The organism is Paraburkholderia acidipaludis NBRC 101816, from assembly GCF_000684975.1.
Classification (GTDB): domain Bacteria; phylum Pseudomonadota; class Gammaproteobacteria; order Burkholderiales; family Burkholderiaceae; genus Paraburkholderia; species Paraburkholderia acidipaludis.
The window spans coordinates 111,107-168,030 of the sequence record NZ_BAXZ01000001.1; the positions used below are offsets into that span (position 1 = coordinate 111,107).

Below are 56,924 nucleotides of genomic sequence, written 5' to 3' on the forward strand. Positions count from 1 at the left end.
TTTTCCAGCACCGGCAGATTCGATTCGAGCACCGACTGGATCCACTCCATGCCGGCCTCTTCCGTTTCGACGGCGGGCAGGCGGTCGATCATCATCTTCACGAGCTGGGCGGAGAAGCCGGCCGCGAAGAGCTGCTTCGTGAGCAAGCCCTGAAGCGGGCTGCGGCGCTGGCGCTCGCCCCACAGGAGGCCCGCGAACTGCTCTTCCATCATGCCGCGCATCGAAGCGAGCTCGTGCATCACGGTCTCGTTGACCACCTGCTCGATGCGCGAGCGGATCGCTTCGTTCACGCCTTGCGCGGCGCCGGCGGCCGCTCCGGCGGGCGCCGGGCCCACGGCCTCGGGACCGTGGCCAAGACGCGCGGCGGCGCGGCGTGCCGCGACTTCGGCGGCTTCGCGCGCCCACTCGGGCGTGCTGGTGTCCACGCCGGGCGGCCGCACCGGGTCGGCGGGCATGCCGAGGCCTTTCGCCATCGCGTCGGCCGGCGAGATGCCGGCGGCGCGCACGCCTTCCTGCTGGTTCGCAATGCGGCGGGCGTGGTCGATCAGCCAGGGATTCGATTCGGCCATCGTGCGCGGCCCGCGCGCCGCGACGGGCGAATCGGGAAGAATCGCATGCGCGGCGGCCTGCTCCAGCATCGAAGCGGCGTCGCGCGCGGCGAGCGGCCGTTGCGCGGCGCGGGCGGCGCCCGCAGCGATCGACGCAGGCGCCTGGCCGGCGGCGTTCGCCGCAACGTTTGCGCGGCTGCCCGGCAACGTTTCGCCCAGTGCGCCCGGCATCCCCGTGGAGCCGGTCTGCGCGGGCGTGCCGTACACGTCGGGCTTCTGCACGCCCTTCAGCGCGACCGAGACGTCGGCGTCGTCGGCGTCATCGTCGCTGTCGTCGCCACTGTTGTAGCCGGCATAGCCCGACAGGCCGGCCGAGGCGGCTGCGGCGCCCGGCGTCGCTCCCACCTCGGGGCTCGCGCCGAAGACCGACGAGAACACGTCCGGCACGCCGCCGGCGTAAGGATTCGCGGCGCCCTGGCTGGCCGCCGGGCGCCCGAACTTCGAGGCGGCGGCCGGTTGCGCGGCGACGGCGGCTGCCGCGGCATCGGCGGGTGCGATCGCCGCGAGATCGCTGTCCGCGAGCGCGACGATTTCGACGGTGCCGTCGTCGAGCGTGCGGTTCGACAGCACCACGGCGTCGGCACCCAGCGCTTCGCGCACGAGGCGCAACGCGTCGCGGCTGGTACCGCCGATGAATTTGCGAATGTTCAAGCTGGGCCCCCGGTAGAGGTGAGCGGCACGCTTGCCGCCTTCGTTTGCTGCTGGTCTCGTGCGTTGACGATCCTTGCGGGCCGCGCACGCCAACTTCGACGCCGCGCGCAGGACCTTTTCCGATGATGGAATTATTTCCGGGGCGGCCTTGTGACGATCGATGGATCAAGCCGGAGAAATGCGGGTAATTCGTGGGATGGGTAACAGACGGGGGGAAGGGCTGGACGGGGCGCGTCAACCGGCGGGCAAGCTTGAAAGATTGACCGGCATCCTGTCGCCGCGATTTTACAAGACCAATTAAATGACCTATTATTAGACCTTTATTCAGTTATGAATTGAGCAGGGTTGATGGCGCGCAAGCCGGCTCCCCGCGAGGATCAGCACAATGGAAAACATTCTTGCCCGAGCATCCATCGGCATCAGCGAACTGAAGACCAACCCTACGGCGGCGATCGAAAAGGCGCGTGGTCCTGTCGCGGTGCTCAATCGAAACAAGCCCGTCGCGTACCTGATTCCGGCCGCCGCCTGGGAAGCGATCTGCGAGCGCCTGGAAGACCTCGAACTGGCGAAGATCGTCAAGGAACGCGCCGGCGAAAAAGCCGTGAGCGTCAAGCTTGAGGACCTATGAACTGAAATTCCTGGAGTCTGCGTTGAAGGAGTGGCAGCGTCTCGACGCCACCGTTCGCATGCAGTTCAAAAAGAAGCTCGCCGAGCGGCTCGAACATCCGCATGTCGCATCGGCCCGGCTACATGGCATGCCCGACTGCTACAAGATCAAGCTCGCGGCGTTAGGCTATCGCCTCGTGTATCGCGTGATCGACGGCGAATTCGTCGTGGCCGTGATCGCGGTCGGCAAGCGCGAGGCGAGCCGGGTCTATCACGCCGCTTCGCAGCGGCTGCAATAAACACCAAGGCCCGCCGAAGCGGGCCCCTCGTCTCCCCGATCGCGCGCTACGGCGCCCTTCCTCAGCCGCCGCCCACCACGTTCACCACCTTCACGTTGCGCGTATCCGGCACTTCGGCATACGAGAGCACCTTCAACTGCGGCAGGCTGCGCCGCAAAAAGCGCGAGAGCATGGGACGCAGCGCGTGCTGCACGAGCAGCACCGGCGCGAGCCCCAAGGTCTGCTGGCGCGCCATGGCGTTCTCGGTCTGCGTGAGCAGCGTGTGCGCAAGCCCCGGCTCCAGCCCCGGGTTCGGCCCCGAGGTGAGCGTTTGCGAAAGCACGCGCTCGAGATTCGCGTCGAGCCCCATCACCTGCATGTCGCCGCTGCCCGGGAACCACTGCTGCGTGATCGCGCGGCCCAGCGCGATGCGCACCGCCGCCGTGAGTTCGTGCGCATCCGTGACGCGCGGCGTGTGCTCGGCAAGCGACTCCATGATCGTGCGCATGTCGCGAATCGGCACGCCCTCTTCCAGCAGGTTCTGCAGCACTTTTTGCAGTGTCGTGACCGGCAGCACCTTCGGCACCAGGTCGTCGACGAGCGAGGGCGTGTCCTTCTGCACGCGCTCCATGAGCGCCTGCACTTCGCGGCGGCCGAGCAGCTCCGAGGCGTGCGTCACCACGAGGTGGTTCAGGTGCGTGGCGACCACCGTGCTCGAATCGACGACCGTGTAGCCGAACACCTGCGCCTGCTCGCGCAGGTTCGTGTCGATCCAGATGGCGGGCAGGCCGAACGCGGGATCCGAAGTCGGCGTGCCGGGCAGCGCCGCGCTCACCTGGCCCGGATTGATCGCGAGCCACTGGCCCGGGTAGGCCTCGCCCGAGCCCACTTCCACGCCCTTGAGCGTGATGCGATAGGCGTTCGGCCGCAGTTCGAGGTTGTCGCGAATATGGATGACGGGCGGCAGGAAGCCGATTTCCTGCGCGAACTTCTTGCGGATGCTCTTGATGCGCTTGAGCAGCTCGCCGTCGGTGTTCCTGTCGACGAGCGGAATCAGGCGGTAGCCCACTTCGAGGCCCAGCGTGTCGATGAGCGCGACGTCGTCCCAGCTCGCCTCGGTGTTCTCGGCGGGCGCGAGCGCGGTGGGCACGGCGTCGACCAGCACGGCGCTCGCCTTCTTCGCCTCGGCGTTCTTCTTCAGCATGCGGCCAAGCTGGATCGAGCCGCCGCCCAGCAGCAGAAACGCGAAGTGCGGCATGCCGGGAATCAGGCCCATCATCCCGATGATCGAGCCGGTGATCATCAGCACGCGCGGGTTCGTGAAGAGCTGGTTGGTCAGCTGGCTGCCGATGTCCTCGTTGGTCGCCACGCGCGAGACGATCACGCCGGCCGCCGTCGAGATCACGAGCGACGGAATCTGCGCGACGAGGCCGTCGCCGATGGTGAGCAGCGTGTAGGTCTTGCCGGCCGAGGCGAAGTCCATGCCGTGCTGCACGACGCCGACGATCAGCCCGCCCACGATGTTGACCACCATGATGATCAGGCCCGCGATGGCGTCGCCGCGCACGAACTTGCTCGCGCCGTCCATCGAACCGTAGAACTCGGCCTCCTGCGCGATCTCGCTGCGGCGCTTGCGCGCCGACTCTTCGTTGATGAGGCCGGCGTTCAGGTCGGCGTCGATGGCCATCTGCTTGCCCGGCATCGCGTCGAGGGTGAAGCGCGCCGCCACTTCGGCGATCCGGCCCGCGCCCTTCGTGATCACCATGAAGTTGATGACCATCAGGATCACGAACACGACGATACCCACGGCGAAGTTGCCGCCCACGAGGAAGTGGCCGAACGACTCGATCACCTGGCCCGCGGCGCCGGGGCCGGTGTGGCCTTCGAGCAGCACGATCCGCGTGGACGCCACGTTCAGCGAAAGCCGCAGCAGCGTGGAGAAGAGCAGCACGCTCGGGAACGCCGCGAAGTCGAGCGGTTTCATCGTGTACATGCTGACGAGCAGCACGACCACGGAAAGCGCGATGTTGAACGTGAACAGCAGATCCAGCAGGAACGGCGGCAACGGCAGGATCATCATGCCGAGGATCATGCAGATCAGGATCGGCCCCGCGAGCGCGCGCAGATTCGTGCCTTGCAGCACGTCCGGGCGCCGCGCGAGAAAACCGGTGCGGGCGTTCATTCAGAAGCTCCTTCGTTGCCGCGGCGCGCCGCATTGGGCGAGCTGCGTGCGGTGTCACTGCCCGCGGCGTCGGCGGCCGTGCCGGCCGGACCCGCGGTTCGTTCGTCTGCCGCATTGGCCGCCGCATTGGCCGCTGCATTGGCCGCCGCGTTGGCCGGATTGACCTTGTTGGCCGCCTCGGCCGCCGCGGCTTCGGCGCCGAGGGCGTCTTCCGCCTCCTCGGCGGCGTCCTCGTCGCTCATCACGCCCTTGTCGAGGTCGGGCGGCACGTCGAGATCGGTCGGCGCCATCGGCACGTCGCCGCCCTGCTCGCGAAAACGCTTGAGCTGGTACACCCAGGCGAGCACCTGTGCGACCGCGCCATAGAGCGGCCCCGGGATCTCGCGGTTCAGGTCGACGTTGTGGTACAGCGCACGGGCGAGCGGCGGCGCTTCGAGCAAGGGCACGCCGTGCTCGGCGGCGATCTCGCGAATGCGCGCCGCCACGAGGTTCACGCCCTTCGCGATGACCTTGGGCGCGCCCATCTGGCCGTCGGCGTACTGGAGCGCGACCGCGAAGTGCGTCGGGTTGGTCACGACCACGTCGGCCTTCGGCACCTGGCTCATCATCCGGCGGCGCGCCATTGCGCGCTGCTGCTGACGGATGCGCCCCTTCACCTTGGGATCGCCCTCGTTCTCGCGATGCTCGCGCTTGACCTCTTCCTTGGTCATGCGCAGCTTGTGGTGGTACTGCCAGAGCTGATACGGCACGTCGAGCGCCGCGACCAGGAACATGCCCGCCACCGTCGTGCCGCAGCAGACGGCGACGAGATGAAACGCATCCGCGAAAGCCCGCGAAAGCGGCTGCATGGCAAGGCCCAACACCTCCTCGCGATGGGTCCAGACGGCCAGTCCGCCGACGCCGCCCACCACGACCGCCTTCGCGAACGACATGCCGAGCTGGATCGGCCCGTTCACCGAAAAGATCCGGCCAAGACCCGTCACGGGGTTCAGGCGGTTGAAGTTCGGTTCGAGCGACTTCGTGGAGAAAAGCCAGCCGCCCAGCGCCATGGGGGCAAGCAGCGCGGCCATGCCGGTGAATGCCAGCACGGGCGCGACCGCGTAAAGCCCCTCGCGCGCGGCGACGCCGGCGCCGCTCAGCATGCGGTTGGTGTCGAAGACGGCCGCATGGTTGAAGGTGAAAGCCTGCCGCAGCATGGTCAGCAGATGGCCGCCGATCATGTCCGAGAGCATCCACGCGCCGTAGAAGCCGGCGGAGAGCAGCGCGAAGGTGGAAAGCTCCCGCGAACGCGCAACCTGCCCCTCCTCCCGCGCCTTCTGCAGGCGCTTGGGAGTGGCGGATTCGGTTTTTTCGAGGTCGCTGTCCTCAGCCACGGATGCTCCGGTCGGTGGTGTGCGGCGCAGACGCTGCGCCGCACACCCATTTTCAGTGACAGCGATTATTGCCGCGCCACGCCAGTGCCGATCGGCGGAGTAAGGCGGAGAAACGGGGGTATTTCAGGGGAATGGGCGGGCGGGTCCGGCGCGGGGAGGAACCGCGCCACCCGCCGGGCGGCGGGTGGTGAAGGGTATAGCCGGAAAGGGGGAAAGACCGGAAGGCTAGAAGGCGACGTAAGGCTGGGCGCCGCCCGTCGCCGTCATATCCTGGCCCACGTAGATATAACGGCCGTAGAAGAACGGCAGGCCGAGATCGAGATCCGGCAGGCCGCCGAACTGCCCGGCGAGATCGTTGAGGGCGAAATTGCCGTTGGTGCCGTTGGTGCCGAGCAGCGTCGCCGCGCTGACCACGCCGAAGCTCGTGCTGCCGCTGGAACCGTCGGTGCCCGCCAGAGCCGCGCTCAAGGTCTGCGAGCTCGACGCGCAGTAGAACGTCCCCAGCACGCCGCCGCACTCGGGCAGCGAGCTGTCGTTGAAGAACAGCGCATTTGACCCCGAATCGATGAAGGTGGTCAGCGTGCGGCCGTTGAAGCTGCCGGCTATGTCGCCCGACGTATTGGTCTGGAAGCGTTGGGACGCATTCAGGGCATTGTTCGACTGCGTGCCGATGCCGAACACGAGCGTCCCGCTGCCCGCGGCCGCGCCGCTATAGGAGACGGGCGCCATCTCCACGATCACGCCATTGTTGTCGGCGGCGAAATGCGGAACCGGGTTGGCCACCTGAGCGGTCGTCGCGACCCCCGTGGCGCTGCAGCTCGAACCGCTTGGGCAAGAATAGTAGAAGCTCCCGCTGGCGCTCTCGCAAGCCGAGCCGCAATCCCAGGGCGACACGCCGATGCCGAGAATGCCGTTCGCGCCGAGGTCGCTCGCCGTGCTCTGCTGAATGCCGCCGCCGGCGCAGCTCGACGGCACGTTGGTGGTGCCGAGGTCGCCGATCACCTGGATCGGGATGTTGCTCGCGGTCTCGCCGCCGATCTTCACGTCGGCGCTGCGCACGGTGCCCCAGGTGTAGCCGTCCGCAAATGACGTGCATTCGGCGAGCGTGCCGCCGCTGGCCGTGTTGAGGGGCAGCGTGTTCAGCAACGCCCCCAGCGCCGACGACACGATGCGCAGCCCATACGACGCCGTATCCACCTGGACGTTGTTGACGGTCGTGCAGTTGCTGCTGCCGCTTACGCAGATCGTGACGCTCACCGTGGGAATGTTCGGCACGCCCGCCACCCCGCTGTTCACGGTGATGGGCACGGTGTTCGAGGCCGTTGCCGCGATGGGTTGCTCGCTCGGCAGGGGCGGCAGCGCGGACGTGTCGACGCTGCTGCTGCTGCCGCTGCTACTGCCACCGCTGCTGCCGCTACTGCTACTGCTACTGCTGCTGCTTCCTCCTCCGCCACCGCCGCCGCAGGCCGCGAGGCAAACGGTCAGCGCAAGGAGCGGAAGCAGGGTGCCGCGCCGCAGCCCCGGAAGAAAGGAGAAGCGGAATCGTTGTGCAAGCATGATCACGTGCTGTCTCCCTGGGTCACTGGATGTCGCTGGCGCCGACGCCGGACGGCAGGCTGCCCGGCAGCCACGCTTGCCCCGAGAAGGAGCCCATGTGCCCGCCGGAGTGCACGACGAGGCCCGACTGCTCGACCACGCCCGGGCCATGCATGAAGCCCGCCGCGCGGTTCGCCTTCACGCCCGCCACGTACTGCGGAAAGTAGCTGCCGAGCAGTTCGGACAGGTTGGGCATTTGCGGGCCGTTCCAGGCGACGCCGAATACGCTGCCCGCCTGCGAGACATACTCGCGCACGACCGTGCCGTTGGCGAGCGTGGTCTGTCGGACCGTATAAGAAGCGGCAGCGGCGGAAGATCCCGTCGCGCTGGCCTCGACGGCCTGCCGCGCCGCGGCGCTGGTGCCGGCGCTGCCGGCCTGCGCGGCGGCGTTGCCGAGCGTGCTGACGGTGGCGCCCGCGGGCGTCGTCATGGGCGCGCTGCCGAGGCCGGCCATGGCCGGCTGGGCGCAAACAAGCGCGATGGCGCCGGTCAGCGTCAGCGCGGCGAGCCGCGCGCCGGCAGCCCGCGCAACGTCATACGAAGCATTCGAACCAAAGGCAGCCATACCCCTCCCGATCGGTAGCTGGCTTCGCGGCGGTCGCACCGCGGAAAGCGGCGGATGTCGCGGCGCAGCACAAACGATCGCCGCCGCATCTCGGTCCGCCGGCGCCAGTATGCCAGCCCTGGATTACAGCAAGCTCGATGCCCGTGCGCCGGGTTGCCGTCTCGTGCAGCCGTTTGAGTTCGGCTAAAAACCGAGGCTGGCGAGCAGATCGTCCACCTGCCCCTGGTCCTGCATGACGTCGGCCTTGCCTTCGGGATTGATCTGCGGGCCGTTCAGGAGCGATTCGGGGCTGCCGGTCGAAGAAACGGCCAGCGACGCGACCGCCGCCGCAACCTGTTCGCGCCGCTCCGGCACGATGTTCTCGACCAGCACGCCCAGCAGTTGCTGCTCGATCAGGTACACGACGTCCATGATCTTCTTGATCACCTGGCCGGTGAGATCCTGGAAGTCCTGGGCCAGCATGATCTCCAGCAGGTGCTGGTTCGTGGCCGTGGTGGCCTCGGGCACGCCGCCCAGAAACGCGCGCGTGTCGTCCATCAGCGCGCGCACTTCCTCGCGGCCGATCGGCGCGTCGTACCACGTCGACCAGCGCTCCGAAAGCGTCTTCGCGTCGCGCTCGAGCTGCTCCTGCATCGGCTTGGCGAGCTCGATCGCCGAAAGCACGCGCTCGGCGGCCTGCTCGGTCATGTTCGCGACGTAGCGCAGGCGGTCGCGCGCGTCGGGCACGGCTTCCGCCGCGCGTTCCACGTGCTTGTCCAGGCCGAGCTCGCGCATCGAATCGCGCAGCGTGCGCGTTACGTGGCCGATGCGCGCGAGGATGCGGTCGCTGCTGGCGTACTCGTCGGCGTGCGCGCCGCCGGCCTCTGCGCTGATGGGCTCGTTCACGTCAGCTCCCGGCTTTGGCCATCTTCTCGAGGATCTTGTTCAGCTTTTCGTCGAGCGTCGCGGCCGTGAACGGCTTCACCACGTAGCCGCTCGCGCCGGCCTGCGCCGCCGCGATGATGTTCTCCTTCTTCGACTCGGCCGTCACCATCAGCACCGGCAGATGCGTGAGGCTCGCGTCGGCGCGGATCTCCTTGAGCATCGCGAGACCGTCGAGATTCGGCATGTTCCAGTCGGAGATCACGAACTCGTAGCTGCCGCTGCGCAGGCGGGCGAGGCCTGCTGCGCCGTCTTCGGCTTCGTCGACGTTCGAGTAACCCAGTTCCTTGAGCAGGTTGCGAACGATCCGGCGCATCGTCGGAAAGTCGTCCACCACCAGAATCTTCATTCCCTTGTCCATCTCGTTTCATTCCTCCAGGCTAAACCCGGGCAATTATCCAGACAAGCACGGCGCCTATCCAGATAAATTAATCGCGATCGATCGCGCCAACGTTTTACGTCGCCACGATCTCTCGAATCGGGATTCCGGCGGCGCGCTCCCGCTGCGCCCCGCCCTTCTTTCTTACACGCGCTGGACGCGCTCGCCCATCATGGCGAGTCGCGCCATCACGCGGCGGCTCATGTCGGCGAGCGGCGAGATGTCGTCGGCGGCGCCCAGCGCAATCGCTTCGCGCGGCATGCCGAAGACGATGCAGCTCGCCTCGTCCTGCGCGAACGTGTGAGCGCCCGCGCGGCGCATCTCCAGCAGGCCCGCGGCGCCGTCGCGCCCCATGCCCGTGAGGATCACGCCGATTGCGTTCTTGCCCGCGTGCGTTGCCGCCGAGCGGAACAGCACGTCCACCGACGGGCGATGCCGGTTCACCGGCGGCTCGTCGGAGAGATGCGCGATGTAGTTCGCGCCGCTGCGCGCGAGCAGCAGGTGCGCGTGGCCCGGCGCGATGTACGCATGGCCCGGCAGCACGCGCTCGCCGTGCTCCGCTTCCTTCACGGTGATGCGGCACAGGCCGTTCAGGCGCTGCGCGAACGACTTCGTGAAACCCGGCGGCATGTGCTGCGCGATCAGCACCGCCGGCGCGTCGGGCGGCAGCGGCGTGAGCACTTCGCGAATCGCTTCCGTGCCGCCCGTCGAGGCGCCGACGATGATCAGCTTCTCGGTCGAGAGGAGCGGGTTGTTGAGCATCGGCGCCTGGCTCGCGCCGGCGGGCGCGGCATGAGCGCCGCCCGTTGCCGTGCCGGCAGCCGCCGCGGCGCCGGGAGCCGGCGCCGAGGGCGCGTGATGCGCGCGCACGCGGGCGCGCGCAGCGGCGCGCACCTTGTCGGCGAGCTTTTCCGCGTATTCGAGCATGCCGTCGCGAATGCCGACCTTCGGCTTCGTCACGAAGTCGACGGCGCCGAGCTCCAGCGCGCGCAGCGTGATTTCGTTGCCGCGCTCGGTCAGCGACGACACCATCACGACCGGCATGGGCCGCAGGCGCATGAGCTTCTCAAGGAAATCGAGCCCGTCCATGCGCGGCATTTCCACGTCGAGCGTGAGCACGTCGGGGTTGTGCTGCTTGATGAGTTCGCGCGCCACGAGCGGGTCGGGCGCGGTCGCAACGACTGTCATGTCCGGCTGGCTGTTGATGATTTCCGTCATCAGACTGCGAATCAGCGCCGAATCGTCGACACAGATAACCTTGATTTTTTGCACAGCGTTCACGCCTCCTCCACTGTCCTGGCGTTGTCTTGATTTGTATTGGGCCGCGACTGGCCGCTCGCGCCGAACAGCTCGATGCGGCTGCGCGCCGGCGCGGACGCGAGCTGCGAGGCCTGCGAAGCGCCTGCCTGCCCCGGCCCGGCGGCACGTCCAGCCCCCGGCGTGAGGCCGAACAGCTCGACGCGCTCGCGCGCCTTCGCGAGCCGTTCGGCGCGCGCCTCGGGCGTCTGCCGCGCGAGCGCCTGCTCGCGTTCGGTCACGCTCGAATCCTGCGAGAGACGCAGCTTTTTCACCATCACCTGGCCCGTGCGCGGCAGGAACGCCACCTTGCGCGGGTGCGAGCCCTGCAGGTCCTCGGCGACGATGCGGATGTTCTCCAGCGCGAGATAGCGCCGCACGAAGGCCGAATTGCGGTCGCCGATATTCATGGTCGTCATGCCGGCCAGCACGGCCGCGCCGCCGAACACTTTCGCCTCGAAGCGCTCGCGCCGGCCGCCCGCCTTGATGAGCTCGTTGATGAGCACTTCCATGGCGTAGGCGCCGTAACGCATGGCGTCGGATGCCGCCTGGGCGACGTCGGCGCCGTCGTCGGGCAGCATGAAGTGGTTCATCCCGCCAATGCCGGCGGTACGATCCTGGATGCACGCGGCCACGCACGAGCCCAGCACGGTCACGAGCACCATGTCCTCGTTCGTCGTGAAGAACTCGTTGGGCAGCAGCTTCACGCCGGGGCGGTTAAAGTGCGTGTCGAAGTAGCGGTTCGTCGCGATCGGAAGGCTGGCGCTCATGCGGTCGCTCCGATCCTGTCGTCGACGCGGCCTGCGGCGGCGCCACCGCTGTTGCCACCGCCGTTGCCGTCCACGCGGCGGCTGCCGCGCGTCAGCTCGTACACGGTCTGTCCGCGCAGCCTGAAGGCCTGCGTGACATACGTGAAGTTCTCCGAATGTCCCGCGAACAGCAGGCCGTCCGGCTTCATCAGCGGCTCGAAGCGCGAAAGCACCTGCCCCTGGGTCGGCTTGTCGAAGTAGATCATCACGTTGCGGCAGAAGATCGCGTCGAACGTCTGGCGCAAACCGTAGTCGGCGTCGGTGAGATTGAGCTGCTCGAAGCGGATCATCGCGCGCAGTTCCGGGCGCACTTTCACGAGACCCGCGTGGCCGCCCGTGCCCTTCAGGAAGAAGCGCTTCAGGCGCTCCGGCGTCAGGTGCTTCACCTGGTCATACGAGTAAATGCCCGCTTCGGCCTTGGCCAATACCTGGGTGTCCAGATCGGTGGCGAGCACGCGCGCCTCGCGCGCGCCGCGCTCGCCGAGCGCTTCGATCAGCGTCATCGCGATCGAGTACGGCTCCTCGCCCGTCGAGGCCGCCGAGCACCAGACCGAAACCGGCTGCGAGCCCGGCGCAGCCCGGCGCTTCACGAAGTCCGCCAGAATCGGAAAGTGATGCGCCTCGCGGAAGAACGCCGTGAGGTTCGTGGTGAGCGCGTTCGTGAACGCTTCCCACTCTTCGGCATCGTTGCGCGATTCGAGCTGGTCGAGGTAGTCGCGAAAGCTTTCGAGGCCCAGCGCGCGCAAGCGCCGCGCGAGACGGCTGTACGCCATGTCGCGCTTGTGGTCCGAGAGCGAGATGCCCGCGCGCCGATGAATCAGCGCGCGAATGCGCTCGAAGTCCGCCGTCGTGAATTCGAAGTCGCGGTTGCTCTCGCCGGGCAGGCCGGGCAAGCCGCCAGCCTCGGCGGCGTCCGGCTTCAGCCCGGCGCGATCGCCGCGCCCGTGACGGGAAAAACGCAGGCCTTTCATGATGCTGCGCCCCCCTCGTGCCCGGCCGCACGCGTGCCGGTGCGCAATGCGTGCAGCGCGGCGGGCGCGGCGGCCAATTTCCAGGCGGCCGCGCGGAACGACTCAATCCGTTCTTGTGCGCTAGTGTGCATTGCGATGACTCGTCAGCTCGTCGGTCCTAGAACGTTTCCCAGTCGGCATCGTCCGAAGACGTCGACGACACCACCGGTTCCACGCGGGCTGCAGCCGCCTTCGGCGCCGCTGCTGCCGGCCTGGCCGCATTGGCCGCATTGGCCGCATTGGCCGCATTGGCCGCATTGGCCGGTTTGGTCGCGCCAGCAGGCTTGGCCAGCCTGGCCGCAGCCGCCGCGCCGACCGGTTCCGCCGCCTTGGCCGGCGCCGCGAGGGCAGCCGGCGCGCGCCTGACAGGCGCCGCCGCGGCAGCGATGGCCGCCGTGCCCGCAACCGCGTGGGCGGACGGCAATGCCGCCGGCCGTGCCGCCGCGCTGCTCGCGCCACCCGTGCGCCAGATGCCGAGCACCGACTGCAGCTGGCGCGTCTGCTCCTCCAGCGAGGCCGCCGCCGCCGCGGCCTCTTCCACGAGCGCCGCGTTCTGCTGCGTGACGGTGTCCATCTGCGTGACGGCGCGGTTGACCTGCTCGATGCCGCCCGACTGCTCTTCGGAGGCCGCGCTGATCTCGCCCATGATGTCGGTCACGCGACGCACGGCCTGGAGAATCTCGTCCATCGTGGTGCCCGCGCGGCCCACCAGTTCCGAGCCGCTCTGCACCTTCTGCGCCGAGTCGTTGATGAGCTCCTTGATCTCCTTCGCGGCGCTCGCGCTGCGCTGCGCGAGGCTGCGCACCTCGCCCGCCACCACCGCGAAGCCGCGGCCCTGCTCGCCCGCGCGCGCGGCTTCCACCGCCGCGTTGAGCGCGAGGATGTTGGTCTGGAACGCAATGCCCTCGATCACGCTGATGATGTCGACCACCTTCGCCGAGCTGGCCGCGATGTCCTGCATCGTGTGCACGACTTCGCCCACCACCTCGCCGCCGCGCGTGGCGATGTCCGAGGCGTTCACGGCGAGCTGGCTCGCCTGGCGCGCATTGTCGGCGTTCTGCTTCACGGTGCCGGTGAGCTGCTCCATGCTCGAGGCGGTTTCCTGCAGCGACGCGGCCTGCTGCTCGGTGCGCTGCGAGAGGTCGGTGTTGCCCATGGCGATCTCGCGCGCGCCGACGTCGATCGAGCTTGCGCCCATGTTCACGGCGCTCACGAGCTTCACGAGACTCTCCTGCATGCGCTTGATGCCGGCGAAGAGATGCCCGATTTCGTTCTTGCTGTAGACCTCGATCGGCTGCGCGAGGTCGCCTTGCGCGATGCGCTCGAAGCAGGCCGTGGCGTCTTTGAGCGGCTGCACGATGAGGCCGCGCAGCGCGAAGCGGATCGCGAAGACCATCAGCAGCGCGATCACGACGAGGCCGCCGATCAGCATGCGCATGAACGCGATCTGCGAGCGCGCGCTTTCTTCGCGCGACGCGGCGCCGTCCTGCAGGCCCTGCGCGAGCGGCTCGGCAACGTTGTCGTAGTCGACGAACATCGGGCTGATCTTCGTGTCGGCGATGGCGTGATAGGCCGTGAGGTCGTTGCCGCGCAGCGCCGCGAACTCGGGCTGCACGCCGTCCTGCAGGAGCCCCGTGCGCTTTTGCGCGAGCGCGTCGAGCGAGGCGGCGTCGAGGCCGTTCTTCGGCGCGGCCTGGAAGGCCTTCCAGGCGTCGTTGCTCTTCGCGAGCAGCTCGTCGGCGCGGTCGAGCGCTTTCTTCGCGTCGTCGGCCTGGTTCGCCGCGGCGAGCGCGCTGACCCGTTCGAGCGAAACGCGCGAGCGCAGCAGATACGACGAGGCGTCGTTGAGCGAGCGCATCGCGACCAGATCGCCGCGCGCGATCGCGCCAAGCGAGTCGCTTGCGTTGCCGAGCGCGACGAGCCCGAGCGAGCCGACCACGATGGTCAGCGCAACCAGAATGACCCCGACGCCCGTGAGCGTGGCGCGGATCGACCACTTGTGCAGCATCTCGATTGCTCCTGTCCTGTACCTGATCACCGGCGGGGCCCGCAAGGCGGCTTTGCCGCTCTTGACGGCGGCTTTCCGCTCTCCCGCGCTGGGCCCTTCACCCGAAGGGCCACCCCCGATAACCGTTCGCGATCGTTATCCAAGCATCTCGATGAGCGCCATTTCGCGGCTCGTCATCAGCTTTTCGATATCCATCAGAATCAGCATGCGGCCTTCCACGGTGCCGAGGCCCGTGAGGTACTCGGTCGTGAGCGTCGCGCCGAATTCGGGTGCCGGCATGATCTGGTCCATCTGCAGCGTGAGCACGTCCGAAACGCCGTCCACCACCATGCCCACGACGCGGTGCGCCACGTTCAGGATGATCACGACGGTCTGGTGGTCGTACTCCACGCGGCCGAGGTGGAACTTGATGCGCATGTCCACGATCGGGACGATGATGCCGCGCAGATTGATGACGCCCTTGATGAACTCGGGCGCGTTGGCGATGCGCGTCACGCTTTCGTAGCCGCGAATCTCCTGCACCTTGAGGATGTCGATGCCGTACTCTTCCGCGCCGAGCGTAAAGACGAGGAATTCCGCACCGCCCGCGTCGGCCTGCTGCGCGTCGCGGCGGTGCGCGCCGGCGCCATGAATGGATTGGACTTCTGCCACGTTAGCCCCTGAACAGTTGGGAGAGGGTTGGGATAAAGCGCTGCTTGAGCTTCATACGGTCATGCGGTCATGCGAATTCGGCGAACGCGCCCGCCGCATGGCTCACGCTCGAGGAAACCCCGTGCGTTGCGCGCGTTTCGCGGTTCAGCGCGGCCACGTCGACGATCAGGGCGACGCTGCCGTCGCCGAGAATGGTCGCCGCCGAAATGCCGTGCACCTTGCGGTAGTTCGTTTCGAGGTTCTTCACCACCACCTGCTGCTGGCCGACCAGTTCGTCGATCAGCATGGCGAAGCGTCGTCCCTCGGTTTCCATGATGGTGACGATGCCCTGCGTCGGTTCCGTGCGCGCGCCTTCGACGTTGAACACGTTGTGGAGCGCCACGAGCGGCAGGTATTCGCCGCGCACGCGCACCACGCGGTCGCCGTTGGTGACCGTGTAGATGTCTTCGTGGCGCGGCTGCAGCGACTCCATCACGAAGTTCAGCGGCAGGATGAACACCTCGTTGCCGACCTTCACCGACATGCCGTCGAGAATCGCCAGCGTGAGCGGCAGCACGATACGCGTGGTGCTGCCCTTGCCCGCGTGCGAAGTGATCTCCACGTGGCCGCCCATCGCCTGGATGTTGCGCTTCACGACGTCCATGCCCACGCCGCGGCCCGAGACGTCAGTCACCTGCTCGGCGGTCGAGAAGCCCGGCAGGAAGATGAGGTTCCACACTTCGTCGTCGGTCATGCTGTCGCTGACCTGCATGCCCTGCTTGGCCGCCTTCGCGAGAATCTTGTCGCGGCGCAGGCCCGCGCCGTCGTCGCTCACTTCAATGACGATGTTGCCGCCGTGGTGCGCGGCGGACAGCACGAGCTGGCCCGTGGCGTCCTTGCCCGCGGCGCGGCGCGCTTCCACGGTTTCGATGCCGTGGTCGAGCGAGTTGCGCACGAGGTGCGTGAGCGGGTCGATGATGCGTTCGATGAGGCTCTTGTCGAGCTCGGTGGCCTGACCGAACGTCACGAGCTCCACTTCCTTGCCGAGCTTCGCGGCGAGGTCGCGCACGAGACGCGGGAAGCGGCTGAACACGTAGTCCATCGGCATCATGCGGATGGACATCACCGATTCCTGCAGATCGCGCGCGTTGCGCTCGAGCTGCGCCATGCCGTTGAAGAGGCGGTCGTGCAGCGCGGGATCGAACGCGCTCGTGGTTTCCGCGAGCATGGCCTGGGTGATGACGAGCTCGCCCACCAGATTGATCAACTGGTCCACCTTCTCCACGCCCACGCGAATCGAGCTGCCTTCGCCCGCGGCGGCCGCGGCCGCCGGGCGCTTGCGCTCGGTCTCGGCGGCGGGGGCGCCGGCTTGCGGCGGCGCTGCGGGAGCGGCCGGAGGCGCTTCGGGCATGGCGGGAGCGACAGCCGCCGGCGCCACCGCGACCGGTGCCGGCGCTGCTGCGGCAACCGGGGCCGGTGCGGGTGGCGCAGGCGGAGCGGCCTCGACCACCGGCGCGGGCTGCACCGCGGCCGGTGCGGCTTCGGCCCCGCCTTGCGGCGCCGCGCCGCGGCCGATCGAGATCTGGCTCTCGTCGATCACGAAGCAGCACACGGCGATGATGTCGTCCGACGTCACGTCGGTTTCGAGCCAGAGCGTGATGTCGTCGCCGGTCTTCACCTGGCCCAGCACGCGGCCCAGGTTGCCGAGCTCCTCGAGCAGCAGATCCTGATCCTTCGCGTCGACGCGGCGCAGCGTGATGCGCAGATGCGGGCCTTCCGCCGCGCCGCCCGCTGCGCTCGCACCGCTCGCGTCCGGTCCCGGCGCGGCCGCGATCGCCTCGTCGACGACATGCTCGGGCGCGCCCGAAGCCGCAGCCCGGGCCGAAGGCAGGTTCGCCTCGAAAGCGGCTTCGAGATCGGCCTCGGAGTCGGGCTCGGCCGCGCTTGCCGCGACAGGCGCGGGCGCAGCCACGGGAGCAGGCGCCGGCGCGGGAGCCGCCAGGCCCCGGCTTTCGGCATAGAGCTGCTCCAGCTTGGCGCGCATGGCCGCGGCGACGGCCGCGTCGGGCTCGGCGCTCGCGCGGTAGTCGGCCAGCTGTCCCGAAAGCACGTCCTTCGTTTCGAGGAACGTGTCGATCATGTCCTTGCGCAGCACGAGTTCGTTGTTGCGCGCGCGGTCGAGCAGCGATTCGAGGATGTGGGTGGTTTCGGTCAGCGCGGTAAAGCCGAACGTCGCCGCGCCGCCCTTGATCGAATGCGCCGCGCGAAAGATCGCGGCGAGATCCTCGGGATCGGGACGGCCGACGTTCAGATTCAGCAGGAGCTGCTCCATCTGCGCGAGCAGCTCGTCCGCCTCGTCGAAGAACGTCTGGTAGAACTGAGTGATGTCGAGTGTCATGCCTCTGTCACCGCGATAATTGCCTGTTTGGGGTGCCGATGCTGTGGTGTCATGTGCACGTCAAGCGCGCGCTTCGCCTAGCGCGCTCGTCAGATCGACGAGCAGCTCCGGGTCCACCGGTTTTTCCAGCCAGCCCGTCGCGCCAGCGTCGCGCAGGGCCACCTTGAAGGTTTCGTCCGATTCCGTGGTCAACACGAGGATGGGCGTTTCGAGGTACGAAGGATTCGCGCGCAGCTTGCGGATCAGGTCCAGCCCGCTCATGCGCGGCATGTGCAGGTCGGTGAGCACGAGGTCGAAGCACTGCGCGAGCGCGTGCTCCAGCCCGTCTTCGCCGTCGTTCGCCACCGTCACGTCGTAACCCGCCGCGCCCAGCGCCGCCTGCAGGATCTCCCGCATGGACGCCGAATCGTCGATCGCCAGAATGTTCCTGATCATCCGCTCCTCACTCGCGCTGTTTGTGTTGCCGCGCCTTTAGTGCGCCATCTGCGCCGTCTGCGCCGTCTGCGTTGTCTGCGCCGGCCCCGTTCCCCCCACCGGCGCTGCCACGGGCGTGAGCCGCACCGGCGCGCTCACGCCTGCCGGCGGCAGCTTCGCCGGTGTCGCCGTGCCCGGCGCCAGCATCGGCAGGAGCGGCTTGCCCGAACCGGCTGCGTCGTCGGAAAGCGTCGTGGTGGTCGAGTCGTCGTGCATCAACGCGTCTTCCGACTTCTTGTTCAGCACGATGATGCTGATGCGCCGGTTCTCCGGGTCGAGCGGATCTTCCTTGTTCAGGTTCTGCGTCGACGCGAGACCGATCACGCGCATCACCTTCGCTTCGTCCATGCCGCCCGCAATCAGCTCGCGGCGCGACGCGTTCGCGCGGTCGGCCGAAAGCTCCCAGTTGCTGTAACCCTTCTCGCCGCCTGCGTAAGGCACGGCGTCGGTGTGGCCCTGCACGATGATGCGGTTCGGCACGCCGTTGAGCGTATTGCCGATGGCCTGCAGAATGTCGCGCATGTACGGCTCGACCACGTCGCGCGCGGTCGCGAACATCGGGCGCTTCTGCGAATCCACGATCTCGATGCGCAGGCCCGTGAGCGTCGAGTCGATGCGGATCTGCTGCTTGTACTGGCGCAGCACCGGGTTCGCCTCGATCGCGGCCATCAGCTTGATCTGCAGGTCGTGCAGGCGCGCCTGCTCCTGACGTTCGAGCGAGCCCTTCAGCTGCTTCATCGAGTCGTCTTCGTTCTTCGAGGCGGTGTGCTCCGCACGCGCGGTGGAGCCGTCGGTCTGACGCGTGACGCCGTCCTGGTCGGTGGAGATGTCGCGCCCGCCGCCCTTCACGATGCTCGAATCCGTCGAGCTGCGGTCGCCGCCCCACAGCGTAACCTTGAGCGGCTGGTTGAAGTACTCGGCAATGCCGTGCAGCTGCGTGGTGGACGCCGAGGAAAGGAGCCACATCAGCAGGAAGAACGCCATCATCGCGGTCATGAAGTCCGCGTAGGCGAGCTTCCATGCGCCGCCGTGATGGCCGCCCTTCGCGGGCGCGGCCTTCTTGACGACGATCGTGCGGTCCTTGTCCTTGCTCATCGCGCGTTCCCTGGCCGGTGCCTTACTTCGCCTTCACGCGGCGCACGTGCTCTTCGAGCTCGGAGAACGACGGGCGCTCGGTGGAAAACAGCACCTTGCGGCCGAACTCCACGGCGATGGCGGGCGCGTAGCCGTTCAGGCTCGCGAGGATCGTCACCTTGATGCACTGGAACATCTTGGTCGATTCGGCCACGCGCTGTTCCGCGACGCTCGCGAGCGGGCTGATGAGACCATACGAAAGCAGAATGCCGAGGAACGTGCCGACGAGCGCCTGGGCGATCATCTCGCCGAGAATCGCGGGCGGCTTGTCGGCCGAGGCCATGGTGTGGACGACGCCCATCACGGCGGCCACGATGCCGAACGCGGGCATGGCGTCGCCCACCTTGGAGAGCGCATGCGCGGGGGCCTCGCCCTCGTGGTGGTGCGTTTCGATTTCCTCGTCCATGAGGCTTTCGATCTCGAAAGCGTTCATGTTGCCGCCCACCATGAGGCGCAGGTAATCGGTAAGGAATTCGACGATGTGCTTGTCGGCGAGAATCTTCGGGTACTGCGTGAAGAGCGGGCTCTTCATCGGATCGTCGATATCCGCCTCGAGCGTGAGCGTGCCTTCCTTGCGCGCCTTCGCGAGCAGGACGTAGAGGAGCGCGAGCAGCTCCATGTAGACGTCCTTGTTGTATTTCGAGCCCTTGAAGAGCGTCGGGACAACGCGCAGCGTCGACTTGATCGTCTTGATGCCGTTGCCGAGAATGAACGCACCGAGGCCCGCGCCGCCGATCATCAGCAGTTCCATCGGCTGCATCATGGCCCCGAGATGACCGCCCTCGAGCGCGTAACCGCCGAAGACGGACAGAATCGTCACGAGTACTCCCACGAAAATCAGCACAGCTGGGTCCTCACTAAAAGTGCCGTGAGCCGCCATCGGCCCGCGTCCTTAGCTGGTTTACGGCATCGGTCCGAAAAACTTTGGGATTGAGGGCCGCCAAGGTCCCGCCCCAGGGGAGTGCCTGGGTTCGGGCAAAGCGCCATGACGGAGCCCCGCATTCGGGGCTCGATCGCAAGGGCGGCGGGGGCGGGCGGCCAAACGGGCGAAATCGCCCTTCAGCCCGCCACCGCAAGGGCTTCGCTGCTGCGGCGGGTGCGGCCCGCGCGCGAAGGCGGCTGGCACAGCCCGCAGACGAAGCCGCGCTGCGGGTCGTGAGCGTGCGCGACGAAGTGGCCCCCGCAACGGCTGCACGGCGTGAGCTGCAGGAGGCCCGAGGCAAAATAGCGCACGAGCGTCCATGCCCGCGTGAGACTGAGCGCCGGCTCTTCGCCCTGCAGCTGCAGATGCTCGAGATAGAGCCGGTAGCTCTTCACGATCGCGGAACCGGCTCGCAGCGCGCCTGCCGGCTCATGAACAGAAACGTGTTGTAAAACAGCGAGGAATGGACGTTGGGCTGCCAGGTCATGAACCAGTCCGTCGAGAACGGCAGCATGCCCTTCGGCGGCGACTCCCCCTTCACTTCCTTGTAGAGCCGGATCAACCGGTCGCGCGAGAGCGAGGTTTCCGCTTCGAGCAGTTGCAGCCGTGCGCCTAGCTCGATCAGCTCGATCGCCAGCGCGATCTCCTTGACCTCGTGCACCACGCTCTTTGTTGCCATAGCCCCCCGATCGTTGCCGGAAATGATTCCGCCCGGCGCGCACGGGCCGGGCGTGGGTGAAGCCGCCGCGAAGCGCGCGCCGGGCGCGGCAGGGCAGCGGCCGTGTCAGTCGATTTGTGCGACGGGCTGACCCGCCATCAGGATGGCGGTATGCGTTTGCGCGGACTTGCCCTTGTCGGCCAGCGCGCTGAGGATGGCGTGATCGTCGAACCGGAAGCGGCACAGCACCTGGTTCGATGCGGCGAGCCGGACGGTTTGTGCCAGCGTCAGGCTGGCGAGGACCTCGGCGAGCTGCTCCGAGATCCCCATGCGGAACATGCCCGTCGACTTGTCGTCGCGCAGCAGGCGTTGCGCGAGCAACAGGTACGACAGGTTCACTTCCTTGATCTCGCTGAGCATGTCGCTATGCGTCGTCGCGCTCATGGATTCCCCCGAATTCGAATCGGCTGGTCAGGCCGGTTGCGGAAACGTTTGCTCGGTCGCATCCAGAAGGCTGTGGCAAATCTGGGCGAACGACCCGTTTTGTGGTCATCACCGCATTGTGGCCAGGCCGGGCACAACTGGAAATTGGACGGACACCGCGACGATTTGCAAGAAATCGCCTCGCAACCGTGTAGGAATTTTTCTGACAACAGAGGGATGGGAGGAGGGGCGAGCAGATTCGCTATTTATTTCGCATAAGCGGCCTTGCCATGCGCGAATTATAAGATGTTTTCATTTCCCTGTAATACGTGCGTGTTCGATGCGGCGCGCCGGGCACGCCACTTGCGCATGGGCGCCATCCCGACCCGGTGCGCGGGCGAAGAAGTCCCTGTACACGCATGTTTCCCGCTGTAACAACGCTTAAGCGATTGAAAAAGGACTCGTCACGGCGAGTCAGATCTTCATAATCGAAGTCAGGGATAACCCGGTGCCGCGCGCCCATCCGTATTGCACGCGCACTTGCCATTATTTTGTATGGGATCCGCGTAAGGTTTTGCACCAACGCGGGTCGACAGGAGATCGAACCAATGCGAATCGCACAAATTGCGCCTCTGTACGAAGCAGTCCCGCCGAAGCTTTACGGCGGCACGGAACGCGTCGTGTCCTATCTGACCGAAGCGCTCGTCGACCTCGGTCACGATGTGACGTTGTTCGCGAGCGGCGATTCGGTCACCGCGGCGACGCTCGAAGCGGCCTGGCCGCGCGCGCTCAGGCTCGACCCGACCGTGCGCGACGCGCTTGCGCCTCACGTCGTGCTGATGGAGCGCGTGCGCCGCATGGCGCACGAGTTCGACGTGCTGCACTTCCACCTCGACTATCTGCCGTTCCCGCTCTTCTCGACGCTGGACACGCCGTTCGTCACGACGCTGCACGGCCGGCTCGACCTGCCCGAACTGCAGCCCGTGTTCGACTCGTTCCCGCAAGCGCCGGTGATCTCGATTTCGGATTCGCAGCGCCAGCCGCTCAAGCAGGCCAACTGGCAGAACACGATCTACCACGGCCTGCCCGAGAACCTGCTCACGCCGCAACGTCACCGCAAGCCCGAGTACCTGGCGTTCCTCGGCCGCATCTGCCCGGAAAAGCGCGTGGACTCCGCCATCCGCATCGCCGCGCTCGCCGGCCTGCCGCTGAAGATTGCCGCCAAGGTGGACAAGGTGGACCGCGAGTATTTCAAGACCGAGATCGAGCCGCTGCTTTCGGAGGCTCACGTCGAGTTCGTCGGCGAGATCGACGAAGCGCAGAAGCCCGAATTCCTTTCGGGGGCGAAAGCCCTGCTCTTCCCGATCGACTGGTCGGAGCCGTTCGGCCTCGTCATGATCGAGGCCATGGCCTGCGGCACGCCGGTCATCGCTTTCAACCGCGGATCGGTGCCCGAAGTGATCGAGCCGGGCGTAACGGGCTTTATCGTGGAAGACGTGCAAAGCGCGGTCGGCGCACTACAAAATATCAATTCGCTTTCACGCGAAACGATTCGCGCGCGGTTCGAGAGCCGCTTCACTTCGCATACGATGGCCCGCAATTACGTCGATACCTATACCGCTCTGATCGAAGCGGAACGCCGTCCGGTGCTGCGTCGCGTTGCCGCAGCCGGATAGTCCCGGATAGTCCGCTTGCCGGCGGTCGGCGCGCAAATTTGCGATAAACGCCGACGAATGCACCGTGTGTATCGTTTGCGCGCACGCCATTTGCGCAATTACGGGATGCACTTAAAAAAAGAGCCGCGTGGCGTCACGCGGCTCTTTCTGCTTCTATCGCAAATAGCGCGTCAGGCGATCTGATAGCGCTCACGATTCTTCCCTGCGATCCACTTGGGCGGCTTGCCGCGCCCGCTCCAGGTTGCCCCGGTCTTGGGATCCTGATAGCGCGGCGGCAGCGGCGCCTTCTTGGGCGGGCGCCCGCGCCGGGCGACCGCCGCGAACCCGAGATCCTGGGCGGTAAGCCCGTACTCGGCAATCTTCGCGCGGATCGTGTTGATCACATCCGCCAGCTCGGTGCGCCGCGCGTCTTCGGCCTGAGCCTGAAGCTTCGCGATCTGGGCTTTAAGTTCTGAATATTGCGACATTCCTCCCCCCTTTGTCGAACGAGTCAGTTCGAGAAGAGATTAGACGTAAATATTGGAATTAGCAATCACGATTAATACTTCTTTATCGGGACAATTCCGGTATTTAGCGATTGTCATCTATGGTGAAATGGCTCGTCCATAGCGCGAAATAATTCGGTCAATAGCGTCGGAATTGACAATTCTTCACACCCGCCCATCAGTTGACTGCCTAGAATCTGGCGCGTGGCAGAATCGGACTTTTTCCTGCCACTTCAATTCGACTTTTTGAGGTGTCAGAAGATGCACTTATCCAAACGACTTATGGCCGAAATGTTCGGCACTTTCTGGCTCGTGCTGGGCGGCTGCGGCAGCGCCGTGCTGGCAGCGAGCTTTGCGGGCCCGGTTCACGGGCTCGGTATCGGCTTCGTCGGAGTGGCGCTTGCATTCGGCCTGACCGTGCTGACCATGGCATACGCCATCGGTCATATTTCGGGCTGCCATCTGAATCCCGCCGTGAGCGTGGGCCTCACGGTAGCCGGCCGGTTTCCGGCGCGCGACCTGCTGCCGTACATCGTCGCGCAGGTGATCGGCGCCATCATCGCCGCCTTCGTGCTGGCCCAGATCGCCACGGGCAAACCCGGCTTCGATCTCGTGGCAAGCGGCTTCGCGACGAACGGCTATGGCGAACACTCGCCGGGCCACTACTCGATGGCGGCGGCCTTCCTGTGCGAAGTCGTGATGACGGGCTTCTTCCTCTTCGTGATTCTCGGCGCCACCGACGAGCGCGCGCCCGCCGGTTTCGCGCCGATCGCGATCGGCCTGTGCCTCACGCTGATCCACCTGATCTCGATCCCGGTCACCAACACCTCGGTCAATCCCGCCCGCTCGACCGGGCCCGCGCTTTTCGTCGGCGGCGAAGCGGTCTCGCAACTCTGGCTCTTCTGGCTCGCGCCGATCGTGGGCGCCGTCATCGCCGGCATCGTCTATCCGGCTATCGCAGGCGCGGCTACGCGCACGGCGGGTAAAGCATCGCTGCAAGCGTAAGACGGAGCAGCCCGGCCGCGCTGCTAGAATCGGGCGACCTATCGACCTCCACCGTTCAAGGTCCGCCTCATGAAGCGTTCACGAATCTGGCTTGCTCGCACGGCGTCGAGCCTCGCACTGGTGAGCGCCTGCGCGCACGCGGCCGACAACGCTGCTTCAACGGCGGCGACGGCGGCCACAGCGGCGGTGGCCGCAGACAATCTCGAAACGTTGGTGTTCGTGCGTCACGGTGAAAAGCCCGCGGCCGGCCTCGGCCAGCTTAGCTGCAAAGGCCTGAACCGGGCGCTCGCATTGCCGGCCGTGATCGCGGCGAAGTACGGCAAGCCCGACGCCATCTATGCGCCCGATCCGGGCGAGCAAAAGAACGACAGCGGCAAGCCGTACTACTACGTGCGCCCGCTCGCGACCATCGAGCCTACGGCGATCCAGTTCGGCCTGCCGGTAGCCACGCCGTATGGTTACTCGCAGATCGACAAACTCGGCGGCGCGCTCGTCGATCCGAAATGGCGCAACCGCATCGTGCTGGTTGCCTGGGAACACCGCGAGATCGAGGAACTCGTGCGCCAGATCGTGGTAGCGCATGGCGGCGACGCAGCCGACGTGCCGAAGTGGAAAAGCGCCGACTTCGACAGCATCTACGTGCTGCGCATCGACTGGAGCAGCGCGACGCCGCGCGTGCGCTTCGCGCGCGAACGCGAGGGGCTGGACGGCCGCTCCGACGATTGCCCGTGCGCGACCTTGCCCGGCACCCAGTAACGGCGGCGCGAGCTTACGGCTCGAGTTCGTCGCCGAGCGCGAAGAGCTTGCGCAGATGATGCGCGACGCCCGCCTCGAAGTTGTTGCCGATGCGCGGCACCGAAGGCAGGCGGGCGATGAGATCGGGATTCGCATTGTTCATCATGAACGGATGGCCTGCTGTTTCGAGCAGGTCGATGTCGTTCATGTTGTCGCCGAACGCGACGCAACCCGCCGCGGCCGCACCGAGCCGATCCAGCACGACGTTCAGCGCCCGGCCCTTCGAAACGCCGGCCGTCATCACTTCCAGGCAGTCGGGCAGCGAGTAGGTGACGTAGAGCGCGTCGCCGAACTCCGCTTCGAGACGTCGCGAGATGTGCGCGAGGTCTGCCGGATCGCCGATATAGAGCGCCTTGGCGACACCCACGCCGTCGTGCGCGCGCAGGTCGGTGACGTGGTACGTGAATCCCGAATCCTGATGGAAGGCGAGCAGTTCCGGCGCATCGCGGTCGATGAGCCAGGAATCGTCGGAAAACAGGCTGACGATGACGCGGCCATGCCCGCCTGTCACCTCCGGCGAAACGAGGCGTTGAACGACCGGCTCGGGCAGATTGCGCGCGTGAATCAACGTGTCGTCGGGCGCATGCACGCGCGCGCCGTTCGAGGTGATCAGATACGGGCGGATCCCCAGTACGTCGCGAATCCCTGCGACATCGCAATAGTGGCGCCCCGTCGCAATGACGAATTGCAAGCCCTGAGCGTCGAGCCGGCGGAGCGTGGCAACCGTGAAAGGATCGAGCTGGTGATCCGAATTGAGCAGCGTGCCGTCTAGATCGGTTGCGATGACCTGGTACATGGGACAAATGCCAACAGCGGAACAAGAAACGATAGATCGTAGCATTTGCGCGCGGACACTGCGCCACGAGCCGCCGTGAACAATGAGCCGACTCGCGCGCAAAATCACGGCCCGTTTGCGTAATCTTGCCTGGCCGCTATTGGCCGCAACGGGCGGCGGCGAGCCGTGCAGCCTCGCGCCGGGCCAGCGTGAGTGCGCCGCTGGTGGAGTCGGCCAGCGGCGCGCGGAGGCGTTCACGCACGGCCTGCGGCACCCATTCGCGCAACGGCTGGCCAAGCCCGCCGCACAATGCGGCCGGCAGCGTGGCAGTGGGATCGAGAGCGAGGACGAATTGCGCGACGGCTTCGCCCGCCTCGGCCAGCAGTTTGGCAACGAAGGGATGCTCGCGATGGGCGAGCACCACCGGTGCGAGACTCGCGTAGGCGGTTTGATTGGCTGCGCATAGCCAAACGATGAGGCTGTCGCGATCCGTTGCGTTGGCATGCGCGAGCAACGCCTGGGCAAAGGCGTCCAGCGGCGCGCGGCCGTCGAGCGCCATCTGCGCCCAGGTGATGGCGCGCAGGCCGAACCAGGCGCCGCTCGCCTCGTCACCGGAGGGGAAGCCGAAACCGCCCGCAATGCGGCACGCGCCCGCCGCATCGAGCACCGCCGCTACGCTGCCGGTGCCGAGTGCGACGATCACGCCCGCTTCGCCGCCATGCGCGCCAAGCAGCGTGGTATAGGCATCGCTCTCCACCGCGAGGCCTGCCACCGGCGGCGCCTGCTCGCGAAACGGGGCGAGCCAGTCGGGATTGTTCACGCCCGCGAGCCCGCAGCCGAGCACGCAGCGCGACCAGTCGAACGCGAGGCCCGCCTCTTCGAATGCGGCGCGGCATCCCGCCTCGATGGACGCCCAGGCGCTTGCGATGCCAAGGCCGAGCCCGGACGGACCCGCGGCGGCGCGCGCCAGTTCCATACCGTTCGCGTCGCCGAGCGCGACGCGCGTGCCGGTGCCGCCGCCGTCCACGCCAATGAGCCAGGTCGATGTCTGCATGATGATGAGCGCCGCGCCGTGCGCGCGACGGGTGATGATGGATCGTGCCGCAGAGACTAACGGGTCTGCGGCATTCGCACAATTGGCCGGATGGCCAGGTGGCGGCGAACTCGCTATCCGCTATGCTGGCAGGGCCCGACCGAACTGTATGGACCGAACCCAAGGCAAGGAGAGAGCCGTGACGCACCGCTGCAACTGGGCGACGACCGAATCGCTCGCGCATTACCACGACACCGAATGGGGCGTGCCTTCGCGCGACGACCAGCACCTCTACGAAATGCTCGTGCTGGAGGGTGCGCAGGCCGGCCTGTCATGGTCCACGATCCTCAACAAGCGCGAGGGGTACCGGCGTGCGTTTGCGGGCTTCGACATCGAAAAGGTCGCGCGCTTCACGCCCGGGCACGTCGAAACGCTGATGCAGGACGCGGCGATCGTGCGCAACCGGGCCAAGATCGAGGCGGCGATTCTGAACGCGCGCGCCGTGCAGCAGATCCAGGCCGAGCACGGTTCGCTCGCGAAGTTCATCTGGTCGTTCGTGGACGACACGCCCATTCAGAACGACTGGCCGTCGTATCGCGACGCGCCGGCTTCCACCGAAATTTCGGACACGCTCAGCAAAGCGCTGAAGAAGTACGGCTGCAAATTCGTGGGAACAACAATCTGTTATGCATTCATGCAGGCCGTGGGCATGGTCAACGACCACGAGCGCGACTGCATGTGCCGCGCAGGATGCGCCGCCCACGGCAAGAAACGGCGAGCGACAAGCAAGGCTTGAATGCGCCGCGCGCCAGGCAATTCAGCCGGTGCCGCCGAAAAGCGGCAGTCGGGAAGCGGCAATCGAAAAACACCGGCACAAACAACATCTGCACAAACGCAAACGGCGGCGCAGCTTCCGGGGAAGCATGCGCCGCCGTCTGGCGGAAAAGCGCGAAAGAAGCTTAGTGGAGCTTCTTCGGCAGCATCTGGCTGCGCAGGCGCTTGTGCAGGCGCTTCACTGCAGCGGCCTTCTTGCGCTTGCGAACGGCCGTCGGCTTTTCGTAAGACTGACGCTCACGCAGCTCGGCGATCAGGCCATTCTTTTCGATTGCACGGCGGAAGCGGCGGATGGCCACTTCAAACGGCTCGTTTTCCTTCAGAAGAATCGTCGTCATGTATTTCCTAACTCAATCGTTTGATACGGTTCAAAGGCGCAAGCGTCAATCGCTCGCGCACCGGCCCTCCGGTCGTTCGCCACATTGGGGGCGCAACGAAAGGCAAGGCGGCCACGGAGGCCGGAAAAGAGAAGTAGGGGGTTCACTGCGGAACGCGACCAGGCTTACCTTGCAGCTTCACGCCTGACCGCCGGTTTGCGGCCGCCAACAGTAACGAACACGGCAACAAAACAGGCAAACATCTCAATTCACTCTCAATGATATCAGGAAACGATCTTGCCGGCCACACTTTCTTGATTCTGCTCAGGCACTTGCGTGCCTGAGCCCATGCTCGGTGTTCGAGTGCCATTTATCAGAGGATAGGGGCGGGTGGTTGCTTGCCACCGAGCACCATCGCACATCAGGCGCTGGCGTCGTTGAGCGCCTGGATATCCGCCGGATCGAGCTTCAGGTGCACGGCGGCCGCGAGGCTCTGCACCTGTTCGAGCGAGGTCGCGCTGGCGATCGGCGCGGTGATGCTGGGCCGCGCGATGAGCCACGCCAGCGCCACCGCCGCCAGCGTGGCGCCGTGGCGCTGCGAAACGTGATCGAGCGCCGCGAGAATGCGCACGCCGCGGTGATCCAGATACTTCTCCACCCGCGAACCGCGCGCGCTCTTCGCCAGATCCTCGCGCGAGCGGTACTTGCCGGAAAGGAAGCCGCTCGCGAGGCTGTAGTACGGCACGACCGCAATCTGCTGGGCGAGCGCCACCGGCTCGATGTCGGCTTCGTAATGCGCGCGGTCATACAGGTTGTATTCGGGCTGAATGATCTGATACGCCGGCAGCTCCGATTTGCGCGACACCGCAAGGGCTTCTTCCAGGCGTGCGCCGCTGTAGTTCGAAGCACCGATCACGCGCACCTTGCCGGCTTCGATGAGCCGCTGGTACGCGGCGAACGTCTCGTCGAACGGCACCTTCTGATCGTCTTCATGCGAGAAATACACGTCGATGTAATCGGTCTGCAGACGGCGCAGCGAATCCTCCACGGCCACCGCGATATTGGCGGCCTTCAGGCCCGGCCGGCGCGGGTCCTTCGCCACTTTCGTTGCGATCACCACTTTCTCGCGCTTACCGCTTTTCGCGAGCCACTTGCCGATGATCGTTTCCGATTCGCCGCCCTGGTTGCCCGGCACCCACGCCGAATAGACGTCGGCGGTATCGATGAAATTGAGGCCGGCGTCGGTGAAGGCGTCGAGGATCGAGAACGAGGTGGCTTCATCGGCGGTCCAGCCGAACACGTTGCCGCCGAACATGAGGGGCGCGACCTGCAAGGCCGACGTGCCGATCCTGCGTAGTTCCATGATTTCTCCAATGACAGGGGCGAGATTGAAGATATCGAGCATACGCTGGACCTGCCCCGCGTGCAGGGCGCCCGGATGCGCTACATCGCACCCGCGCCGAACGTTTCGGCACACGCCTTGCGCACTGCGCCGACGAGCGCGGGCCAGCCGCCGGCCTGCGTTTGCCGGAACACGCGCACCGTGCCGGGATACCACGGAGAATCGTCGCGCCCGTGCAGCCAGCGCCAGTCCACGTCGTGTCCGGGCAGCATCACCCAGCAGGGCTTGCCGAGCGCGCCGGCAACATGCGCCGTGGAGGTGTCGACGCAGATGACGAGATCGAGTTGCGAAACCACCGCCACGGTATCGGCGAAGTCCTGCAGTTCAGCGCCGAGGTTCAGCAGCGGCTGGCTCGCGGGAGGCGACTGCGCCTCGTCTTCGCCCTGCCCCTTCTGCAGGCTCACGAAGTTGAGACCCGGCACGGTCCAGAGCCGCGCGAACGTGGCGAGCGACGGCGCCGATCGATGGGCGTCGTTGTGATGGCGCGGATTGCCCTTCCACACGAAGCCGATGCGGGGCCCCGGCGGCAGCGTGTCGAGCCGCTCGCGCCAGTGCGCCTGCAATGCCGGCTCGGGCTTGAGCCAGACCGCGTCGGGAATGGTGTCGAGCGTCGTGCCCATGTGCAACGGGACGCTCATGAGGCTCGTCCAGCAATCGAATCCGGCGGACTTCTCCAGGGCTTCGCTGTGATCCATTACGCCTTCGACGGATTCGTGCGCCGCGAAGATCCGGTTCAGTTCGCGGCGGCAGCCGACCTCGATGCGCGCCGCGCCGCTTGCCTTGAGCAGGGGCAGGTAGCGGCCGAACTGCAGCATGTCGCCAAGACCATCCTCCTGCCAGATCAGCAGGCTGCGCCCCGCCAGCGGCTCGCCGCGCCACTGCGGGCACTTCAGCATCTTGCCGCTGGCGTGGTGGATGAAACCGGGCCGCTCGTAGCGCGCCTCGTAGAGCGGCCAGCCCTCCTCGAAGCGGCCCGTGGCCAGCAACAGCACAGCCAGACCGAAGCGGGCGTCGCCGTAGTTGGGATTGAGCGTCAGCGCCGCGCGCGACGCGATCTCGGCTTCGGAAATCCGGCCCAGCTCCTTCATCACGCTGCCGAAGTTGTGCCAGGCCTCGGCCAGGTCCGGGCGCAGCGCGATCGCCCGGCGAAACGCTTCGGCCGCCTCTTCGTAGCGATTGAGGGCATGCAGCACGCAGCCGAGATTGTTGTGCGCCTCGACGAAGTCGGACTGGTGCCGCAAAGCCTGCCCGTAGGCGCTCGCGGCCTCGGCCAGGCGATTCTGCGCCTGCAGCGCGGTGCCCAGGCGGTAGTGCGTCTGAGCGTGGTCGGGGCGCAGCTCGAGCACCTGGCGATACGCGTGCTCGGCCTCGGGAAAGCGCTTGAGCGCGGCGAGCACGAGGCCAAAACCGCCGAGGACTCCGGCGTGGTCCGGGCGCAGCGTCACGGCCAGCCGGTAGGTCCGCTCGGCTTCTGCGAGGCGGCCCGTCGCCCGCAAGATATCGCCGAGCTGACTCAGCGCCTCGAAATGGCGAGGGGAAATCGCGAGCGCCTGCCGCCAGGCGGCCTCCGCCTCCGCGATGCGCCCGCGCGACTTGAGCAAGATGCCGAGATGATGGTGCGCGTCGACGAAATCGGGCTTGATCTCCACGCACCGCCACCAGAAGGCCAGGGCATCGTCCTGGCGGTCGAGACCCAAGGCGGCGATGGCCGCGATGTTCAACGTCCGGGCGAGCGCGCCCGCGTCCGGCTCGGCGTCCCGAGGGGCGTCCCTGGTGGCGTCTTTCGGGGCATCGAGCAAAAGCTGGAGCAGCGCGAACGCCTCGGCGAACTGGCCGGCGAAGCAGAGCGTCAGCGCCTGCTGCTGGCGCTCGGGAAGGGAAAGGTCGGGCGTTGGGAGCACGGAAACTGGGCGGAGGGTTGATCCATGGCCTGGGCGCGCCGCCTTGCCGGCACCCCGCGCGGCGAGGCGAGCCCACGATGAAGCTTACGACGCAGCCGCGCCGGGCCATGGGCGGAAAAGCGCAGACTCCGCGCGCCTATTCGCACGATTCCGGGAGCCGCGAACCATTGGCAACGGCAAAAGGCGCAGCCCCCTCGCGAGCGAATTTCCATGCAGGAGGCATTTGCGCACGCGGAAACAGCCGCCACAGCGCGCCCGGATAAACGTCCGATCAATATTTTCCTCAAGTTTTCCGGCGGGTACGCCGACAACCAGGAAAGCGGCAGACAACACGCCCGCGTTTCTGCCCTGTTCAACATGATGATTCTGTACCCATCCGGGAGAGAGTAATGCTCACCATTAGCAGCAACGTCAATTCGCTGATCGCTCAGGAAAACCTGAACAGCTCGGGTAGCGCGCTGACCCAGGCAATCACGCGCCTGTCGTCGGGCAAGCGCATCAACAGCGCAGCAGACGATCCCGCCGGTCTCGCCATCTCCACCACGCTGCAATCGTCGATCAACGGTCTGACGCAAGGCGTGTCGAACGCGAACGACGCAGTGTCGATGGTCGAAACGGCCAGCACGGGCCTGAGCCAGATCACGACCAGCCTGCAGACCATCGGCCAGCTCGCCGACGAGTCGGCTGCCGGCACGCTCTCGTCGACCAACCAGGCCGCGCTGCAACAGGAAGTTGCGCAGCAAGTCGACGAAATCAACCGCCTCTCCTCGCAGACGACGTACAACGGCATCAACCTGCTGAACGGCACGGCCGGCAACGTTTCGGTGCAGATCGGCGCGGACGTCGGTCAAACGATCTCGATCAACCTGAGCCAGGGCGTTTCGGCCGCTTCGATCGGTAGCGGCGCTGTGTCGTCGGGCACGGTGGTGGGCTCGGTCAGCGGCCTCGACCTGACCTCGACGGGCGCGGCAAACTCGTCCGGCGGCGCAGGCGCGATCACGACGATCAACGTCGTTGCGAACGGCACGGGCGGTTTCACGTACACCGACCAGAACAACCAGGCCATCAGCAGCTCGGTCGCGGCTTCGCTGTTCACGGTCACGGGCTCGCCGAACGGCATCTCGACCATCAGCCTGACGTCGGGCGCTGGCAACGGCCTGAGCCTCAACAACGAACTGGGCGCCATCAACGCCGCAACCGGCAGCGCCGCGGGACTCCCGACGACGGCAGGCACGGTGTACGGCACGCTGTCGGGCCTCGATATCAATCCGACGACGGGCAGCACGGCCTCGGCCGGCACGGCCAATGCCATCACCTCGATCACGGTCGAATCCAACGGTGCGGGCGGCTACTCGTTCTTCGACCAGAACGGCAACCAGCTCAGCAGCACGGCTGCAAGCGCCATCTTCGGCAGCACGGCGACCGCCAGCACGTCGACTGCGCTTGCATTTAGTGCCACCCCGTACAGCACGATCTACGGTAGCGCTTCCACGGGCGGCGGCACGTCGACGGCCAGCGCAAACGATCCGACGGCGCTGCAGTCGATCAACTACCTGAACCAGCCGTCGTCGATCGCCAACGTCGACGTCAGCACGACGATGGGTGCGAACCTCGCGATCGAATCGGTCAACAACGCGCTTGCCTCGATCAACAACATCCAGGCAACGCTCGGCGCAGTGCAGAACCGTCTGACCGACATCTCGACGTCGCAGCAAGCAGAGTCGACCGACCTGTCGAGCGCGAACTCGCAGATCATCGACGCGAACTACGCTCAGGAAACGGCGAACTACACGGCCGCATCGGTCGCGCAGCAAGCGGGTATCTCGGTGCTCGCGCAGGCAAACTCGCAGCCGCAACAAGTGCTCTCGCTGCTGCAGAACCTGTAACAGGAAGTCGTAGCATGTAGTACCAGGCGCGCCGCGGAGCATTTACGCGGCGCGCCCTTGTCGTTTTATTCGGCCAACATGCTGGTCGTATCGTCGAGCGCCAGTACGGAGTTTCTCCATGACCACCATCAGCGGAACCACCTCGTCCACCTCCAGCACCAGTTCCGGGACCACCACGACCGCCGCGCAGGCCGCCGCATCGGCCCAGGCCGCCGCCGCCGCCGCGCTCAAGACAGCGGCCGAGTCGATCATCGGCCAGGGAACCGGCGACAGTTCGCTGGACGTCTCGACGCTCGTCTCGGCGCTCGTCACCTCGAAGGTCGCCGGGCAGACGGCCGAACTGAGCGCGCAGGAAGCCACCGACAACGCGCAGATTTCCGCGTTCGGTCAGTTGCAGTCCTCGCTCTCCAACCTGCAGACCGCGATCCTGCCGCTCTACAGCGGCGCGATGCTGACGGCCTACTCGGCCACGACGAGCGGCACCGGCATCACGGCCTCGGCCGGCATCACCGCCGTCGCGGGCACGTATTCGGTCGACGTCACGCAACTCGCCACCGCGCAAAGCCTCACCTCGAGCGCCTTCACCACGTCGTCCGCCGCCGATGTCGGCACGGGCAGCCTGACGGTCGCGGTGGGCAGCAACTCGATGACGCTCAACATCACGTCGTCGGACGAAAGCCTGAGCGGCATTGCGTCGGCGATCAACACGGCCGACAACAATCCGGGCGTCACGGCCTCGGTCGTCACCGGCGCCAGCGGCCAGTATCTCGTCCTCACGGCCGACTCCACGGGCGCGGCCAATACGATCACGATCACGCCCGGCGCGGGTGCGAGCTCCGGGCTCCAGAGCCTCCAGTACCCGCCGGCAAGCTCGACGGGTTCGTCGAGCTCGACGATGTGGACCCAGACGTCCGCCGCGCAGAACGCCGACCTGACGGTGAACGGCGTCAGCGCAACCAGCGCAAGCAACACGGTCACGGGCGTCATCACGGGCGTGACGCTGAATCTGACCGCGGCGGGTGTGGACACGAGCAAGAGCGGCACCGGGGCGCAGACGCTCACGGTCACGGCCGACACCTCGACCGAAATCTCGGACATCAGCAATTTCGTGACGGCGTACAACTCGCTCGTCAGCACGATGGGCACGCTGACCGCGTACAGCCCCTCGAGCTCGACGTCGAGTTCGAGTTCGACCACCGGCCCGCTGATCGGCAACTCGCTCGTCAACTCGCTGCGCAATGCGCTCGGCAACATCGTGGGCAGCAGCGTGTCGAGCAGCGGCACGAAGGGCACGCTCGCGTCGCTCGGCATCACGCTGAACAACGACGGCACGCTGTCGCTCGACACGACCACGCTCGATTCGACGGTCGCCAGCAATCCCGCCATGGTGCAGTCGCTGTTCAACCTGTCGACCGGCTTCGGGGCGCAGCTCAACAAGACGATCACGCCGTACACGCAAACCGACGGCCTGATCGACTCCAGCGTCAGCGGCCTGACGAGCAACCTTGACAGCCTGACTACGCAGACCAACAATCTGACCGCCTATTCGAACGAACTCACCTCGCAGTACGAGTCGCAGTTCACCGCGCTGGATGTGCTGATGACCAGTTCGAACCAGAGCGAGCAATACCTGACCTCGCTGTTCGGCAACTCGAACAGCGCGGGCGCGTACTCCAGCAGCTCGAAGTAACCAGAGAAAGAAGGACGCCATGGCCGAATCGCACGCTCATGCCGATCAGACCCAGTTGGTGAACCAGGTCTACGAGCTGACGCTCGAGATCGAGACAGCGGTACAACTGTCCGACTGGCAGCGTGCGGCGCGGCTCGCGCTCGAACGCTCGCCCATGGTGCATGCGATCACGGCCGTCCAGTCCCCCGCGGCGCTCGCGCTGATCCGCGCCATTCAGGCCTTCGACGCGGCAAGGGTCGAAACGGCGCGCGCAGCGCGGGAGGCGCTGGCCCGCTCGTACCAACAGGCCTGGACCTCCGTGGGCGCCGCGCAGCAATATCAGCGCGTAGCCCGGTTTTTCTAGTCCGCCGCTCCGTCCCCCTCTCCCGCCTCGCCGGACCTCTTCGCCCGCGCCCCGCCGCGGGCGGCGAACAAGAGGCCGATCCCCCTTCTGCTTGACCAATCGCCGCCCCGGCGTCCCGCATAGACTGCATGCTGGAAGAATGCGGGCGCTCGCGCCACGCCGCCGATACGCAAGCCGAGGGAAACCCATGACCATCGAAGCCGAGCTGCAACAGGCCATCGCGCACCACAACGCCAACCGGATCGAGCAGGCCGGGCAGCTCTATCACGCCATCCTCTCGTCCGAACCCGACCATCCGGACGCGAACCACAATTTCGGCGTTCTCCTGCTGCAGAAGGGCGATGTCACGGGAGGCCTGAGTCATTTGCAGGCCGCCGTTTCGGCCGCGCCGGAGCGGCGCAATTTCTGGGTCAACTACGTCAACGTGCTGACCATGAGCGGCCGGCAGGAAGAGGCACAGCGCGCCAGCGCAGCCGCGAGGGAACACGGCTTCGTCATCGGCACGGCGGGCGCCGCCGCGCCTGCCGCAACACCGGAAACGCCGGAGCCCCTCGAAGCGCTCGCGCAGCAAGGCCGCCACGACGAAGCCGAGGCGCTGGCCCGGCAACGGGTCGAGGGCAACCCGGACGACGCGCTCGCATGGAAAACGCTGGCCTACGCGCAGTTGCGGCGCGGCGATCTCTCCCGTGCGCTCGGCCCGCTGGAAGAAGCCGCGAGGCTCCTGCCGAACGACGCGGAACTCGACCGGCACCGCTACGCGGCGCGGGCGATGCACGACGGACTGGCACTCGAAGCCTGCCATGAGTACGCCGAGGCCGCCCAGCGCTTTCAGGCCGTGGTCGACACGTATCCCGACCACCCCGACGCGAACCACCGCCTCGGCGCCATGGCGATCCACCTGTGTCACCCCGAGGACGCCATCCCGCTGATCGAGAAGGCCATCGGCATCAACCCCAATAATCTGCAGTACTGGGCGCACTACATCGACGCCCTGCTCCAGGCCGACCGCGTGAGCGCCGCCTGGCTGGCGCTGAACATGGCGCAGAAGCGTGGCCTGGCCGGCCCGCAGATCGACAAGCTGATCAGCCTCATGACCTTCGTGTCCACCGGGCAGCTACTCAAGGTTCCGCGCCCGATCCCCGCCGCAGGCGCAAGCGCAGCGGCCGACGCGCCGGCGGGTTCGGACGAGGCCGCGGCGCACACTACGCCCGCCGAGGCCGATCTGCGTTTGTCGCCCGAGGACGAACAGCACCTGCACGAGCTTGTGAAGCTGTACAACGCCGGCGACATGGAAACCGTGCTGAAGCAGGCACAAGCCGTTGCGCGCCGTCTTCCGCGGCATCCCTTCCCGGGCAAGGTCCTGACGCTGACCTACCACCGCCTCGGCCAGTACGATGTCGCGCTCGAGAACGGGCTGAAGACGCTCGAACTCTCGCCCGACGATCCCCAGGTACTGCTGATCGTCGCCGGCCTGTATCAGGTGCGCCACAACATGCGCGAAGCGGCGCGCCACTGCGAGCGGCTGGTGAAGCTGGCGCCGGGAAACAGCGAGGCGCTGCGCCTGATGGGCGTGATCAAGGTCGATCTCGGCGAGCTCGACGAAGCCGAGCGCCTGGGCCGCCTCGCGATCGACATCCAGCCAGGCGCACTGGCTTACAACTCGCTCGGCGTGGCGCTGATGAAGCAAGGCAGGCTCGACGAGGCCGGGGAACTGTTCCGCCGCAGCAGCGAACTCGATCCCGACGCACCGCTCCCCTACCATAATTTCGCCTTCTGCTCGACGCACAGCGAGAAGCTCACGCCGCAGGAAATATTCGGCGTCCATCGGCGCTTCTCCGCGCACTTCGAGGCGCCGCTCAAGCCGCGCTGGCAGCCGCACGACAACAGCCGCGACCCCGAACGTCCGCTGCGGATCGGCTTCATCTCCGGCGATTTTTGCCATCACGCCGTGGCCAGTTTCATCGAGCCCGTGCTCGGTCCGCTCGGCCGCGATCCCGGCCTGTCGCTGCATGCCTACTCGAACACCAGCATCATCGACGAAGTCACGCCCCGGCTGCGCGCCCAGTTCTCGACCTGGACCGATATCGTCGGCATGGACAACCGCAGGGTGGCCGAGCAGATCCGCCGCGACGGCATCGACATCCTGATCGATCTCGCCGGCCACACGGCCAGCAACAGCCTGCTCGCGCTTGCCTACAAGCCGGCGCCCATCCAGGCTTGCTGGATCGGTTATCCGGGTACGACCGGCCTCGACGCCGTCGATTATTTTCTCGCCGACCGCTTCTGGGTGCCGCCCGCCCAGTTCCGCGATCAGTTCACCGAACAGATTGTCTATCTGCCCGCGCTCGCGCCCTTCGAACCCGAGCGGCTGTCGCCGCCCGTCAATCTGTTGCCGGCCTTGCACAACGGCTACGTGACCTTCGGCAGCTTCAACCGCCTCGACAAGCTGCGCCGCGACGTGATCGGCCTGTGGGCGAAGCTGCTGCGTGCCTTGCCCGATTCCCGGCTCATGATCGGCGCCATGCCGACCGACGGCAGCACCGGCAAGGTGGCGGACTGGTTCGCGGAGGAAGGCATCGCGAGCGAGCGCATCGACTACAAGCCGCGCTCGAGCGTGCCCGTGTTCCTGCAGCAGCACCATTTCGTCGACATCTGTCTCGACAGCTTCCCGTTCTCGGGTCTCACCACGGCGCTGCACTCGCTCTGGATGGGCCTGCCCACCGTGACGCTGCCGTCGCACACCGTACCGGGCCGCAGCGGCCTGACCGCGATGTCGCACGCGGGCCTGACCCAGTGCGTCGCCACCGACGAGGATGACTACGTGCGCAAGGCCGTTGCGCTCGCATCGGATCTGCCGGCGCTCGCCGCGCTGCGCACCGGCATGCGCGAGCGCTGCGCCGGCACGCCGATGTTCCAGCCCGAGCGGATCGCGGAGAGCGTGAGCCGCGCGCTGCGCACCATGTGGCGCCGCTGGTGCGCGAACCTGCCCGCCGAGTCGTTCGAGGTCGAGCCGAGCGACAAGCCGTAAAGGAAATCGAACGTGTCAGCCATGCCCGACAATCCGGCCCCCTTCGAGGCGCAAGCGATCCCGCAGGCAAGCCCCGCGACGGCAAACCCGCCGCACGACGCCGAAGCCTGGCACAAGCTCGGCTGGGAACACGAAGCGCGCGGAGAGCTCGAAGAAGCCGTGACCTGCTACCGCCGGGCCGTGCAGTTCAAGCCGCACGCGGACGGCTCGTACAACAACCTCGGCAACTGCCTGAATGCATTGGGTCGCTTCGACGAGGCGTATGCCGCATGGCGCACGGCCATCCAGCTGGCCCCGGGCTGCGCGATGTACTACCGCAACCTCGTGCAATCCAGGGCGCTCGCGCCCGACGACCCCTGCTTCGCGTCGCTCGAAGCCCAGGTCCGCACGGCCGCGCGCCTGCCTCCCAGCGCACAGGCCGATCTGTTTTTCGCCTACGGGCAAACGCTCGCGGAGCAAGGCGAGCACGAGTTCGGCTTTACGCAGATCCTGCGCGCCAATGCCGTCTATCGGCCCACCGTCAACTACGACGAAAACACCGTGCTCGGCGTTTCGGCTCAATTGCCGAAGCTGTTTACGCAGGACGTGATGCGCGAGAAGCGAGGCCTTGGCGACCCATCGGAACTCCCGGTGTTCGTGATCGGCATGCCGCGCTCGGGATCGACGCTCGTGGAGCAGATCCTCGCAAGCCATCCGCAGATAAGGGGAGTCGGCGAGCGCACGGATTTCGACAATGCGCTCTCGTGGCTGCTCGCGACGAGCCGCGCGCAGCCGACGGGCCCATTCAGCCTCGACAGGCTCTCCGAAGCCACGCCGGCCCAGCTGCACGGACTCGGCTCGAACTATCTGCAGCGTCTGCCTCAGACAGTGCGCGTGAGCGATGCGGCGCTCCCCGCGCGCGTGGTGAACAAATACCAGTACAACTTCATCCACGCGGGCCTGATCCATCTGGCCTTGCCGAATGCGCGCATCGTCCACGTGCGCCGCTCGCCGCTCGACACCTGCCTCTCCATTTACTCGCGCTGGTTCCACGACGTTCCGTTCGGCTATGACCTCGGTGAGCTGGGCCGCTACTACCGCGCCTACGACACCCTGATGGCCCACTGGCGCGCCGTCCTGCCCGAAGAGGTCATGCTGGAACTGTCCTATGAAGAGCTGGTGGCCGACACGGAAGGCCAGGCGCGCCGTCTGCTCGCGCACTGCGGCATGGAATGGGATGCACGCTGCCTGGAGTTCTACCGGACGAAACGCTCGGTGACGACGGCCAGTGCGGCGCAGGTGCGCAAACCGATTTATCGCACTTCGATCCGGCGCTGGCGGCCGGACCTGCGGGTGCTGCGGCCGCTGCTCGACGGCCTGGGATCCGAGCTGGCGGCGACGGCGCAATAAGCAGGGAAACTAAGCGATCGCGCGCGAAGCCTGCATACGCTCGAACGCATCCAGAATGCGCTGCACGTAGACGTTCTTGTGCGCGAGCGGACCGCCGCTCGCCTCGCGATGCACCAGCATGGTCGCGTTCGCTTCGAAAACGAGCACCCGCCCGTCCGGCAGCAGCGTGAAATCGATGCCGCCGTAGTCGAGAGCGAGACGGCGGCCAATCGCCTCGATGGCGCGCAGCGCGCGCTCGCCGAGTGCCGCGCCCATGTCTTCGAGAAACCGCTGTTCCTCAGCCAGCTTCCACGCCTCCCCCGTCATCTCCGCCGAGAAGTAATGGACCATCCAGTGCCGCGAAATGGCGAGGTGATAGGGGTACGGCCGCCCATCGACGAACACGACGCGATATTTGCGGTAGTAGCCGTCCGCGCTGCGAAAATCCTCGAACATCGTCAGATAGCAGGGCGCGGCGTGGGCTTGCAACGCGGGCCAGAGCGTCTCCATCGAGGCATGCAGCACGAGCCCGTCGCCGCCATGCGTCGATAGCGGCCGCATCAGCAGCGGAAAGCGGAACGACGCCGCGGCGAGCCGCAGCGCAAGATCCCTCGCCGACGCCGGCACCTCGTCGAACCGCAGACAAGGCGCCGTCGTCGCGTCGTCGATACCGCCCAGCAGCGCCGGGAGACGATGCCGCTGAGTCGCGGCGACAGCCGCCGGGCGATTGAGAAACGGACGGCCGCAGCGCTGCGCGAACGCCTCCAGGCGCGCCGTGACCGGCACGGCGATGTCCGGCTCGCCGATCGCATTGAACACGAGATCGTAGGGCGGCAGCGTGGCGTCTTCGCTCTCCTCGGCGAAATCGATCGCGTATTTGATGCGGTAACTCGACTGCGGCGGCAGCAGCGTGTCGAACGGCACGTTGCCCGATATCTGCCCCGAGCAGAGAATCAGCACGCGCCGCGGCGCCCCCTCGCACGGCTCGACGTAGATACGCTGCAGCGCGTAGGCATGGCGCCGGCGCGCATCGGCCTCGGCCGCGTGGCCCAGCCGGTCGAGCACGGCGGCCAGGTTCTGGTGAGCCATCGCGAAATTGGGCGCGAGGGCAAGCGTATGCCGGAACCAGTGCAACGCGGCGACGTTGTTGCCCTTCATGTAATACACCGTGGCGACGTTGTAGAGCGCGATTCCGGGTGCCTCGCGACCCATGTTCGCCAGCATGCTGAAGGTTTCGACGGCGATGCGATGCGCCTGCGCGCCTGTTTCGTTGCCGATGGCCTGCAGCGCATTCGAGAACGCCTCGTGCAGCGCGGCGTTGGCGGGATCGGCGTCGAGCCGGTGGCTCAGCTGGACGAGCACGGCATGGGATGTGCCGTCGGCCATCTCGGCGGCATCGGTCTCGATACGGGGGGTTGAAGGCAAAACCATGGTGATTCCCAGAGCCTGCGGCGCCCGGCGTGAATGGACAGGCCCCGGGCTCACCGCAGAGATAGCAGGGTACATCGGGGCTCGCGCAAACTATTCCCGAATTGAGCCCGAAAGGCGCGTCTTCTCAGCCGATCAGTAGTGTTCCCTGCGCTCCTATACTGCGATGGTCCGGACGAGTCACCCGCCGGCCTACCCACCGACTCGTCCATCGCCGCCGGCTCGATGCGCCATGAAAAATCATATTTTCCAGATCTATTACTCCGACGCGACGCGCGCCCAGATCGACCCGGGGTTCCTGCCGCTCGACAACACCGGGCAGCGTCCGGACTGGTACGAGTATTGGCCGATGCGGCGTTTTTTGCGTGAAAACACGCTGGATCCGGCGAGCCGCTATGGCTTCCTGTCACCGAAGTTCTTCGAGAAGACGGGCTTGACGGCCGCGAAGGTCAATGCGTTCCTCGAGACCGTGCCTGACGACGTGGACGTCGTGACGTTTTCGCCGTTTTTCGATCAAGCGGCGTTCTTCCTCAATGTTTTTGAACACGCGGCGGCCTGTCACCCCGGCATCGGCCCTGTGATCCAGAGCGTGATTCAACTCGTCGCGCCCGGGCTGAACGTCGGCGAAACCGTGATGAGCTCGGTGCAGTCCGTGTTCTGCAATTATCTGGTTGCCAGGCCGGCATTCTGGCAACGGTGGCTGGCGACATGCGAGCGTATTTTCGCGGTGGCGGAAGCGGGCGACACCGAGCTGGGACAGCAGCTCAATGCCGATGTCCGGTACGAGAATCAGCGCGGACCTGCCAAGACCTTCATTATTGAGCGCATGGCTTCACTGCTTATCAGCACGCAGTCCCATTGGAAAGTGCGCGCCTACAACCCGGTGACCTTGCCCATCGCAAGCAAGGCGCTGGGCAAGTTCGGCGAGGATCTGCTGGTGCTCGATGCGCTGAAATTCATGGCGAGAGAAACCGGGTCTCCGCAGTATTTCGTTGCCTATCTGAGCAGGCGGCATGTGCTCAATGAGCGGCTTAAGACGATGAGTGTCTGAGGCCTGGTTGCCAGAATGGCGCCGCCGTTGCGGCGGCGCTTCTTCCCGTATCAGACGACCGGTATCGCCCCCTCAACCTCGTCCCGACTCCCCTGCACGAACTGCGGCGCCGGTCCGTTCGCGAACAGGAAAAACGGCTCGTTCGCGTTGACGCCATAGCGGTCCGCATCGACGCCGGGCAGAACGGTCTCGTGCGCGTAAAGATCCCCATTCAAGCCGGCGGCACGGAACCGGTCCGCGATATCAGCACCGAACAGCCGAACGTGATCGTCCTGACCGAAATAGCGCGTGGCGAATGCTTCGGTCGCGCGCCGGTTCAATTCGAAGGTGTGCTTCAGCAGCGGTGAATAAGGCGTCTGGGCCACAAGATGCCCATTGGGCGCGAGGCATCGCTTGAATTCGGCGAGCGCGGCTTCGGGCGCATCCACGTGTTCCAGCACATGGTTGCACACGATCAGGTCGAAATGGTGGTCCGGGAAATCGAGCGCTTCGACGTTGATCTTCGCATGGTGAGGGAGCCGCGGGTGCAGATCGCCCGTCACATATTCGAGCGGCGCCAGCGCGCGAATGCGCGGTTCGAGCCGCCCTTCAGGCGCAACGTGAAGAACACGCTTGCCGCTCAGGCCGTCGATCAGCCCCGCGCGCTTGAGATACAACCACAAGTGCCGATCGCGATCGTTGCAGTGGCACGCCGGGCAAAGATGCTTGTCCAGCCGCGAACCCACGCTTTCGACCTGGGTGAGGAATTCCAGGTCGAAGCTGTTCGCCTGCGGATGGGCCTGCCATTCGCCGACCTCGTGATCGCAGACCACGCACACATTCGGCGTGTTCCGGGTCTTCCTGCGCGCGGCGACCGCGGCGCGCGCGTGCGCGAGATGGGCGCGAAATTTGGGCGAATCGAACAACTGCTGCGGAGGGATCTCGGTCAGTTCGTTCAGGTTGAGAAGCAGCGGCTGGATTTCCGCGAGCTTAAGGTGACTCAGCGCGTGAAGGTAGAACTGCAGGAGTCCCTGCTTCGCGCCTTCCAGCTGTTCCGGCGCGAGCTGACCCGCCGCCGCCTCGCCGCGGACGAAGACTTCCCATTCGTAGAATCCGGCGCTTGCGAAGGGGCTTTGGCCGCTGGAGTTCTGCCCGTCGTGACGACGGAAGCAGCTGTGGTAGCCGCGCACTGCCACGACCGGACCCACGTCGGCACTGTTCAGGAACGTCGCAACGTCGGTGAGGAAATCGAGCTCCTCCGAGCGGTACGACATCGCGGTCGTGATATCCAGCCGGTCCCTGACCAGCATCACGTTGCTCGGCTCGCCAATGAAGTTATTGAGCGGACCGATCATGTGCTGGACGAGAAAGCGGCGATCGAGCAACGCCATGTCACCGTCGTTGATGAGCGGCGGTGGCGTGTGCACGATCTGGTCGTGCTGGTCGATCAGCACACGGTCGTGGAATGCCAGTGCCGCCTGCGGGTGGGTGCGCAGGGCATGGACCAGGACCTCGACGGAAGTGGGCATCAGCAGGTCGTCGTCGTAGAGCCACTTGACGTAGCGGCCCGTCGCGCGTTGCCACAGAGTCTGGCAGTTGCGCAGGCCATTCCCGAACCCGTGGTGGAAGTACTGAATACGCGGATCGTCGATTCGCGCGACGACGTCGCGCAACCGGCCGTCAGCCGTGTCGTCGCCCACCAGAATCTCGATGTCCTTGAAAGTCTGCGCATGGGCGCTAGCCAGCGCTTTCAGCAGGAAGTCGGGGCGGAATGCCGGGATAAGAATGCTGACTTCAGCCATAGGGGGATATTCCCTTATCGAAATGAACCCGCGCGGCCCGACCGAATGCGCGGCTCGCGGCGGTAGTGCAAGGCTGGCGGTCCCCTGGCGCGCAAATCGCGCGCGCCAGCGGCCATCTCGACAGAGATTAACCGTGTCCGTGCGCACTCAAATACCCGAACAAGGCGTAATAACCCTGCCAAATTGACCGCGCGCCCACACGTCCCCTGAACGCTATTCGCACGAATTGGCCGTACTTCTGGCGCCTGATTGATCGATCAGCAGCGGGATGCCGATGCCACACTCTGATGCAGATTGCAGTCGTCCGGGCCGGCGGCCCGACCAGCCAGACCGTCACGCAGACCTGCGCCCCCTATGGACAAGCTCATCCCCGTCACACAGCCTTACCTGCCTCCGCTGGAGGAATTTCTCCCACTTCTGGAGCAGATCTGGGCCAGCAAGGTAGTGACCAATGGCGGCCCCTTTCATGCCCAGCTCGAGCGCGCGCTGTGCGAACACCTGGGCATCGAGCACATCTGCCTCTTTTCCAACGGCACGCTCGCACTGATCACGGCATTGCAGGCAATGAAGATCACCGGCGAAGTCATCACCACGCCGTTCAGCTTCGTAGCGACGACGCACGCGCTGCACTGGAACGGCATTCGCCCCGTCTTCGTCGATATCGACCCGGTGAGCATGAATCTCGACCCCGGCAAGATCGAGGCGGCCATCACGCCGCAAACCACCGCGATATTGCCCGTCCACGTCTACGGCAACCCGTGCGAAGTGGAAGCGATCGAGCGGATTGCCGACACCTACGGCTTGCGCGTGCTGTATGACGCCGCCCACGCGTTCGATGTGCGCAAACACGGCCGATCGATCCTCGAATTCGGCGACATGTCGGTCTTGAGCTTTCACGGCACGAAGATCTTCAATACGTTTGAAGGCGGCGCGATCGTGTGCCGGGACGCCAAGACCAAGCGCCGGATCGACAACCTCAAGAATTTCGGCTTCGTCGACGAAGTCACGGTCGTCGCGCCCGGCATCAACGGCAAGATGAACGAGTTGCAGGCCGCGTTCGGCTTGTTGCAGCTTGGCCATATCGAGAAAATCAAGGCGGCGCGCGCGCAGATCGCCGAGCGCTACCGCAGCGCGTTTCGCAACGTCAAAGGGTTGATGCTGCACGACATTCCCAGCCACAGCACGCCCAACAATTCGTATTTTCCCGTGCGCGTGACGCGCGAGTTCCCGCTTACGCGGGACGAACTCTACGACGAACTGCGTCGCGGCAACGTGTGGGCAAGGCGTTACTTCTACCCGCTGATCAGCGAGTTCCCCACGTACCGTGCGCTGCCGTCGGCGGCGCGGGCAAACCTGCCCGTGGCAACGGAAATCTCGCAGCAGGTCCTCTGCCTGCCCATTTATCCCGCGCTCGACGCGCGCACGCAGGATCGGATCATCGATATCGTGTTGAAAGCGGCCGGGCTGGGGCAGCATGCAAGCTGAACGCAAACTCGCCGTCATGCAGCCGTATTTTCTGCCCTACCTCGGCTACTTCCAGCTGATGGCGAAAGCGGATGCATTCGTCGCCTACGACGACGTCAACTTCATCAATCGCGGCTGGATCAATCGCAACCGGATCAACGTCAACGGCGACGCACACCTGTTCACCGTCCCGCTGCGGCAGGCCAGCCAGAACCGGCTCATCTGCGACATCGAGATCAGCGAAGACAACGCCTGGCGCACCCGGCTGCTCAAGTCGATCCGCCAGGCCTACTCGCGGGCGAGCGAGTTTCCCCGCGTCATGCCGCTGCTGGAGCAGATCATCGAGCATCCCGCGCGCAATCTCGCGGAGTACGTGCTGCACAGCCTGACGACGCTGCGCGATCACTTTGCGCTGAAGACCCACATCGTCGCGACATCGCGTTGCTACGACAATGCCCATCTGCGGGCGCAGGCGCGCATTATCGACATCTGCCGCCGGGAACAAGCCGATGTCTATGTCAATTCGATCGGAGGCACGGAGCTCTACGAGCGCGCGGCGTTCGCCGAGCAGGGCATCACGCTGCGATTCCTGAATCCGGTCCTGAAACCCCATGCGGGCAATGGCGGCGCCTTTCTGCCCGGACTCTCCATCGTCGATGTCCTGATGCACAACGACCCGGAGGCCGTCGCCGATCTGCTCCACGCGGGAACACTGTCATGACTGGACGCTATCACGCCATCATTGAGCACTACGAAGAGTGTCTCGAAAGATTCGGCGACACCCACAAAGGCGTGGACTGGCCTGACCCGACAGACGCCGTGAAGCGATATCAGGTCATGCTCGACCTCATGCGCCCGGGTGCCCAGCCATGCACGCTGCTCGACTTCGGCTGCGGCGCGTCGCATCTCTTTCAGTACATGCTCGAACGGAACGTCCAGGGCGTGCGGTACGCCGGCCTCGACGCGTCGGAGAAGTTCTGCGCGCTTTCGAAGCAAAAGTATCCGGACAACGAATACCTCTGCGCGGACGTCCTGCAAGCACCTGAATCGCTGGGCGAGTATGACTACGTCGTCATGAACGGCGTCTTCACGGAAAAGCGCGAACTCTCGTTCGATGAAATGTTCGACTACATGCGCCGCGTGCTGCAGAGAGTGTTCGCCAAAGTGCGCCGCGGCATGGCGTTCAACGTGATGTCCAAGCAAGTCGATTGGGAACGCGACGACCTGTTTCACATGCCCATCGGCACGCTGACCGATTTCCTCGCGCGCTCCCTCTCGCGCCATTACATCGTGCGCAACGACTACGGGCTCTACGAATACACCGTGTACGTGTACAAGGAGCATAACTGATGGCCAAGGTGCTCATTTTCGGCCTGCATGACTACGCCGAACTCGCTCACTACTATCTCGAACACGATTCGCCTCATGAGGTCGCCGGGTTTTGCGTGAACCGCGCGTACCTGCCCGAAGAGCGAAGCTTCAAAGGGCTCGAAGTCGTCGCGTTCGAAGATGTCGCCGAGACCCATCCCGCGTCCGGCTACCAGTTCTTCGCGCCAATGTCGCCGAAACGCATGAACACGGAACGCGAGCGTGTCTTTCACGAGATCAAGGGCAAGGGCTACCGGCTCATCAGCTATGTGAGCTCGAAAGCCACGACCTTCGGCAACGAGATCGGCGAGAACTGCTTCATCCTTGAGGACAACACGATCCAGCCGTTCACGACGATCGGCGACAACGTCGTGCTCTGGAGCGGCAATCATGTTGGCCATCATGGCGCGATTCGCGATCACGTGACGATGACCTCGCACGTCGTGATGTCCGGTCACTGCGAGATCGGCGCATACAGCTTTCTCGGCGTGAACGCGACGCTGCGCGACGGCATCCGGATCGGCGAAGGCAGCTTCATTGCGATGGCAACGGCGATCATGAAGAGCACCGAACCCTGGTCCGTGTACAAGGGCAATCCCGCGGAAAAGCTCTCGATGTCGAGCAAAGACCTGAGGTTCTAGGAGCCGCCCCGATGTCCGCCATACGCTGGGAAAAGCGCGGTCTGATCTATACCGTCGACAAGCGGCTGCCATGGGCCGGCACGCATGCGCAGATTCCGACCTTCGCCGGCTTGCGCGACGGCGCCTTGACGCTCCTCTTCAGCAGCCGCACGCCCGAGAACCGCAGCCTGATTGCGAAGCTCCAGGTGCGCGCCGATGCACCGGGCGAGATCGTCTCGGTCGAGGCCGCCCCCATCCTGCCGCTCGGCAAGCCGGGAACCTTCGACGACTGCGGAATGATGCCTTCGTCCGTGGTCGAACACGACGGCGTGCAGTACCTCTACTACATCGGCTGGAACGTGCGCAACACGGTGCCGTATCACAACTCGGTCGGCCTCGCGGTCAGCGAAGACGGCAGCGCAAGCTACCGGCGCCTGTACGAAGGCCCGATCATGGACCGCACCGCCCAGGAACCGTACTTCTGTGCGACGACCTGCGTGCGTATCGAAAACGGCGTCTGGCGCAACTGGTACCTTTCGTGCACGGGTTGGGAGAAGGTCGACGGCAAGGAAGAGCCGCGCTACCACCTGAAATACGCCGAATCGCGCGACGGCATCCATTGGGAACGCCACGGCACGATCGCGATCGATTACGCAAGCGCCGACGAAGGCGCGATCGCGCGCGCCTCGGTCTACAAGGACGGCCACACCTACCGCATGTGGTACTGCTACCGCGGCCACGCGGGCTACCGCGAGAATCTGGCGAACAGCTACCGCATCGGCTACGCCGAGTCGTCCGACGGCATCGCCTGGCAGCGCCTCGACGATCGCGCGGGCATCGAGGTTGGCGCGACGGGATGGGATTCGTTCATGCTCGCCTATCCCGAGGTCGTCGAAGCGGGAGGGCGGCTCCTCCTCTTCTATAACGGCAACGGCTTCGGAGCCAGCGGCTTTGGCTATGCCGAAGCCGTGCGCGAAGCATAGAGAGAACCACAAGATGAACCTGATCGCCGGAGACTTCGAGCAGCAGGGCTACCTGATCGCTTCATCACCCGCCTTGCAGGCGCAGATGCAGTCGATACGAAGCCGGTTCGAAAGCCGCTTCCTTGCGAAATTCCGCGACGACGCACAGCGCAACCGCAATGTGATCAAGCTGCTCGCGGAAGACATCGAGACCAAGCGCTTCTTTTGCTCCGCCGATATCGTGAGCGCGCTGAGCGAGCACCTCAAGATCGTCGAACCGGTGCAGACCGGCCCTATCGTCACGCATTACACGGCTTGCAATACGACGGGCAACAACTACGGTCTTCCATATCACCAGGATTGGCCGAGCATGGGCACGTCGACGCGCGGCGTGATCGCCTGGACCTCGGTCACCAACATCGGCGTGAACGGCCCTGGCCTGCGCATCGTCCCCGGCAGCCACCTGCGGGGACTCTGGCCCGGCACGCAGACCGACGGCGGCTACGTGCTCGAGCAGCAGGAAATCGACGGCTACCTCGACGTCCAGATCGAAGCCGGCCAGATCCTGTTCATGTCGCCGTTCCTTGTTCACAAGACTCGAACGTCTTTGGCGCGCGACTGGAAGCTGTCGCTGTCGTGCCGTTTCGACGATTTCGGCTGCGAACAGTGGGACCGCCGCAATTTCGTCAGCGCGTACAGGACGGCAGTGGACCGGCAAGCGTACTTGTCGGAACCTGCGCAAGCCGACAACCTGGAAAACACCGAGCCCCAACAATGACCAGACAGACAGCAGACGCGCATCTCGACGCGCTAGCCACCGACGGGTACACGATCATCGAGCAAGGCATGTCGCCGGATGCTGCCGCCGCGCTTCTGCACGCGATGCGCGCGCGCAGTGCGAAACTCGCCGAAGTCGAGCTCGCCGATCAGCCGTTCCTCAACCGCGGCCACGACGTTCTCTACAACCTTCAGCGCGAGGACGTGACGTACGCGCGCACCTTCACCGGCAACCCGCTCGTGATGACGATCCTGCTCGGTCTTTTGAACGACACCTGGTACAAGCAGATTCCGCAGGATCGGCCGAATTTCATCTTGCGCTCGCTGATCGGCCGCAGCAGCGGCGAACGCGCGATGCCGCTGCACATCGATTCGTTCGTGCCGAGCAGCGGGAAGCTCTGCATCGCCTGCCAGGTCGCCATCGTGCTCGAAGATCAGACCCCCGAGCGCGGCTGCACGGTGCTCGTGCCGGGCTCGCACCGTTCGGACGACTACGCGGACCAGTCCGCGATGGCCGATGCAATACCGATCCTGGCGAAGGCCGGCGACATCGTGATCTGGGACAGCCGCATCTGGCACGGCGCGCTCGGCAACACGACCGGCAAAAGCCGTTGGTCGTTGATCGCCACATTCGTGCGCTGGTGGATGAAGCAGAATTACGATATGACAGGGGCGCTGCCGCAGCACATCTACGAAGCGCTGACCGACGACGAAAAGGCGGTGTTCGGCTACTGCTCGCTGCCCCCGCGCGACGAGTACGACCGCACCGACATGAAAGCTGGACATGATTTCCTGAAGCCGACCGTGGCGGCGTATGGCGCCGCGCGAGCGAGGTGTCGGGAGGCGTAGCAGGGGGCAGGTCAATCCCGCTTGGCGAGGTGCAGAAAGCGTTTTTCCCGCACCTTGAAGAAAGCAAGCTGTTGCTGAAGATCAACAGAGGGGAAATCGCGTTGCCGGTTCTTCGTGCCGAGCGTTCGCAAAAATCCGCGCGAGGGGGTTCACGTTAAAAATCTGGCAGACTACATCGACATGCAGCGCGCAGCAGCGGTGAAGGAACGCGATCAGCTTTGCGGCCTAAAGTCCCGAATTCGAGGCAATATTGGTTGCCGTGCGTGCCTTGGATGGACACTACGATCTTGAAGGGCGGAGATAGGGCATAGCGCTCGCTATGCCTTTCATTGGGTGGTCGTCTAGCGTTTTGCGGGTTGTGACCGCGCTGCAAACAGTTGTCTGACCGATTAATTCGCGCGGCGCACGGCAACTTCAGCGCATATGAGCAATCCGCGCGGGCGGTGCTCCAGTCCTGGCGGCCACTTATCAAATTTTCCACCCGCCTTTTCTAGCGCATCGTGACAACTCTTGTATACCGCATGCGCTTTCAAAAAGTAATCAAGCGTAGCATTGGCGTCCGCGTCAACCAAGCAGATCTGAAGTGTACGTTTGTCGCCCGGATTGCCACCGATGTCAGTATCGACGGCTTCCCAAGTACCGTTCGCCAAATCGAAAGTGGTCTTTCCCCAAACGGGAAAGTATTCACCGTTTTCCCAAACTCGGATCAAACGCAGCGTGTACCCTTTGGGCAATTTTTTTGCCTTGATTCGGCCATGCACCGTCAATTTTTTCACCAACTCGCCCGAACGAGGGTTTTCGATCGTCACCCCAAATTTCGACGGCTTAGGGAGCGTTTTACGTCTATGAGTCAGGATTGATGCCACGATCAGCAGAAGTCCGATGACAACGGACGCGATTCGAGCGGTGGTACTGGGCATGAGCAGCGGGACGCCTTTAATGGTCGTGCCACCAATAAGCCCCAGAAGGGTAAGAGCGGCGCCCACCACAAAGACAATGTCTACGACCTCAAAAAAACTTTTTGCGGATTCGATAGTATTGTTTTCGGCCACAAGTTCACCCACGTTTTCCGTATAGATTCCGTACGCGAAGAAAAAGGGCCTAGCGCATAATCACCAAACCCTTGATCTATAAGAATTTTCTTGGCGCGCCCGGCTGGGATCGAACCAGCAACCCCTGCCTTCGGAGGGCAGTACTCTATCCATTGAGCTACGGGCGCATTGAGACGCTGGCGCCGCCACCAATCGCGAAAAAATACGAGGAAAGCGGCGCCGCAGTGAGACCGAGAGAATACCCGGTTTCGGTTAAACCGTCCACCGCACGGGCTTTGGCGTTGCGCCCCCTCCAGCAATAAGGGCCGCATATCCCAAACCCGTCCATCGACGCCCCGCCGCTCCGGGTAAACGCCCGCTGAAGACTCCCGCTGCTGCCCACCAGCCGCAAAACCTTGCGTCTATAATCGTCGGTGTTTGATCCATCGCTAGGTTGTACCGCTCACCACAATACCAACGGGAGACGAGACAAGCATGAGCGAAGCACCCCACGGAGCCCCGATCAAAACGCCCGGCCAGCTGATCGCCGCTGTCATCGCCGGGTTTGCCGTCCCCATCATCTGCTGCGTCATGCTCGCCTACTACGTCGACAGCACGACGCGCACCGGCGCCGGCACCGACGAGCTTTCCGCCCAGCAAATCACCGCACGCATCGCGCCCGTCGCGCAGGTCTCGGTGCGCGACGCCAACGCGCCGCGCGTCTACAAGACCGGCGAGCAGGTCTTTCAGGCGGTCTGCTCGGCCTGCCACGCCACGGGCGCGGCGGGCGCGCCGAAGTTCGGCAACTCGGGCGACTGGGCGCCGCGCATCGCGCAAGGCTACGACACGCTCTGGCACACGGCCCTCACCGGCAAGGGCGCCATGCCGCCGCGCGGCGGCACGAGTCCCGACGACTACAGCGATTACGAAATCGGCCTCGCCGTCGCCTACATGGCGAATCACGCCGGCGCGAACTTCCCGAATCCGCCCATGCCCGCACCGGGCGCCGCGCAGGGCGCATCGGGTGCGGCAGCGGCCGCGCCGGCTTCAGGTGCCCCCGCTGCGTCGGGCGCCGAGGCCAGTGCCGGCCAGGCTTCGGCCGCCGCAGCAGCAATCGCAGCCATTCCGCAGCCCTCTTCCGCACCTGCGGCAGGCGGCGCCGAACAAAGCGCCGACGCTTCGCAGGCCGGCAAGGCGCTCTATCAGCAGGTCTGCCAGGCTTGCCACGCGGCGGGCGTGCTGGGTGCGCCGAAGTTCGGCAACAAGGGCGACTGGGCGCCGCGCCTGAAGGATCCGATGGACACCATCTATAACTACGCGCTGCACGGCAAGGGCCAGATGCCGCCGAAGGGCGGCTCGAACGCCTCGGACGACCAGGTGAAGGCCGCCGTCGACTACATGGTGAACGCCGCGAAGTAAGCGCACGCAATAACCAAAGCCAAAGGGCTGCATCTCACGATGCAGCCCTTTCCGTTTTCGCCGCGTCCTTGCCGTCGTGGTCAAGCGCCGCAATCGCGAGCAGCGTTCAGCCCTTCTGCAGCAGCGCCTTGAGGCTCGCCAGCCGGTCTTTCGGCGTCATCGGCGCTTCTTCCGCCGTGGGCGGCGGCGCCTCGTCCAGCCCCATCTCCGGGATGAAGCGCGACGCTTCGCACACCACCGTCTCGCGCGCCCGCTTGCGCTTCTTGCACCAGTTCAGATGCAGGCTGCGCTGCGCACGCGTGATCGCCACGTACATCAGGCGCCGTTCTTCTTCTATGCGCGCATCGTCGATCACGTCGTCCTCCGAGCCGCCGCGGTGGGGCATGATGCCCTCCTCCACGCCCACCAGGAACACGTGCGGATACTCCAGCCCCTTCGATGCGTGCACGGTCGAAAGGCGCACGGCATCCGGGTCTTCGTCCTTGCCTTCCAGCATCGACATCAGCGCCACGGTCTGGATCAGGCCCATGAGGTTCTTGCCGGTGTCGGCGAGGCCGTCGGCGTTGTCGTAGCCCGTGGCCTCGCTGTCTTCGCCAATTTCCTGCTCCGGCTTCGTGCCCTTGCGCTTGAGCCATTCCAGGAACTCCAGCACGTTCTGCCACTTCGACTGCGCCTGGCGTTCGTCGAAGGCGTCGTACAGATACGCCTCGTAGTGGATCGCTTCCATGAGGTCGTCGAGCACCACGGTCGCCGGTTCCTTTTCCGCGCGCTCGGCGAGGCGCTGCATGAAGTCGCAGAACACGCGCATCGGCTCGACCTGGCGCGCGGAAAGGCGCGCCTCGATGCCGCCCATGTACACGGCCTCGAACAACGAGACCTTGGCCTGCCCCGCGAACGAGCCCAACGCTTCGAGCGTGGTGTTGCCCACACCACGGCGCGGCGTGGTGATCGCGCGGATGAAAGCGGGATCGTCGTCGTGGTTGGCAATCAGGCGCAGGTACGCGCAGAGGTCCTTGATCTCGGCCTTGTCGAAGAACGACTGGCCGCCCGAAAGCACGTAGGGAATGCGCTCGCGGCGCAGCACCTGTTCGAAGATGCGCGCCTGGAAGTTGCCGCGATACAGGATCGCGTAGTCGCGAAACTGCGCCCGGCGCTCGAACTTGTGCGCGGAAAGGCGGAACACGACCGACTCGGCTTCGTGCTCTTCGTCGTTGCAGGGCGTGACGGTGATCGTGTCGCCCATGCCGTGCTCGGACCAGAGTTTCTTTTCGAAGAGCTTCGGGTTGTTCGCGATGACGTTGTTCGCCGCCGTGAGAATGCGCACCGTCGAGCGGTAGTTCTGCTCCAGCTTGATGACGTGCAGCTTCGGATAGTCCTTGCCGAGCTGTGCCAGATTTTCGATGGTGGCGCCGCGCCAGCCGTAGATGGCCTGGTCGTCGTCGCCCACCGCTGTGAACGCGGCGCGCGGGCCCGCCAGCAGTTTCAGCAGCTCGTACTGGCAGGTGTTGGTGTCCTGGTACTCGTCGATCAGCAGGTAGCGCAGCTTGTTCTGCCAGCGCTCGCGCACAGGCTCGTTCTTCGCGAACAGCTCGGTGGGCAGGCGGATCAGGTCATCGAAGTCCACCGCCTGGTAGGCGTGCAGCGTCGCCACGTAGTTGCGGTAGACGATGGCCGCCTGGTGTTCGTCCTCGTTCGAAGCGGTGGCGAGCGCTTCCTCGGGCATCACGAGGCCGTTCTTCCAGAGCGAGATGATCGACTGGATCTTGCGGATGAAGCCTTTATCCGTCGATCCCACCTGTTCCTGGATCATGGCAAAGCAGTCGTCGGAATCCATGATCGAGAACTGGGGCTTGAGTCCCAGATGCTCGGCTTCCTGGCGCAGGATCTGCACGCCGAGCGAGTGGAACGTGCAGACCGTGAGCTGGTTGGTCGGCACCTTGCGGCCTTCCTTGCCGGGCGTGGTGAGCGTCTTGCCTTCCAGCAGCTTGCCCACGCGCTCGCGCATTTCGGCGGCGGCCTTGTTGGTGAAGGTGACGGCCGCGATATGGCGCGGCTCGAAGCCTTTCGCTTCGATCAGGTGCGCGATCTTCTGCGTGATCACGCGCGTCTTGCCGCTGCCCGCGCCGGCGAGCACGAGACAGGGACCGTCGAGATAGCGCACCGCTTCGCTTTGGGCGGGATTCAGGCCTGCGGACATCGTTGCTGGATTGGAAATACGGGTGGGACGGCCTGGCGCCGCGCGGGAGGTGCGATGTTAACACGACCGCGTGCCACAATAACGCCCTCCCGCCCACCGCGGCCGTGGCCGCAGTTCAGTGCCGCCACGCCGCCTCTTGCAGGAATTGCCCCATGACTTCCCCGCTGAAACTCGGCCTGATGGGTTATGGCTTTGCCGGCCAGACCTTCCACGCACCCGTGATCGCGCATTGCCCCGCGGTCGAGCTCGCCGCCATCGCCACCGGCCAGCCGGAGCGCGCCCGCGCCGACTTTCCCGAAGCCGCCATCGTCCCCGACCTCGACGCCCTGCTCGCGCTCGCCGACGTGGAATGCGTGGTAATTGCCACGCCCAACGACACGCACTTCGACCTCGCACGCCGCACGCTGGAGCACGGCAAGCACGTGCTAGTCGACAAGCCGGTCACGCTCACCTCGGCCGAGGCGCGCAAGCTCGCCGCGCTCGCGGCCGAGCGCGGGCTTGTATTCGCACCGTTCCACAATCGCCGCTGGGACGGCGATTTCCTCACCGTGCGCGCGCTGCTCGAAAGCGGCGAGCTGGGCCGGGTCACGCACTTCGAATCGCATTTCGACCGCTTTCGGCCGCTCGTGCGCCAGCGCTGGCGCGAAGACGCCTCGCGGGGCGGCGGCCTGCTTTACGATCTCGGGCCGCATCTGATCGACCAGACGCTTGCGCTCTTCGGCACGCCCGAAACGGTGACCGCCTTCGTGCGCACGCGCCGCGACAATGCCACGGCGCCCGACTACGCCCATCTCGTGCTCGGCTACGCCCAGCACGAAGCCGTGCTGCACGCGAGCGCGCTGGCGGCCTTCTCGCCGCGCTTCGTGATCAACGGCACGGGCGGCAGCTATCTGAAGAACGGGCTCGACACCCAGGAGGATCAGTTGAAGGCGGGGCTGCGTCCGGGCCAGCCAGGCTTTGGCGCGGGCAACGAGGCGGGGCGTCTGCATGGGCAACTCGCGGACGGCAGCGAAAGCGAGCGCAGCCTGCCCACCCTGAACGGCGACTACACCGGCCTCTATCGCGCGCTGGCCGCTGCGATCCGCGAGGGCGTGCCCTTCCCGGTGAGTCCGCAGGACGCCATCGACGTCATGACCGTGATCGAGCTGGCCATCCAAAGCGCCGCCGAAGGGCGCACGCTGCCCTTCGCGCGAGGACACTGAAAGCCTGCCCGCGTCATGGCCGTCGGTTGAGGCGCCTTGATCCCGCCGTCGAGTATTTCGGCGGCGCCGCGGCAAACCTTTCATTGTTCCGACGCTCATGAAAGATGAATACAAACGGTTACAAGTCCCGGCACGCAAATTTGTCATCTCAATAAACGTTTGAAACGTTGGGCGTTCGGACAACGCCAGAAAGAGCGACAACGACCAAAAGGAGTCTTATATGTCCCGCATCGCCCGCGCGCTTGCTGCAAGCGCCCTCGTCTCGACGCTCGCCGCCTGCGTCGTCAACCAGCCGCCCCCGCCGTCCGGCCCCACGCCGCACCAGATCGCCGTTGAGCGGCTGCATCAGGTGGATGGCCGTATCGACAATCTGGGCCGCCGCATCGACGCGCACGTGAATCAGGGCTACTATCCGCCGCCGCAAGGCAACGCGCTGCATCACCGCCTCGACGATATCCGCGGCGAAGCGCACAGCATGGCTGCGCAGCACGGCGGCGGTCTCTCGCCCGACGAGCAGCGCGTCCTGAACCAGGAACTCGACCAGGCCGCGCACGCGGTCGGCGAGTAACTCCCTGAAGTGAGGTACGCGGGGCGTGCCCAAATTTTTCCGCATTGACACGCCCTGTGCGCCTCGCGCACAATCGCTGCGCGCGCCGGGAGAGCGCGCCGGTTGAGAGCTTTTTAGCGCAGCCGGCGCCGCCGAAGGGGCAACCCACAAACTCTCAGGCAAAAGGACCGTGCGCGCCGGACCGCCTTTCCGCCAGCCTTGCGCGACCTTGCGCGCGGCACACGGAAACGCAGGAAAGTCCGCACTCTGGAGAGCGGCAGCAGAACGGCGGCAAGACAGGCCGCGTTCAGACTGCCCACCGAAGGGGCGCGCGCCGTCCAGGCACTGATCCAATCAGTGCGCGGCGCAATCTCTCAGGTACCGAGGACAGAGGGGCCATGCATGAAGCGTCCACAGGCACAGTGCCTGCGGCGGCTCATGCATGGCCCTTTTTCGTTTTCGACCGCGCCGAGGCCGCCCCATGACCGAACTGAAACGTACCCCGCTCAACGCCACTCACCGTGCGCTCAATGCCCGCATGGTCGACTTCGGCGGCTGGGACATGCCCGTCAACTACGGCTCGCAGATCGACGAGCATCGCGCCGTGCGCACCGACGCCGGCATGTTCGACGTCTCGCACATGCGCGTGGTCGATTTCGCAGGCCCGAAAGCGCGCGAGTTCTTCTCCCGCGCGCTCGCCAACAACGTCGCGAAGCTGGCCACGCCGGGCAAGGCCCTCTACTCGTGCATGCTGAACCCGGAAGGCGGC

51 protein-coding genes, 1 tRNA gene, 2 pseudogenes and 2 riboswitches (2 of these 56 running past the window's edge) are annotated in these 56,924 nt (G+C 65.6%); of the genes and pseudogenes, 25 read left to right on the top strand and 29 right to left on the bottom strand.

From position 1 onward, the window contains the following. Positions 1-1,259 carry the 5' portion of a flagellar biosynthesis protein FlhF gene (flhF, locus tag BAC01S_RS00530; protein WP_027793012.1) on the bottom strand. 724 nt of this gene lie to the left of the window's left edge, so only the first 1,259 of its 1,983 coding nucleotides appear in the window; the start codon lies at positions 1,257-1,259; its stop codon lies off the left edge, out of view. Positions 1,260-1,644: 385 nt separating this feature from the next. Here flhF and BAC01S_RS00535 point away from each other — a divergent pair, with 385 nt between their 5' ends. Next, positions 1,645-1,887, top strand: a complete 243-nt coding sequence (locus BAC01S_RS00535; RefSeq protein ID WP_027793013.1) for a type II toxin-antitoxin system Phd/YefM family antitoxin — start codon at positions 1,645-1,647, stop codon at positions 1,885-1,887. Continuing rightward, positions 1,874-2,164 (top strand): type II toxin-antitoxin system RelE family toxin, encoded by a 291-nt coding sequence (locus tag BAC01S_RS00540; RefSeq protein ID WP_027793014.1) that lies wholly within the window; start codon positions 1,874-1,876, stop codon positions 2,162-2,164. The genes BAC01S_RS00535 and BAC01S_RS00540 overlap by 14 nt, the downstream gene beginning before the upstream one ends. Positions 2,165-2,225: 61 nt before the next feature. Here the strand turns inward: BAC01S_RS00540 and flhA are convergent, their stop codons facing one another. The 17 genes and pseudogenes from flhA to flhD all read right to left on the bottom strand — a co-directional run bounded on the left by flhA (position 2,226) and on the right by flhD (position 20,942). Then, positions 2,226-4,325: a flagellar biosynthesis protein FlhA gene (gene flhA / locus BAC01S_RS00545; RefSeq protein WP_027793015.1), complete on the bottom strand. Its 2,100-nt coding sequence runs from the start codon at positions 4,323-4,325 to the stop codon at positions 2,226-2,228. Between the two features lie 173 nt (positions 4,326-4,498). Then, a pseudogene (flhB, locus tag BAC01S_RS29850) lies at positions 4,499-5,698 on the bottom strand (flagellar biosynthesis protein FlhB); the annotation flags it as partial. A gap of 225 nt (positions 5,699-5,923) precedes the next feature. After that, a complete protein-coding gene (locus BAC01S_RS00555; protein ID WP_043200726.1) occupies positions 5,924-7,255 on the bottom strand; it encodes a DUF3443 domain-containing protein in 1,332 nt (443 codons plus the stop codon). Between the two features lie 22 nt (positions 7,256-7,277). After that, a complete protein-coding gene (locus BAC01S_RS00560; protein WP_027793017.1) occupies positions 7,278-7,859 on the bottom strand; it encodes a DUF2844 domain-containing protein in 582 nt (193 codons plus the stop codon). 183 nt (positions 7,860-8,042) lie between these two features. Beyond that, positions 8,043-8,744 carry a protein phosphatase CheZ gene (gene cheZ, locus BAC01S_RS00565; protein WP_027793018.1) on the bottom strand — a complete coding sequence of 234 codons (702 nt, stop codon included), beginning with the start codon at positions 8,742-8,744 and terminating at the stop codon, positions 8,043-8,045. Between the two features lies 1 nt (position 8,745). Beyond that, entirely contained in the window at positions 8,746-9,141 is a 396-nt protein-coding gene (gene cheY, locus BAC01S_RS00570) for a chemotaxis response regulator CheY (protein WP_027793019.1), read from the bottom strand. 162 nt (positions 9,142-9,303) lie between these two features. Further along, entirely contained in the window at positions 9,304-10,431 is a 1,128-nt protein-coding gene (locus BAC01S_RS00575; protein WP_027793020.1) for a protein-glutamate methylesterase/protein-glutamine glutaminase, read from the bottom strand. A 5-nt stretch (positions 10,432-10,436) separates the two neighbouring features. Continuing rightward, entirely contained in the window at positions 10,437-11,225 is a 789-nt protein-coding gene (cheD, locus tag BAC01S_RS00580) for a chemoreceptor glutamine deamidase CheD (RefSeq protein WP_027793021.1), read from the bottom strand. Then, the gene (locus BAC01S_RS29855) at positions 11,222-12,235 is read right to left on the bottom strand and encodes a CheR family methyltransferase (RefSeq protein WP_043200676.1); all 1,014 of its coding nucleotides are present in this window, start codon (positions 12,233-12,235) and stop codon (positions 11,222-11,224) included. The genes cheD and BAC01S_RS29855 overlap by 4 nt, the downstream gene beginning before the upstream one ends. A 157-nt stretch (positions 12,236-12,392) precedes the next feature. Then, positions 12,393-14,282, bottom strand: a complete 1,890-nt coding sequence (locus BAC01S_RS00590; protein WP_027793022.1) for a methyl-accepting chemotaxis protein — start codon at positions 14,280-14,282, stop codon at positions 12,393-12,395. A 135-nt stretch (positions 14,283-14,417) separates the two neighbouring features. After that, positions 14,418-14,933, bottom strand: a complete 516-nt coding sequence (locus BAC01S_RS00595; protein ID WP_027793023.1) for a chemotaxis protein CheW — start codon at positions 14,931-14,933, stop codon at positions 14,418-14,420. 67 nt (positions 14,934-15,000) lie between these two features. Next, a complete protein-coding gene (gene cheA, locus BAC01S_RS00600) occupies positions 15,001-17,310 on the bottom strand; it encodes a chemotaxis protein CheA (RefSeq protein WP_027793024.1) in 2,310 nt (769 codons plus the stop codon). A 60-nt stretch (positions 17,311-17,370) separates the two neighbouring features. Further along, positions 17,371-17,745 (bottom strand): response regulator, encoded by a 375-nt coding sequence (locus BAC01S_RS00605; RefSeq protein ID WP_027793025.1) that lies wholly within the window; start codon positions 17,743-17,745, stop codon positions 17,371-17,373. Positions 17,746-17,781: 36 nt separating this feature from the next. After that, positions 17,782-18,879, bottom strand: coding sequence for a flagellar motor protein MotB (gene motB / locus BAC01S_RS29860; RefSeq protein WP_084168081.1), 1,098 nt, complete (start codon positions 18,877-18,879; stop codon positions 17,782-17,784). A gap of 22 nt (positions 18,880-18,901) precedes the next feature. After that, positions 18,902-19,762 (bottom strand): flagellar motor stator protein MotA, encoded by an 861-nt coding sequence (gene motA, locus BAC01S_RS00615; RefSeq protein WP_027793026.1) that lies wholly within the window; start codon positions 19,760-19,762, stop codon positions 18,902-18,904. Between the two features lie 215 nt (positions 19,763-19,977). After that, positions 19,978-20,519, bottom strand: a pseudogene (gene flhC / locus BAC01S_RS29865) (flagellar transcriptional regulator FlhC). Between the two features lie 105 nt (positions 20,520-20,624). After that, a complete protein-coding gene (gene flhD / locus BAC01S_RS00625) occupies positions 20,625-20,942 on the bottom strand; it encodes a flagellar transcriptional regulator FlhD (RefSeq protein ID WP_027793027.1) in 318 nt (105 codons plus the stop codon). 587 nt (positions 20,943-21,529) lie between these two features. On the opposite strand from flhD, the gene BAC01S_RS00630 reads away from it, so the two are divergent. Further along, entirely contained in the window at positions 21,530-22,597 is a 1,068-nt protein-coding gene (locus tag BAC01S_RS00630) for a glycosyltransferase family 4 protein (RefSeq protein WP_027793028.1), read from the top strand. Between the two features lie 170 nt (positions 22,598-22,767). Here BAC01S_RS00630 and BAC01S_RS00635 read toward each other — a convergent pair whose 3' ends face one another. Then, positions 22,768-23,064, bottom strand: coding sequence for an H-NS histone family protein (locus BAC01S_RS00635; protein WP_027793029.1), 297 nt, complete (start codon positions 23,062-23,064; stop codon positions 22,768-22,770). Positions 23,065-23,343: 279 nt separating this feature from the next. Here BAC01S_RS00635 and aqpZ point away from each other — a divergent pair, with 279 nt between their 5' ends. Continuing rightward, complete coding sequence (gene aqpZ / locus BAC01S_RS00640; RefSeq protein ID WP_027793030.1) at positions 23,344-24,087, top strand: aquaporin Z; 744 nt, start codon at positions 23,344-23,346, stop codon at positions 24,085-24,087. Positions 24,088-24,156: 69 nt separating this feature from the next. After that, positions 24,157-24,843 carry a histidine phosphatase family protein gene (locus BAC01S_RS00645; RefSeq protein ID WP_245616452.1) on the top strand — a complete coding sequence of 229 codons (687 nt, stop codon included), beginning with the start codon at positions 24,157-24,159 and terminating at the stop codon, positions 24,841-24,843. Positions 24,844-24,856: 13 nt separating this feature from the next. Here the strand turns inward: BAC01S_RS00645 and BAC01S_RS00650 are convergent, their stop codons facing one another. Both BAC01S_RS00650 and BAC01S_RS00655 read right to left on the bottom strand, forming a co-directional pair. Next, a complete protein-coding gene (locus BAC01S_RS00650; protein ID WP_027793032.1) occupies positions 24,857-25,678 on the bottom strand; it encodes a Cof-type HAD-IIB family hydrolase in 822 nt (273 codons plus the stop codon). A 136-nt stretch (positions 25,679-25,814) separates the two neighbouring features. Continuing rightward, positions 25,815-26,711, bottom strand: coding sequence for a BadF/BadG/BcrA/BcrD ATPase family protein (locus tag BAC01S_RS00655; RefSeq protein ID WP_027793033.1), 897 nt, complete (start codon positions 26,709-26,711; stop codon positions 25,815-25,817). A 148-nt stretch (positions 26,712-26,859) separates the two neighbouring features. Between BAC01S_RS00655 and BAC01S_RS00660 the strand changes: the two genes are divergently transcribed. Then, a complete protein-coding gene (locus BAC01S_RS00660; RefSeq protein ID WP_043200685.1) occupies positions 26,860-27,486 on the top strand; it encodes a DNA-3-methyladenine glycosylase I in 627 nt (208 codons plus the stop codon). Positions 27,487-27,649: 163 nt separating this feature from the next. On the opposite strand, the gene rpsU is transcribed toward BAC01S_RS00660, so the two are convergent. The 3 genes from rpsU to BAC01S_RS29870 all read right to left on the bottom strand — a co-directional run bounded on the left by rpsU (position 27,650) and on the right by BAC01S_RS29870 (position 31,144). Beyond that, complete coding sequence (gene rpsU / locus BAC01S_RS00665; RefSeq protein ID WP_006401410.1) at positions 27,650-27,862, bottom strand: 30S ribosomal protein S21; 213 nt, start codon at positions 27,860-27,862, stop codon at positions 27,650-27,652. Positions 27,863-28,262: 400 nt separating this feature from the next. Continuing rightward, the gene (locus BAC01S_RS00670; RefSeq protein WP_027793035.1) at positions 28,263-29,204 is read right to left on the bottom strand and encodes an aldo/keto reductase; all 942 of its coding nucleotides are present in this window, start codon (positions 29,202-29,204) and stop codon (positions 28,263-28,265) included. Between the two features lie 80 nt (positions 29,205-29,284). Then, positions 29,285-31,144 carry a tetratricopeptide repeat protein gene (locus tag BAC01S_RS29870; RefSeq protein ID WP_043200687.1) on the bottom strand — a complete coding sequence of 620 codons (1,860 nt, stop codon included), beginning with the start codon at positions 31,142-31,144 and terminating at the stop codon, positions 29,285-29,287. Between the two features lie 210 nt (positions 31,145-31,354). Between BAC01S_RS29870 and BAC01S_RS35330 the strand changes: the two genes are divergently transcribed. From BAC01S_RS35330 to BAC01S_RS29880, 6 genes are all read left to right on the top strand, one after another. Further along, entirely contained in the window at positions 31,355-31,534 is a 180-nt protein-coding gene (locus BAC01S_RS35330; protein ID WP_027793036.1) for a hypothetical protein, read from the top strand. Then, positions 31,534-33,030, top strand: a complete 1,497-nt coding sequence (locus BAC01S_RS00685; RefSeq protein WP_027793037.1) for a flagellin N-terminal helical domain-containing protein — start codon at positions 31,534-31,536, stop codon at positions 33,028-33,030. The genes BAC01S_RS35330 and BAC01S_RS00685 overlap by 1 nt, the downstream gene beginning before the upstream one ends. Positions 33,031-33,148: 118 nt before the next feature. Continuing rightward, a complete protein-coding gene (fliD, locus tag BAC01S_RS00690; protein ID WP_043200690.1) occupies positions 33,149-34,720 on the top strand; it encodes a flagellar filament capping protein FliD in 1,572 nt (523 codons plus the stop codon). Between the two features lie 19 nt (positions 34,721-34,739). Continuing rightward, complete coding sequence (locus tag BAC01S_RS00695) at positions 34,740-35,063, top strand: hypothetical protein (RefSeq protein ID WP_027793039.1); 324 nt, start codon at positions 34,740-34,742, stop codon at positions 35,061-35,063. A gap of 187 nt (positions 35,064-35,250) precedes the next feature. Beyond that, positions 35,251-38,091 (top strand): O-linked N-acetylglucosamine transferase family protein, encoded by a 2,841-nt coding sequence (locus tag BAC01S_RS29875; RefSeq protein WP_052408659.1) that lies wholly within the window; start codon positions 35,251-35,253, stop codon positions 38,089-38,091. Between the two features lie 21 nt (positions 38,092-38,112). Continuing rightward, complete coding sequence (locus tag BAC01S_RS29880; protein ID WP_043200694.1) at positions 38,113-39,480, top strand: sulfotransferase family protein; 1,368 nt, start codon at positions 38,113-38,115, stop codon at positions 39,478-39,480. A gap of 9 nt (positions 39,481-39,489) precedes the next feature. Here BAC01S_RS29880 and BAC01S_RS29885 read toward each other — a convergent pair whose 3' ends face one another. Continuing rightward, positions 39,490-40,890: an ATP-grasp domain-containing protein gene (locus BAC01S_RS29885; protein WP_156954252.1), complete on the bottom strand. Its 1,401-nt coding sequence runs from the start codon at positions 40,888-40,890 to the stop codon at positions 39,490-39,492. A 229-nt stretch (positions 40,891-41,119) separates the two neighbouring features. Between BAC01S_RS29885 and BAC01S_RS29890 the strand changes: the two genes are divergently transcribed. After that, positions 41,120-41,938 carry a hypothetical protein gene (locus BAC01S_RS29890; RefSeq protein ID WP_043200697.1) on the top strand — a complete coding sequence of 273 codons (819 nt, stop codon included), beginning with the start codon at positions 41,120-41,122 and terminating at the stop codon, positions 41,936-41,938. A gap of 50 nt (positions 41,939-41,988) precedes the next feature. Here the strand turns inward: BAC01S_RS29890 and BAC01S_RS33185 are convergent, their stop codons facing one another. Beyond that, positions 41,989-43,866, bottom strand: a complete 1,878-nt coding sequence (locus BAC01S_RS33185; protein ID WP_156954253.1) for a methyltransferase domain-containing protein — start codon at positions 43,864-43,866, stop codon at positions 41,989-41,991. A 207-nt stretch (positions 43,867-44,073) separates the two neighbouring features. Here BAC01S_RS33185 and BAC01S_RS00730 point away from each other — a divergent pair, with 207 nt between their 5' ends. From BAC01S_RS00730 to BAC01S_RS35425, 8 genes are read left to right on the top strand one after another with little or no spacing between them, the layout of a single operon-like run. Continuing rightward, positions 44,074-45,204 carry a DegT/DnrJ/EryC1/StrS family aminotransferase gene (locus tag BAC01S_RS00730; RefSeq protein ID WP_027793040.1) on the top strand — a complete coding sequence of 377 codons (1,131 nt, stop codon included), beginning with the start codon at positions 44,074-44,076 and terminating at the stop codon, positions 45,202-45,204. Then, complete coding sequence (locus BAC01S_RS00735) at positions 45,194-45,904, top strand: WbqC family protein (RefSeq protein ID WP_043200699.1); 711 nt, start codon at positions 45,194-45,196, stop codon at positions 45,902-45,904. The genes BAC01S_RS00730 and BAC01S_RS00735 overlap by 11 nt, the downstream gene beginning before the upstream one ends. Continuing rightward, positions 45,901-46,533 carry a class I SAM-dependent methyltransferase gene (locus BAC01S_RS00740; RefSeq protein WP_027793042.1) on the top strand — a complete coding sequence of 211 codons (633 nt, stop codon included), beginning with the start codon at positions 45,901-45,903 and terminating at the stop codon, positions 46,531-46,533. The genes BAC01S_RS00735 and BAC01S_RS00740 overlap by 4 nt, the downstream gene beginning before the upstream one ends. Next, entirely contained in the window at positions 46,533-47,192 is a 660-nt protein-coding gene (locus BAC01S_RS00745) for an acetyltransferase (RefSeq protein WP_027793043.1), read from the top strand. Before BAC01S_RS00740 ends, BAC01S_RS00745 begins: the two co-directional genes overlap by 1 nt. A gap of 11 nt (positions 47,193-47,203) precedes the next feature. Continuing rightward, positions 47,204-48,154, top strand: coding sequence for a glycoside hydrolase family protein (locus tag BAC01S_RS00750; protein ID WP_027793044.1), 951 nt, complete (start codon positions 47,204-47,206; stop codon positions 48,152-48,154). 13 nt (positions 48,155-48,167) lie between these two features. Further along, the gene (locus BAC01S_RS00755; RefSeq protein ID WP_169740084.1) at positions 48,168-48,911 is read left to right on the top strand and encodes a phytanoyl-CoA dioxygenase family protein; all 744 of its coding nucleotides are present in this window, start codon (positions 48,168-48,170) and stop codon (positions 48,909-48,911) included. Beyond that, a complete protein-coding gene (locus BAC01S_RS00760; RefSeq protein ID WP_027793046.1) occupies positions 48,908-49,759 on the top strand; it encodes a phytanoyl-CoA dioxygenase family protein in 852 nt (283 codons plus the stop codon). The genes BAC01S_RS00755 and BAC01S_RS00760 overlap by 4 nt, the downstream gene beginning before the upstream one ends. A gap of 29 nt (positions 49,760-49,788) precedes the next feature. Next, positions 49,789-49,917 carry a pyocin activator PrtN family protein gene (locus tag BAC01S_RS35425; RefSeq protein ID WP_245616454.1) on the top strand — a complete coding sequence of 43 codons (129 nt, stop codon included), beginning with the start codon at positions 49,789-49,791 and terminating at the stop codon, positions 49,915-49,917. Positions 49,918-50,148: 231 nt separating this feature from the next. Here the strand turns inward: BAC01S_RS35425 and BAC01S_RS00765 are convergent, their stop codons facing one another. Next, positions 50,149-50,823: a hypothetical protein gene (locus tag BAC01S_RS00765; protein WP_156954255.1), complete on the bottom strand. Its 675-nt coding sequence runs from the start codon at positions 50,821-50,823 to the stop codon at positions 50,149-50,151. 79 nt (positions 50,824-50,902) lie between these two features. Beyond that, positions 50,903-50,978, bottom strand: a tRNA-Arg gene (locus BAC01S_RS00770). A 307-nt stretch (positions 50,979-51,285) separates the two neighbouring features. Between BAC01S_RS00770 and BAC01S_RS00775 the strand changes: the two genes are divergently transcribed. After that, the gene (locus tag BAC01S_RS00775) at positions 51,286-52,209 is read left to right on the top strand and encodes a c-type cytochrome (RefSeq protein ID WP_027793048.1); all 924 of its coding nucleotides are present in this window, start codon (positions 51,286-51,288) and stop codon (positions 52,207-52,209) included. Between the two features lie 106 nt (positions 52,210-52,315). Here the strand turns inward: BAC01S_RS00775 and BAC01S_RS00780 are convergent, their stop codons facing one another. Then, positions 52,316-54,406 (bottom strand): UvrD-helicase domain-containing protein, encoded by a 2,091-nt coding sequence (locus tag BAC01S_RS00780; RefSeq protein WP_027793049.1) that lies wholly within the window; start codon positions 54,404-54,406, stop codon positions 52,316-52,318. A gap of 152 nt (positions 54,407-54,558) precedes the next feature. Between BAC01S_RS00780 and BAC01S_RS00785 the strand changes: the two genes are divergently transcribed. The 3 genes from BAC01S_RS00785 to gcvT all read left to right on the top strand — a co-directional run. Then, entirely contained in the window at positions 54,559-55,608 is a 1,050-nt protein-coding gene (locus BAC01S_RS00785; RefSeq protein ID WP_027793050.1) for an oxidoreductase, read from the top strand. A gap of 220 nt (positions 55,609-55,828) precedes the next feature. Then, entirely contained in the window at positions 55,829-56,176 is a 348-nt protein-coding gene (locus BAC01S_RS00790; RefSeq protein ID WP_027793051.1) for a hypothetical protein, read from the top strand. A 76-nt stretch (positions 56,177-56,252) separates the two neighbouring features. After that, positions 56,253-56,355: riboswitch (glycine riboswitch) on the top strand. A gap of 57 nt (positions 56,356-56,412) precedes the next feature. Further along, positions 56,413-56,556, top strand: a riboswitch (glycine riboswitch). An 80-nt stretch (positions 56,557-56,636) separates the two neighbouring features. Continuing rightward, positions 56,637-56,924, top strand: the 5' end (the start) of a protein-coding gene (gcvT, locus tag BAC01S_RS00795) for a glycine cleavage system aminomethyltransferase GcvT (protein WP_027793052.1). The gene runs 831 nt beyond the window's last position; only the first 288 of its 1,119 coding nucleotides appear in the window; it begins with the start codon at positions 56,637-56,639; the stop codon falls past the right edge of the window.

Excerpts from the sequence above, each read along its gene's own strand:
- BAC01S_RS00630 (WP_027793028.1), top strand. The coding sequence starts at position 21,530 with ATGCGAATCGCACAAATTGCGCCTCTGTACGAAGCAGTCCCGCCGAAG.
- BAC01S_RS00635 (WP_027793029.1), bottom strand. The coding sequence starts at position 23,064 with ATGTCGCAATATTCAGAACTTAAAGCCCAGATCGCGAAGCTTCAGGCT.
- BAC01S_RS00660 (WP_043200685.1), top strand. The coding sequence starts at position 26,860 with ATGGACCGAACCCAAGGCAAGGAGAGAGCCGTGACGCACCGCTGCAAC.
- BAC01S_RS00755 (WP_169740084.1), top strand. The coding sequence starts at position 48,168 with ATGAACCTGATCGCCGGAGACTTCGAGCAGCAGGGCTACCTGATCGCT.
- BAC01S_RS00650 (WP_027793032.1), bottom strand. The coding sequence starts at position 25,678 with ATGTACCAGGTCATCGCAACCGATCTAGACGGCACGCTGCTCAATTCG.
- BAC01S_RS00560 (WP_027793017.1), bottom strand. The coding sequence starts at position 7,859 with ATGGCTGCCTTTGGTTCGAATGCTTCGTATGACGTTGCGCGGGCTGCC.
- BAC01S_RS29875 (WP_052408659.1), top strand. The coding sequence starts at position 35,251 with ATGACCATCGAAGCCGAGCTGCAACAGGCCATCGCGCACCACAACGCC.
- BAC01S_RS00775 (WP_027793048.1), top strand. The coding sequence starts at position 51,286 with ATGAGCGAAGCACCCCACGGAGCCCCGATCAAAACGCCCGGCCAGCTG.
- BAC01S_RS29855 (WP_043200676.1), bottom strand. The coding sequence starts at position 12,235 with ATGAAAGGCCTGCGTTTTTCCCGTCACGGGCGCGGCGATCGCGCCGGG.
- fliD (WP_043200690.1), top strand. The coding sequence starts at position 33,149 with ATGACCACCATCAGCGGAACCACCTCGTCCACCTCCAGCACCAGTTCC.
- BAC01S_RS00735 (WP_043200699.1), top strand. The coding sequence starts at position 45,194 with ATGCAAGCTGAACGCAAACTCGCCGTCATGCAGCCGTATTTTCTGCCC.
- BAC01S_RS00780 (WP_027793049.1), bottom strand. The coding sequence starts at position 54,406 with ATGTCCGCAGGCCTGAATCCCGCCCAAAGCGAAGCGGTGCGCTATCTC.
- BAC01S_RS00555 (WP_043200726.1), bottom strand. The coding sequence starts at position 7,255 with ATGCTTGCACAACGATTCCGCTTCTCCTTTCTTCCGGGGCTGCGGCGC.
- cheA (WP_027793024.1), bottom strand. The coding sequence starts at position 17,310 with ATGACACTCGACATCACTCAGTTCTACCAGACGTTCTTCGACGAGGCG.
- BAC01S_RS29880 (WP_043200694.1), top strand. The coding sequence starts at position 38,113 with ATGCCCGACAATCCGGCCCCCTTCGAGGCGCAAGCGATCCCGCAGGCA.
- BAC01S_RS00655 (WP_027793033.1), bottom strand. The coding sequence starts at position 26,711 with ATGCAGACATCGACCTGGCTCATTGGCGTGGACGGCGGCGGCACCGGC.
- cheD (WP_027793021.1), bottom strand. The coding sequence starts at position 11,225 with ATGAGCGCCAGCCTTCCGATCGCGACGAACCGCTACTTCGACACGCAC.
- BAC01S_RS00670 (WP_027793035.1), bottom strand. The coding sequence starts at position 29,204 with ATGGAACTACGCAGGATCGGCACGTCGGCCTTGCAGGTCGCGCCCCTC.
- aqpZ (WP_027793030.1), top strand. The coding sequence starts at position 23,344 with ATGCACTTATCCAAACGACTTATGGCCGAAATGTTCGGCACTTTCTGG.
- BAC01S_RS00535 (WP_027793013.1), top strand. The coding sequence starts at position 1,645 with ATGGAAAACATTCTTGCCCGAGCATCCATCGGCATCAGCGAACTGAAG.
- flhD (WP_027793027.1), bottom strand. The coding sequence starts at position 20,942 with ATGAGCGCGACGACGCATAGCGACATGCTCAGCGAGATCAAGGAAGTG.
- BAC01S_RS00730 (WP_027793040.1), top strand. The coding sequence starts at position 44,074 with ATGGACAAGCTCATCCCCGTCACACAGCCTTACCTGCCTCCGCTGGAG.
- BAC01S_RS35330 (WP_027793036.1), top strand. The coding sequence starts at position 31,355 with ATGCAGGAGGCATTTGCGCACGCGGAAACAGCCGCCACAGCGCGCCCG.
- flhA (WP_027793015.1), bottom strand. The coding sequence starts at position 4,325 with ATGAACGCCCGCACCGGTTTTCTCGCGCGGCGCCCGGACGTGCTGCAA.
- BAC01S_RS00695 (WP_027793039.1), top strand. The coding sequence starts at position 34,740 with ATGGCCGAATCGCACGCTCATGCCGATCAGACCCAGTTGGTGAACCAG.
- BAC01S_RS29885 (WP_156954252.1), bottom strand. The coding sequence starts at position 40,890 with ATGGTTTTGCCTTCAACCCCCCGTATCGAGACCGATGCCGCCGAGATG.
- motB (WP_084168081.1), bottom strand. The coding sequence starts at position 18,879 with ATGAGCAAGGACAAGGACCGCACGATCGTCGTCAAGAAGGCCGCGCCC.
- BAC01S_RS00645 (WP_245616452.1), top strand. The coding sequence starts at position 24,157 with ATGAAGCGTTCACGAATCTGGCTTGCTCGCACGGCGTCGAGCCTCGCA.
- BAC01S_RS00590 (WP_027793022.1), bottom strand. The coding sequence starts at position 14,282 with ATGCTGCACAAGTGGTCGATCCGCGCCACGCTCACGGGCGTCGGGGTC.
- BAC01S_RS00785 (WP_027793050.1), top strand. The coding sequence starts at position 54,559 with ATGACTTCCCCGCTGAAACTCGGCCTGATGGGTTATGGCTTTGCCGGC.
- BAC01S_RS00750 (WP_027793044.1), top strand. The coding sequence starts at position 47,204 with ATGTCCGCCATACGCTGGGAAAAGCGCGGTCTGATCTATACCGTCGAC.
- BAC01S_RS00790 (WP_027793051.1), top strand. The coding sequence starts at position 55,829 with ATGTCCCGCATCGCCCGCGCGCTTGCTGCAAGCGCCCTCGTCTCGACG.
- cheY (WP_027793019.1), bottom strand. The coding sequence starts at position 9,141 with ATGGACAAGGGAATGAAGATTCTGGTGGTGGACGACTTTCCGACGATG.
- rpsU (WP_006401410.1), bottom strand. The coding sequence starts at position 27,862 with ATGACGACGATTCTTCTGAAGGAAAACGAGCCGTTTGAAGTGGCCATC.
- BAC01S_RS00745 (WP_027793043.1), top strand. The coding sequence starts at position 46,533 with ATGGCCAAGGTGCTCATTTTCGGCCTGCATGACTACGCCGAACTCGCT.
- BAC01S_RS29890 (WP_043200697.1), top strand. The coding sequence starts at position 41,120 with ATGAAAAATCATATTTTCCAGATCTATTACTCCGACGCGACGCGCGCC.
- BAC01S_RS00760 (WP_027793046.1), top strand. The coding sequence starts at position 48,908 with ATGACCAGACAGACAGCAGACGCGCATCTCGACGCGCTAGCCACCGAC.
- BAC01S_RS00605 (WP_027793025.1), bottom strand. The coding sequence starts at position 17,745 with ATGATCAGGAACATTCTGGCGATCGACGATTCGGCGTCCATGCGGGAG.
- BAC01S_RS00740 (WP_027793042.1), top strand. The coding sequence starts at position 45,901 with ATGACTGGACGCTATCACGCCATCATTGAGCACTACGAAGAGTGTCTC.
- BAC01S_RS00685 (WP_027793037.1), top strand. The coding sequence starts at position 31,534 with ATGCTCACCATTAGCAGCAACGTCAATTCGCTGATCGCTCAGGAAAAC.